This is a genomic window from Mycobacterium zoologicum (assembly GCF_020181635.2).
In the GTDB taxonomy this organism is placed as follows: domain Bacteria; phylum Actinomycetota; class Actinomycetes; order Mycobacteriales; family Mycobacteriaceae; genus Mycobacterium; species Mycobacterium zoologicum.
The window spans coordinates 1-56997 of sequence record NZ_JAYJJS010000014.1; the positions used below are offsets into that span (position 1 = coordinate 1).

54 protein-coding genes, 1 tRNA gene, 2 rRNA genes and 1 pseudogene (1 of these 58 only partly in view) are annotated in these 56997 nt (G+C 67.4%); 39 read left to right on the forward strand and 19 right to left on the reverse strand.

The genetic code is table 11. From position 1 onward, the window contains the following. Nucleotides 1–175, forward strand: a 23S ribosomal RNA gene (locus K6T84_RS12770); the annotation flags it as partial. 129 nt (nt 176–304) lie between these two features. Further along, nucleotides 305–417: ribosomal RNA gene (gene rrf, locus K6T84_RS12775) — 5S ribosomal RNA — on the forward strand. 83 nt (nt 418–500) lie between these two features. Here rrf and K6T84_RS12780 read toward each other — a convergent pair. Beyond that, a complete protein-coding gene (locus K6T84_RS12780) occupies nt 501–875 on the reverse strand; it encodes a hypothetical protein (RefSeq protein WP_224865520.1) in 375 nt (124 codons plus the stop codon). A gap of 142 nt (nt 876–1017) precedes the next feature. Between K6T84_RS12780 and K6T84_RS23895 the strand changes: the two genes are divergently transcribed. From K6T84_RS23895 to xerD, 10 genes are all read left to right on the forward strand, one after another. Further along, nucleotides 1018–2934: an HAD-IIA family hydrolase gene (locus tag K6T84_RS23895; RefSeq protein ID WP_225399031.1), complete on the forward strand. Its 1917-nt coding sequence runs from the start codon at nt 1018–1020 to the stop codon at nt 2932–2934. A 28-nt stretch (nt 2935–2962) separates the two neighbouring features. Further along, nucleotides 2963–3139 carry a hypothetical protein gene (locus tag K6T84_RS12795; protein ID WP_224865521.1) on the forward strand — a complete coding sequence of 59 codons (177 nt, stop codon included), beginning with the start codon at nt 2963–2965 and terminating at the stop codon, nt 3137–3139. 8 nt (nt 3140–3147) lie between these two features. After that, a complete protein-coding gene (locus K6T84_RS12800; protein ID WP_224865522.1) occupies nt 3148–3951 on the forward strand; it encodes a TlyA family RNA methyltransferase in 804 nt (267 codons plus the stop codon). After that, nucleotides 3948–4853 (forward strand): NAD kinase, encoded by a 906-nt coding sequence (locus K6T84_RS12805; RefSeq protein WP_224865523.1) that lies wholly within the window; start codon nt 3948–3950, stop codon nt 4851–4853. The genes K6T84_RS12800 and K6T84_RS12805 overlap by 4 nt, the downstream gene beginning before the upstream one ends. 13 nt (nt 4854–4866) lie before the next feature. After that, nucleotides 4867–6636 carry a DNA repair protein RecN gene (gene recN, locus K6T84_RS12810; protein WP_224865524.1) on the forward strand — a complete coding sequence of 590 codons (1770 nt, stop codon included), beginning with the start codon at nt 4867–4869 and terminating at the stop codon, nt 6634–6636. A gap of 93 nt (nt 6637–6729) precedes the next feature. Next, nucleotides 6730–7911 carry a putative cytokinetic ring protein SteA gene (gene steA / locus K6T84_RS12815; RefSeq protein WP_225399033.1) on the forward strand — a complete coding sequence of 394 codons (1182 nt, stop codon included), beginning with the start codon at nt 6730–6732 and terminating at the stop codon, nt 7909–7911. Nucleotides 7912–7933: 22 nt separating this feature from the next. After that, nucleotides 7934–8869, forward strand: a complete 936-nt coding sequence (locus tag K6T84_RS12820) for a copper transporter (RefSeq protein WP_224865526.1) — start codon at nt 7934–7936, stop codon at nt 8867–8869. Nucleotides 8870–8993: 124 nt separating this feature from the next. Further along, entirely contained in the window at nt 8994–10721 is a 1728-nt protein-coding gene (gene pyrG / locus K6T84_RS12825) for a CTP synthase (protein WP_225402020.1), read from the forward strand. Further along, nucleotides 10714–11352 (forward strand): NUDIX domain-containing protein, encoded by a 639-nt coding sequence (locus K6T84_RS12830; RefSeq protein ID WP_224865527.1) that lies wholly within the window; start codon nt 10714–10716, stop codon nt 11350–11352. Before pyrG ends, K6T84_RS12830 begins: the two co-directional genes overlap by 8 nt. Further along, nucleotides 11349–12329, forward strand: coding sequence for a site-specific tyrosine recombinase XerD (xerD, locus tag K6T84_RS12835; RefSeq protein WP_224865528.1), 981 nt, complete (start codon nt 11349–11351; stop codon nt 12327–12329). Before K6T84_RS12830 ends, xerD begins: the two co-directional genes overlap by 4 nt. A gap of 104 nt (nt 12330–12433) precedes the next feature. Here the strand turns inward: xerD and K6T84_RS12840 are convergent, their stop codons facing one another. After that, nucleotides 12434–13186, reverse strand: coding sequence for an O-methyltransferase (locus K6T84_RS12840; protein WP_224865529.1), 753 nt, complete (start codon nt 13184–13186; stop codon nt 12434–12436). 112 nt (nt 13187–13298) lie between these two features. Between K6T84_RS12840 and K6T84_RS12845 the strand changes: the two genes are divergently transcribed. The 6 genes from K6T84_RS12845 to der are packed head-to-tail and all read left to right on the forward strand — an operon-like array spanning nt 13299 to nt 18552. Further along, entirely contained in the window at nt 13299–14156 is an 858-nt protein-coding gene (locus tag K6T84_RS12845) for a ParA family protein (RefSeq protein WP_224865530.1), read from the forward strand. After that, nucleotides 14153–14977, forward strand: coding sequence for a segregation/condensation protein A (locus K6T84_RS12850; protein WP_224865531.1), 825 nt, complete (start codon nt 14153–14155; stop codon nt 14975–14977). The genes K6T84_RS12845 and K6T84_RS12850 overlap by 4 nt, the downstream gene beginning before the upstream one ends. Nucleotides 14978–14991: 14 nt before the next feature. Beyond that, entirely contained in the window at nt 14992–15711 is a 720-nt protein-coding gene (scpB, locus tag K6T84_RS12855) for an SMC-Scp complex subunit ScpB (protein ID WP_408066104.1), read from the forward strand. Then, entirely contained in the window at nt 15711–16472 is a 762-nt protein-coding gene (locus K6T84_RS12860) for a pseudouridine synthase (RefSeq protein ID WP_224865532.1), read from the forward strand. The genes scpB and K6T84_RS12860 overlap by 1 nt, the downstream gene beginning before the upstream one ends. After that, nucleotides 16469–17155, forward strand: coding sequence for a (d)CMP kinase (cmk, locus tag K6T84_RS12865; protein WP_224865533.1), 687 nt, complete (start codon nt 16469–16471; stop codon nt 17153–17155). The genes K6T84_RS12860 and cmk overlap by 4 nt, the downstream gene beginning before the upstream one ends. Further along, entirely contained in the window at nt 17152–18552 is a 1401-nt protein-coding gene (der, locus tag K6T84_RS12870) for a ribosome biogenesis GTPase Der (RefSeq protein ID WP_224865534.1), read from the forward strand. The genes cmk and der overlap by 4 nt, the downstream gene beginning before the upstream one ends. Here der and K6T84_RS12875 read toward each other — a convergent pair. After that, entirely contained in the window at nt 18549–18974 is a 426-nt protein-coding gene (locus K6T84_RS12875) for a hypothetical protein (RefSeq protein WP_224865535.1), read from the reverse strand. The genes der and K6T84_RS12875 overlap by 4 nt on opposite strands. Nucleotides 18975–19046: 72 nt before the next feature. Here K6T84_RS12875 and K6T84_RS12880 point away from each other — a divergent pair, with 72 nt between their 5' ends. Beyond that, nucleotides 19047–19814, forward strand: coding sequence for a sulfite exporter TauE/SafE family protein (locus K6T84_RS12880; protein WP_408066108.1), 768 nt, complete (start codon nt 19047–19049; stop codon nt 19812–19814). 22 nt (nt 19815–19836) lie between these two features. Here K6T84_RS12880 and K6T84_RS12885 read toward each other — a convergent pair whose 3' ends face one another. Continuing rightward, the gene (locus tag K6T84_RS12885; protein ID WP_224865537.1) at nt 19837–21525 is read right to left on the reverse strand and encodes a patatin-like phospholipase family protein; all 1689 of its coding nucleotides are present in this window, start codon (nt 21523–21525) and stop codon (nt 19837–19839) included. Nucleotides 21526–21683: 158 nt separating this feature from the next. On the opposite strand from K6T84_RS12885, the gene K6T84_RS12890 reads away from it, so the two are divergent. Continuing rightward, a tRNA-Pro gene (locus K6T84_RS12890) sits at nt 21684–21757 on the forward strand. A 245-nt stretch (nt 21758–22002) separates the two neighbouring features. Here the strand turns inward: K6T84_RS12890 and K6T84_RS12895 are convergent. From K6T84_RS12895 to K6T84_RS12915, 5 genes are all read right to left on the reverse strand, one after another. Beyond that, a complete protein-coding gene (locus tag K6T84_RS12895; RefSeq protein ID WP_329786689.1) occupies nt 22003–24372 on the reverse strand; it encodes a TOTE conflict system archaeo-eukaryotic primase domain-containing protein in 2370 nt (789 codons plus the stop codon). Between the two features lie 17 nt (nt 24373–24389). Continuing rightward, the gene (locus tag K6T84_RS12900; protein ID WP_224865540.1) at nt 24390–24962 is read right to left on the reverse strand and encodes a PIN domain-containing protein; all 573 of its coding nucleotides are present in this window, start codon (nt 24960–24962) and stop codon (nt 24390–24392) included. Nucleotides 24963–24974: 12 nt separating this feature from the next. Further along, nucleotides 24975–25511, reverse strand: coding sequence for a helix-turn-helix domain-containing protein (locus K6T84_RS12905; protein ID WP_224865541.1), 537 nt, complete (start codon nt 25509–25511; stop codon nt 24975–24977). A gap of 510 nt (nt 25512–26021) precedes the next feature. Continuing rightward, nucleotides 26022–26771, reverse strand: a complete 750-nt coding sequence (locus K6T84_RS12910; RefSeq protein ID WP_225400201.1) for a hypothetical protein — start codon at nt 26769–26771, stop codon at nt 26022–26024. Beyond that, nucleotides 26761–27081: a hypothetical protein gene (locus tag K6T84_RS12915; RefSeq protein WP_224865543.1), complete on the reverse strand. Its 321-nt coding sequence runs from the start codon at nt 27079–27081 to the stop codon at nt 26761–26763. The genes K6T84_RS12910 and K6T84_RS12915 overlap by 11 nt, the downstream gene beginning before the upstream one ends. A gap of 758 nt (nt 27082–27839) precedes the next feature. Between K6T84_RS12915 and K6T84_RS12920 the strand changes: the two genes are divergently transcribed. Both K6T84_RS12920 and K6T84_RS12925 read left to right on the forward strand, forming a co-directional pair. Then, a complete protein-coding gene (locus K6T84_RS12920) occupies nt 27840–28301 on the forward strand; it encodes a hypothetical protein (RefSeq protein ID WP_225400200.1) in 462 nt (153 codons plus the stop codon). A gap of 53 nt (nt 28302–28354) precedes the next feature. Then, entirely contained in the window at nt 28355–30721 is a 2367-nt protein-coding gene (locus K6T84_RS12925) for an AAA family ATPase (protein WP_225400199.1), read from the forward strand. 24 nt (nt 30722–30745) lie between these two features. Here the strand turns inward: K6T84_RS12925 and K6T84_RS12930 are convergent, their stop codons facing one another. Then, a complete protein-coding gene (locus K6T84_RS12930) occupies nt 30746–30949 on the reverse strand; it encodes a tryptophan-rich sensory protein (RefSeq protein ID WP_224865546.1) in 204 nt (67 codons plus the stop codon). Here K6T84_RS12930 and K6T84_RS12935 point away from each other — a divergent pair. Both K6T84_RS12935 and K6T84_RS12940 read left to right on the forward strand, forming a co-directional pair. Next, nucleotides 30948–31571: a uracil-DNA glycosylase gene (locus K6T84_RS12935; RefSeq protein WP_225400198.1), complete on the forward strand. Its 624-nt coding sequence runs from the start codon at nt 30948–30950 to the stop codon at nt 31569–31571. The two genes, K6T84_RS12930 and K6T84_RS12935, sit on opposite strands and share 2 nt — an antisense overlap. Before the next feature lie 265 nt (nt 31572–31836). After that, nucleotides 31837–32000 (forward strand): annotated as a pseudogene (locus tag K6T84_RS12940) (type 1 glutamine amidotransferase domain-containing protein); the annotation flags it as partial. Between the two features lie 90 nt (nt 32001–32090). Here the strand turns inward: K6T84_RS12940 and K6T84_RS12945 are convergent. Genes K6T84_RS12945 through K6T84_RS12955 form a run of 3 tightly spaced genes read right to left on the reverse strand, consistent with a single transcriptional unit; the run spans nt 32091 to nt 33580 of the window. Beyond that, a complete protein-coding gene (locus tag K6T84_RS12945; protein WP_224865548.1) occupies nt 32091–32498 on the reverse strand; it encodes a DUF6319 family protein in 408 nt (135 codons plus the stop codon). A 38-nt stretch (nt 32499–32536) separates the two neighbouring features. Beyond that, on the reverse strand, nt 32537–33226 hold the full coding sequence (locus K6T84_RS12950; protein ID WP_408066105.1) for a VldE C-terminal domain-containing protein: 690 nt from the start codon (nt 33224–33226) through the stop codon (nt 32537–32539). Between the two features lie 48 nt (nt 33227–33274). Continuing rightward, nucleotides 33275–33580 (reverse strand): DUF732 domain-containing protein, encoded by a 306-nt coding sequence (locus K6T84_RS12955; RefSeq protein ID WP_224865549.1) that lies wholly within the window; start codon nt 33578–33580, stop codon nt 33275–33277. Between the two features lie 51 nt (nt 33581–33631). On the opposite strand from K6T84_RS12955, the gene K6T84_RS12960 reads away from it, so the two are divergent. Further along, nucleotides 33632–34027, forward strand: coding sequence for a hypothetical protein (locus K6T84_RS12960; RefSeq protein WP_224865550.1), 396 nt, complete (start codon nt 33632–33634; stop codon nt 34025–34027). Between the two features lie 6 nt (nt 34028–34033). Here the strand turns inward: K6T84_RS12960 and K6T84_RS12965 are convergent, their stop codons facing one another. Together K6T84_RS12965 and K6T84_RS12970 are read right to left on the reverse strand one after the other, a co-directional pair. Further along, a complete protein-coding gene (locus K6T84_RS12965; RefSeq protein WP_224865551.1) occupies nt 34034–35680 on the reverse strand; it encodes a recombinase RecB in 1647 nt (548 codons plus the stop codon). A 10-nt stretch (nt 35681–35690) separates the two neighbouring features. Beyond that, on the reverse strand, nt 35691–36140 hold the full coding sequence (locus K6T84_RS12970) for a hypothetical protein (RefSeq protein ID WP_329786690.1): 450 nt from the start codon (nt 36138–36140) through the stop codon (nt 35691–35693). Nucleotides 36141–36313: 173 nt separating this feature from the next. Here K6T84_RS12970 and K6T84_RS12975 point away from each other — a divergent pair, with 173 nt between their 5' ends. Next, a complete protein-coding gene (locus K6T84_RS12975) occupies nt 36314–36877 on the forward strand; it encodes a class I SAM-dependent methyltransferase (RefSeq protein ID WP_224865553.1) in 564 nt (187 codons plus the stop codon). Nucleotides 36878–36883: 6 nt separating this feature from the next. On the opposite strand, the gene K6T84_RS12980 is transcribed toward K6T84_RS12975, so the two are convergent. Both K6T84_RS12980 and K6T84_RS12985 read right to left on the reverse strand, forming a co-directional pair. Next, nucleotides 36884–37528 (reverse strand): C40 family peptidase, encoded by a 645-nt coding sequence (locus K6T84_RS12980; protein ID WP_225400197.1) that lies wholly within the window; start codon nt 37526–37528, stop codon nt 36884–36886. Between the two features lie 256 nt (nt 37529–37784). After that, nucleotides 37785–38972, reverse strand: a complete 1188-nt coding sequence (locus K6T84_RS12985; RefSeq protein ID WP_225400196.1) for an acyl-CoA dehydrogenase family protein — start codon at nt 38970–38972, stop codon at nt 37785–37787. A gap of 89 nt (nt 38973–39061) precedes the next feature. Between K6T84_RS12985 and fabG the strand changes: the two genes are divergently transcribed. The 5 genes from fabG to K6T84_RS13010 are packed head-to-tail and all read left to right on the forward strand — an operon-like array spanning nt 39062 to nt 43511. Further along, complete coding sequence (gene fabG, locus K6T84_RS12990) at nt 39062–39799, forward strand: 3-oxoacyl-ACP reductase FabG (RefSeq protein WP_224865556.1); 738 nt, start codon at nt 39062–39064, stop codon at nt 39797–39799. Between the two features lie 2 nt (nt 39800–39801). Further along, nucleotides 39802–41016: an acetyl-CoA C-acetyltransferase gene (locus tag K6T84_RS12995; RefSeq protein WP_225400195.1), complete on the forward strand. Its 1215-nt coding sequence runs from the start codon at nt 39802–39804 to the stop codon at nt 41014–41016. Then, nucleotides 41013–42206, forward strand: a complete 1194-nt coding sequence (locus K6T84_RS13000; RefSeq protein ID WP_225399062.1) for an acyl-CoA dehydrogenase family protein — start codon at nt 41013–41015, stop codon at nt 42204–42206. The genes K6T84_RS12995 and K6T84_RS13000 overlap by 4 nt, the downstream gene beginning before the upstream one ends. A gap of 4 nt (nt 42207–42210) precedes the next feature. Next, the gene (locus tag K6T84_RS13005) at nt 42211–42933 is read left to right on the forward strand and encodes a GntR family transcriptional regulator (protein WP_224865559.1); all 723 of its coding nucleotides are present in this window, start codon (nt 42211–42213) and stop codon (nt 42931–42933) included. 14 nt (nt 42934–42947) lie between these two features. Beyond that, nucleotides 42948–43511 (forward strand): hypothetical protein, encoded by a 564-nt coding sequence (locus K6T84_RS13010; RefSeq protein ID WP_224865560.1) that lies wholly within the window; start codon nt 42948–42950, stop codon nt 43509–43511. Between the two features lie 2 nt (nt 43512–43513). Here the strand turns inward: K6T84_RS13010 and K6T84_RS13015 are convergent, their stop codons facing one another. Further along, nucleotides 43514–43924 carry a hypothetical protein gene (locus K6T84_RS13015; RefSeq protein WP_224865561.1) on the reverse strand — a complete coding sequence of 137 codons (411 nt, stop codon included), beginning with the start codon at nt 43922–43924 and terminating at the stop codon, nt 43514–43516. 124 nt (nt 43925–44048) lie between these two features. After that, entirely contained in the window at nt 44049–45809 is a 1761-nt protein-coding gene (locus tag K6T84_RS13020) for a molybdopterin-dependent oxidoreductase (RefSeq protein ID WP_224865773.1), read from the reverse strand. A 591-nt stretch (nt 45810–46400) separates the two neighbouring features. On the opposite strand from K6T84_RS13020, the gene eccB reads away from it, so the two are divergent. The 8 genes from eccB to K6T84_RS13060 form a co-directional block, all read left to right on the forward strand. Then, a complete protein-coding gene (eccB, locus tag K6T84_RS13025) occupies nt 46401–47912 on the forward strand; it encodes a type VII secretion protein EccB (protein ID WP_224865562.1) in 1512 nt (503 codons plus the stop codon). Then, the gene (gene eccCa, locus K6T84_RS13030; protein ID WP_225400194.1) at nt 47909–52114 is read left to right on the forward strand and encodes a type VII secretion protein EccCa; all 4206 of its coding nucleotides are present in this window, start codon (nt 47909–47911) and stop codon (nt 52112–52114) included. The genes eccB and eccCa overlap by 4 nt, the downstream gene beginning before the upstream one ends. Nucleotides 52115–52487: 373 nt before the next feature. After that, a complete protein-coding gene (locus K6T84_RS13035) occupies nt 52488–52787 on the forward strand; it encodes a PE family protein (protein ID WP_224865564.1) in 300 nt (99 codons plus the stop codon). A gap of 144 nt (nt 52788–52931) precedes the next feature. Next, nucleotides 52932–53228, forward strand: coding sequence for a WXG100 family type VII secretion target (locus K6T84_RS13040; RefSeq protein ID WP_085265357.1), 297 nt, complete (start codon nt 52932–52934; stop codon nt 53226–53228). Between the two features lie 14 nt (nt 53229–53242). After that, nucleotides 53243–53527, forward strand: coding sequence for a WXG100 family type VII secretion target (locus K6T84_RS13045; RefSeq protein WP_224860776.1), 285 nt, complete (start codon nt 53243–53245; stop codon nt 53525–53527). A gap of 165 nt (nt 53528–53692) precedes the next feature. Then, nucleotides 53693–54601 (forward strand): ESX secretion-associated protein EspG, encoded by a 909-nt coding sequence (locus K6T84_RS13050; RefSeq protein ID WP_224865565.1) that lies wholly within the window; start codon nt 53693–53695, stop codon nt 54599–54601. A 182-nt stretch (nt 54602–54783) separates the two neighbouring features. After that, on the forward strand, nt 54784–56298 hold the full coding sequence (gene eccD, locus K6T84_RS13055) for a type VII secretion integral membrane protein EccD (protein WP_224865566.1): 1515 nt from the start codon (nt 54784–54786) through the stop codon (nt 56296–56298). Further along, nucleotides 56276–56997: the 5' end (the start) of a S8 family serine peptidase gene (locus K6T84_RS13060; RefSeq protein ID WP_408066106.1), read on the forward strand. The gene runs 1102 nt beyond the window's last position; the window shows 722 of its 1824 coding nt (coding positions 1–722); it begins with the start codon at nt 56276–56278; the stop codon falls past the right edge of the window. The genes eccD and K6T84_RS13060 overlap by 23 nt, the downstream gene beginning before the upstream one ends.

A 56997-nucleotide genomic window follows, 5' to 3' on the forward strand; every position in this document is an offset into this window, starting at 1 on the left:
GTTCGGACAGGATAACCGCTGAAAGCATCTAAGCGGGAAACCTACTCCAAGACCAGGATTCTCACCCTTTTAGAGGGATAAGGCCCCCCGCAGACCACGGGATCGATAGACCAGACCTGGAAGCACCGCAAGGTGTGCAGGGAACTGGCACTAACCGGCCGAAAACTTACAACACACAACAAACAAAAAACGTGTTGTCTCGCAACCACACACAAGACTCATATCCACACCCCACCACCAAACACACTCTTTGGTGACACCGGGTGCCGGCCAACCAGCCGCACCCACCACAAAAAAATAGAGTTACGGCGGCCACAGCGACAGGGAAACGCCCGGTCCCATCCCGAACCCGGAAGCTAAGCCTGTCAGCGCCGATGATACTGCCCACACGGGTGGAAAAGTAGGACACCGCCGAACACAACATAAAGCCCTGTGCCCCCCAACAAAAATTGGGGGGCACAGGCACTTTTATTCCTTACTGCTGCACTTCTTTTTCCCGTTCAGTCGAGCTTGGCCAGCCGGATGACCACATCGCGCAGGCCCGGGCAGTGCTCCGTCAGCACCAGCGAGAAGCCGTCGAGGACAGCCGTGCAGGGCGCCCCGGTGCTGGCTGAGACGCCGAACGGCCCGCTCCAGGCAGTGCCGCGAAGCCGAAGGTCGCTGCGTGTTCCCTTGCCGGTATCGAGGTGTGTGCAGTCCCGGCCGCAGGGCGTCATCGTGAACGTCGTCGTGCTGCCGCGCTGGTACATATCGCCGCCGTCGATCATCTTTGCGGTGAAGATGCCGCTGAGGGGCTGTGCCGTCGCGTCGGAGACCGTTGCTATGGCCGCGCTGACCATCAGTGCCGCCGCGGTGATGATCGCGGGGCTCTTCATAGCACTGACGCTAGGTCCGTTAAAGGTCTCCGGGATACAGGGATTTCCCTTGCATTTGGGCCTGAGAGGCGGGTACGCGGATGCGATCGTCGTCGGCGGCGGGCCGTATCCTTACACGAGGTTTTACGGGCGAAAGGTTTCCGTGGTCGACAACAGAGCAAGCGGCGGGCGTGGTCAGTCGCGGGGTGGTACCGGAAGCGGCCAGCGCGGTCCGCAGCAAAGACGCACAGGTGGCGACCAGCGGCGTGCACCCAGCGGTGATCAGCGTCGGACGCCTCGGGGTGCCGGTCCGGAGCGGGATCGTCGTCCCGCGCCCCGGCGCGAGCACGACGGTGATTCCCGGCCGGCGCGGTCGGCCGGCGAGCATGCCGCCCAGCGCTACGACGATCCGCCGTTGCCCGAGGGCATCGAGCCCAAGCAACTGGCTCCCGAGGTGCGCCGGGAACTGAGCACGTTGAGCAAGGCCACTGCCGACGCTGTGGCCTGCCACCTGGTGGCAGCCGGCAATCTGCTCGACGAAGATCCGCAGGCTGCGTTGAAGCACGCTCGGGCGGCCCGGTCGCGGTCCACCCGGATCACCGCGGTGCGCGAAGCCGTCGGGATTGCCGCATATCAGTGCGGCGACTGGACTCAGGCCTTGGCCGAGCTGCGCGCCGCACGCCGGATGGGCAGCAAGTCCCCGCTGCTGCCGCTGATCGCGGACTGCGAGCGCGGCCTGGGCCGCCCGCAACGCGCGATCGAACTGGCCGCCGGGCCGGAGGCCGCCGAACTCGACGGTGACGAGGCCGACGAGCTGAGGATTGTCGTCGCCGGCGCCCGCGCCGACCTCGGTCAGCTCGAGCAGGCGCTCACCGTGCTCTCGGCCGGGTCGAGTGACCCCGACCGGACCGGGTCGACGGTGGCCCGGCTGCACTACGCGCACGCCGAGACCCTGGTGGCGCTCGGCCGCGGCGACGAGGCCCTGGAGTGGTTCCTCAAGGCGGCGGCCGCCGACACCGACGGGGTCACCGACGTCGAGGAGCGCATCGCCGAAATGGGCGGCAGCGGCACGCTGGCCGACGAATACGACTGTCTGCTATTGGATCTCGATGGCACCGTGTTTCGCGGCGGCCAACCCACCGACGGCGCCGTGGACACCCTGGCGCAGGTGCAGAGCCGCGGGCTGTTCATCACCAACAATTCGTCGCGCAGCCCGGCGGAGGTCGCCGCACATCTGACCGAGCTGGGTTTCAACGCCACGGCCGACGACGTCGCCACCAGCGCGCAGCTCGCCGCGCACCAGCTGGCCCAGGAACTGCCCGCGGGATCACGAGTTCTGGTGGTGGGCACCGAATCACTGGCCGCAGAGATCGCCCTGGTCGGCCTGCAGCCGGTGCGGCTGGCCTCCGATGAGCCGGCGGCGGTGGTTCAGGGACTGTCCACCGAGGTCGGCTGGGCCGATCTTGCCGAGGCCGCACTGGCTATCAGGGCCGGGGCGCTGTGGCTGACCACCAACGTCGACAAGACCCTGCCCTCGGAGCGGGGACTGTTGCCCGGCAACGGATCTCTGGTCGCGGCCCTGCGTACCGCGACCGACACCGAACCCCGGGTGGCCGGCAAACCGGGGCCGGCGTTGTTCATCGATGCGCTGGCCCGCGGTGAGTTCTACGCGCCGTTGGTGGTCGGGGACCGGCTCGACACCGACATCGCCGCCGCCAATGCCGCGGCGCTGCCCAGCCTGATGGTGCTCACCGGCGTCAACTCGGCGCGCGATGCCGTCGGCGCGGTGGCCGAGCAGCGTCCGATCTACATCGGCCACGACCTGAGGGCGCTGCAGGTCGAGGCCGATCGGCTGGCGATCGGACCGCAGCCGCAGTGGCAGCTCAGCCTTGCGGGCACCACCTTCACCGTCGCCGCCGCGCAACCCGACACCGACGACGACGGCCTGTCCATTGTGCGTGCGCTGGCGGCCGCGGTCGCCGACGCCGAGCTGGCGGGACGTGCCTTCAGCGTGGAATCCGCCGACGAGACCGCCGAGGCGGCCCTGCAGCGCTGGTCGCTGCTCGGCGCCTGGCCGTGACGGACATCGACTAGCGTGAGTGACACCCATGAACAGTGACATCGACGAGGTCCGGGCCCGCATCGCGGCCGTGTTGGCCGCACTGCCCGGCGAGGCGGAGCTGGCCGAGTTGTCGGCGCACAGCGACCTCAACGCCTTGGCGCAGCAGCTTGAGGAGGCCCACCAGGTGTTGGTCAGGGCGCTGGAGTCGGCGGAGAAAGGCTGAGTGCAGTCATGTCTCGGCGCGCTCGTGTTGACGCCGAACTGGTCCGGCGAGGACTGGCCCGCTCGCGTCAGCAGGCCGCGGAATTGATCGACGCCGGCCGGGTCACCATCGACGGCATCCGCGCGGTGAAACCGGCTACCGCCGTAGCGATCACCGCCGCACTCGCGGTCGCTGACGACGGTGAACGCAGCTGGGTGTCACGCGGGGCGCACAAGCTGATCGGCGCGCTGGACGCCTTCGAGATCTCCGTTGCCGACCGGACGTGCCTGGACGCCGGCGCCTCGACCGGCGGCTTCACCGAGGTGCTGCTCGACCGAGGTGCGGCGCGGGTGGTCGCGGTCGACGTCGGCTACGGGCAGCTGGCCTGGTCGTTGCGCACCGATCCGCGGGTGGTCGTCGTCGAGCGCACCAACGTGCGCAGCCTGACTCCCGAAGCCGCCGGTGGGCCGGCGGATCTGATCGTCGCCGACCTGTCGTTCATCTCGCTGTCCACCGTGTTGCCCGCGCTGACTGGTTGCGCGTCAACCCGCGCCGATATCGTTCCAATGGTGAAGCCGCAGTTCGAGGTGGGACGACAACAGGTGGGCGCCGGCGGGGTGGTGTCCGACCCCGGCCTGCGCGCCGACGCGGTCCTGTCGGTGGCGCACCGGGCCGCCGAACTCGGGTGGGGCACCGTGGCCGTCACGGCCAGCCCACTGCCCGGGCCGTCGGGCAACGTCGAATACTTTCTGCATCTGCGCACCACCGCCGCCCTGACCGGCGACGCCCTGCGCACCGCCGTCGAAGACGCCGTCACGAGGGGGCCGCAGTGAGCACCGGGAACCCACAGCGCACCGTTCTGCTGGTGGTGCACACCGGGCGTGAAGAGGCCACCGACACCGCCCGCCGGGTCGCGAAGGTTCTCGACGACCACGGCATCGCGCTGCGGGTGCTCACGTCGGAGGCCGTCGACAAGGGCGCGCTGCACCCCGACGACATCCACCTGGCCGACTCGGACACCCGGGCAGCCGAAGACTGCGAGCTGGTGCTGGTGCTCGGCGGTGACGGCACCTTCCTGCGGGCCGCCGAACTGGCCCGCAACGCCGACATCCCGGTGCTGGGCGTCAACCTCGGGCGGATCGGATTTCTGGCCGAGGCCGAAGCCGACAGCATCGACCGGGTGCTGGACCACATCATCGCCCGCGACTACCGGGTCGAGGACCGGATGACCCTCGACGTGGTGGTGCGCGCCGACGGCGAGGTCATCGGCAACGGCTGGGCGCTCAACGAGGCCAGCATGGAGAAGGGCCCGCGACTGGGTGTGCTCGGCGTCGTCGTCGAAGTGGACGGCCGGCCGGTGTCGACGTTCGGCTGCGACGGCGTGCTGGTGTCCACGCCCACCGGATCCACCGCGTATGCGTTCTCCGCCGGCGGGCCGGTGCTCTGGCCGGACTTGGACGCCATTCTGGTGGTGCCCAACAACGCACACGCGCTGTTCGCCCGGCCGATGGTCACCAGCCCGGAGTCCACGATCGCGATCGAAGTCGAAAGCGACGGGCATGAGGCGATGGTGTTCTGCGACGGCCGCCGCAAGATGCTGGTGCCGGCCGGCGGGCGCCTGGAGGTGCAGCGCGGCACCACTCCGGTGAAATGGGCGCGGGTGGGCCGCTCGCCGTTCACCGACCGGCTGGTGCGCAAGTTCCGGCTGCCGGTCACCGGCTGGCGCGGGCAGTAGGGGCGCCGGCCGGGTGCTCACCGAGATCCGAATCGAATCATTGGGGGCGATCAGCGCCGCCACCGCGGAGTTCGACCGCGGGTTGACCGTGCTGACCGGTGAGACCGGCACCGGCAAGACCATGGTGGTGACCGGGCTGCACCTGCTCGGCGGCGCCCGTGCCGACGCGAACCGGGTGCGCTCCGGTGCGGCCCGCGCCGTGGTGGAGGGCAGGTTCTGCACCGCCGATCTGGCCGCGGCCACCGCCGCCGAGATCGACGAGATCCTTGATTCCGCCGGTGCCGACCGCGATGAGGACGGCACCGTAATCGCGGCTCGCTCGGTCAGCCGGGACGGGCCGTCGCGGGCCTATCTGGGTGGTCGCGGGGTGCCCGCAAAATCGTTGAGTGGCTTCACCGGTGGGCTGCTGACGCTGCACGGCCAGAACGACCAGCTGCGGCTGATGCGCCCGGAGGAGCAGCGCGGCGCACTGGACCGGTTCGCCGCCGTCGGCGCCCGGCTGGAGCGCTACCGCGCCGCGCGGGAGGCCTGGCAGGAAGCGCGCCGGCAACTCATCGAGCGCCGGGACCGGGCCCGGGAAATGGCCCAGGAGGCGGACCGGCTGACGTTCGCGCTGCGTGAGATCGACGCCGTAGACCCGCAGCCCGGCGAAGACGACGCGCTGAGCACCGACATCCGCCGGCTCTCCGAGCTGGACGCGCTGCGGGCGGCGGCGTCCGGCGCGCGGGCCGCGCTGACCGGGGCCGACGACGCGATGGCGGATGCGGCAAGCTCGGCCACCGACCGGCTGGGGCAGGCGAAGACGGCGCTGACCACCACCGACGACACCGCGTTGCAGGAGCTGGGCGAACAGCTCACCGAGGCACTCACCGTGGTCGGCGACGTGGCCCGCGAGCTGGGCGGCTACCTCGACGGTCTGCCCACCGGCGCCGACGCGCTGGACGCCAAGCTGGCCCGGCAGGCCGAGCTGCGCACGCTGACCCGCAAGTACGCCTCCGACATCGACGGGGTGCTGGCCTGGGCGGCGCAGTCCCGCGACCGGATGGCCCAGCTCGACGTCTCCGAAGAAGCATTGGCAGGGCTGGCGCGGCGCGTGGACGAGCTGACCGGGCAGGTGGTGGCGACCGCCACCGAGCTCAGCGCGGCGCGGTCGAAGGCGGCGGGCGGGCTGGCGAAGGCGGTCAGCAAGGAGTTGTCCGGACTGGCGATGGCCGACGCCGAATTCAGCATCGAAGTCCGCACCAGCGCGGTGGCCGAAGACGACCCGGCGGCCCTGCGGTTGCCGTCGGGGCAGACCGTGCACGCCGGTGCCGACGGCATCGACGACGTCGAGTTTGGGCTGGCCGCGCACCGGGGGATGACCGTGCTGCCGTTGGCCAAGAGCGCATCCGGGGGCGAGCTGTCTCGGGTGATGCTGGCGCTGGAGGTGGTGCTGGCCACCTCGTCGCGGGATTCGGCGGGCACCACCATGGTTTTCGACGAGGTCGACGCCGGCGTCGGCGGCCGGGCGGCGGTGCAGATCGGCCGCCGGCTGGCCCGCCTGGCGCGCACCCATCAGGTGATCGTGGTGACTCACCTGCCGCAGGTCGCGGCTTACGCCGACGCGCACCTTTCCGTGGACGCCGGCGGCAACGGCGCCAGCGGGGTGCGTCGCCTCGATGACGATGGCCGGGTCGCCGAACTGGCCCGGATGTTGGCGGGGCTGGGGGATTCCGACAGCGGCCGGGCGCACGCCCGAGAGTTGCTGGGAGCGGCCCGCGAGGAGCGCGAGAAACCCGAATGAGCCTGTGACTGGTGTGACTGTTTATAACTAAAGGGACAATTGTTACGGCGCGCCTCCCGTTGTTCAGCGGATTTGCCGGACACAATCGCGCCCATGAAGATGCCTGCGTTGCTGTCTCGTAACACCGCTCGGCCTGGTGTCGTCGGTACCGCCCGGGTCGACCACGACATCGACCGGTTGCTGCGCCGGGTCGGCCCCGGCGACATCGTCGTCCTCGACATCCTCGACCTGGACCGCATCACCGCCGACGCGCTGGTGGAGGCCGACATCGCCGGCGTCGTCAACGCCTCGGCATCCATCTCCGGCCGCTACCCCAACCTGGGGCCCGAGGTGCTCGTCGCCAACGGTGTCACCCTGATCGACGAAGCCGGCCCCACGGTGTTCAAGAAGATCCGCGACGGAGCCAAGGTCCGGCTGCACAACGGCGCCGTCTACTCCGGGGATCGCAGGCTGGCCCGCGGTGTCGAACGCAACGACGTCGAGATCGCCGACATGATGCAGGACGCCAAGACCGGGCTCGTCGCACACCTGGAGTCTTTCGCCGGCAACACCATTGAGTTCATTCGCAGCGAGAGCCCGCTGCTGATCGACGGGATCGGCATCCCCGAGATCGACGTCGACCTGCGTCGTCGCCACGTGGTGCTCGTCGGCGACGAGACCGACGCCGCTGACGACCTCAAGCGGCTCAAGCCGTTCATCAAGGAGTACCAGCCCGTGCTGATCGGCATCGGGTCCGGTGCCGACGTGCTGCGCAAGGCCGGATACCGTCCGCAGCTGATCGTCGGTGACCCGGACCAGATGAGTGCCGAGGTGCTGCGCTGCGGGTCGCAGGTGGTCCTGCCGGCCGACGCCGACGGCCACGCGCCGGGCCTGGAGCGCATCCAGGACCTCGGTGTCGGTGCGATGACCTTCCCGGCCGCCGGATCGGCCATGGATCTCGCGTTGCTGCTGGCCGACCACCACGGCGCCGCACTGCTGGTGACGGCCGGGCACACCGCCAACATCGAGACGTTCTTCGACCGGACCCGCCAGATGACGAACCCGTCGATGTTCCTGACCCGGCTCAAGGTCGGCGAGAAGCTGGTGGACGCCCGCGCGGTGGCAACCCTGTACCGCAACCGGGTCTCTGCCGGCGCGATCGCGCTGCTGGTGCTGTCGATGCTGGTGGCGGTCATCGTCGCGCTGTGGGTGTCGCAGACCGACGCCGTGGTTCTGGACTGGCTCAGCAATTACTGGCATCACCTGGTGCAGTGGCTGCGGCACTGGGTGACCTAAACGGATTGGGGCGCACACCGCAATGATCACCCCTCGTCATCACGCGTTGTCGCTGACCGCAGTGCTTTTGGCGCTGGTGCTCGGCCTGATCGCCGGCTCCGGACTGCTGTCCCGGCCGGTGCTGGCCGGCATGCAGTCCGACAAACGGGATTTGCGTGCACAGATCGACGCACTGCACGAACAGCAGAGCTCGCTGAACGAACGCCTCAGCCACGCAAACACTTTCGACGCCCAGATGGCGCCCCGGATGGTGCGCGACACACTGCGCGGCAAGTCCGCGGTGATCTTCCGCACTCCCGATGCCGCCGACGACGACGTCGAGGCGGTGACACGGACGATTGGGCTGGCCGGCGGCACCGTCGCCGGAACCGTGGCGTTGACACCGCAGTTCGTCGACGGCAACGCCGAGGAGAAACTGCGCGTGGTGCTGGAGTCCGGGATCGTCCCGGCCGGCGGCCAACTCAACGCCAAGCTCATCGACCAAGGGGCTCAGGCCGCCGATCTGCTCGGTCTGGCGGTGCTGATCAACCGCAACCCGACCATCGCACCGGCCGACGACAGCCAGCGCGAGACGGTGCTGGCCGCATTGCGCGACACCGGTTTCATCAGCTACGAGCACGTCGGTGCGGCCAACGCGGCGGTGGTGATCACCGGCGGCGGGTTGGCCGAGGACGCGGGCTCCAGCGGGGTGAGCGTCGCCCAATTCGCCTCGGCACTGGCCCCGCACGGCTCGGCGACCGTGCTGGCGGGGCGCGACGGCTGCGCGGCAGGCACCGCGGCGGTTGCGGTGGCCCGCGCCAACGCGGACATATCCGGGGCGATCAGCACGATCGACGACGTCGACGTCGAGTCGGGCCGGATCACCACCGTGCTGGCGGTGAGCACACTGATCGAGGGCGGCCACCCCGGCCAGTACGGCATCGGCCACGGGGCCGGTTCGGTCACCCTCGCGCAGTAGCGCCGGCGGGCGTGGCCGGGCGTGTCTGGGCACGCTTGGCCAAGTCGATGTTAGGGTGAGATTCCGTGGGTCGGCAGGCCCTCAAGATCCTGCGCCGTCGTCACGGAGGTTGGTTTTGCCACCATTGCGCAAGCATCCCCAAACTGAGCCGAAGCATCTCTTCGTCACCGGCGGAGTCGCGTCGTCACTGGGTAAGGGGTTGACCGCGAGCAGCCTGGGACAGTTGTTGATCTCCCGCGGGCTGCAGGTCACGATGCAGAAGCTCGACCCTTATCTCAACGTCGACCCCGGGACGATGAATCCGTTCCAACACGGTGAGGTCTTCGTCACCGAGGACGGCGCCGAGACCGACCTCGACGTCGGTCACTACGAACGGTTCCTGGACCGCGACCTGTCCGGGTCGGCGAATGTGACCACGGGACAGGTGTATTCGACGGTGATCGCCAAGGAACGCCGCGGCGAGTACCTCGGCGACACCGTGCAGGTGATCCCGCACATCACCGACGAGATCAAGCGGCGCATTCTGGCGATGTCGGCTCCCGATATCGACGGCCGGCGTCCCGACGTGGTGATCACCGAGATCGGCGGTACCGTCGGCGACATCGAGTCGCAGCCCTTCCTGGAGGCCGCCCGGCAGGTCCGCCACGACGTGGGCCGGGACAACGTGTTCTTCCTGCACGTGTCGCTGGTGCCGTACCTGGCCCCGTCCGGCGAGCTCAAGACCAAGCCGACCCAGCACTCGGTGGCCGCGCTGCGCAGCATCGGTATCACCCCCGACGCGCTGATCCTGCGGTGTGACCGCGAGGTGCCAGAGGCGCTGAAGAACAAGATCGCGCTGATGTGCGACGTCGACGTCGACGGGGTGATCTCCACTCCGGACGCGCCGTCGATCTATGACATTCCCAAGGTGCTGCACCGCGAGGAACTGGACGCCTACGTGGTGCGCCGACTCAACCTGCCGTTCAAGGATGTGGACTGGACGGAGTGGGACGAACTGCTCCGCCGCGTTCACGAACCGCATGAGACCGTGCGAATTGCCTTGGTGGGCAAGTACATCGACCTGTCTGACGCCTATCTGTCGGTGACCGAGGCGCTGCGAGCCGGCGGTTTCACCCACTACGCGAAGGTGGAGATCCACTGGGTGGCCTCCGACGCGTGTGAGACCCCGGCCGGCGCGGCCGCCGCACTGGGGGAGATGCACGGTGTGCTGATCCCGGGCGGGTTCGGCATCCGCGGCATCGAGGGCAAGATCGGCGCCATCGCCTACGCCCGCACCCATGCGTTGCCGGTGCTGGGGTTGTGCCTAGGCCTGCAGTGCATCGTGATCGAGGCGGCCCGGGTCGCCGGGATCGAGAAGGCCAGCTCCGCGGAGTTCGACCCGGACACCCCGGACCCGGTGATCGCGACCATGGCCGATCAGCAGGACGCCATCGCCGGTACGGCCGACCTGGGCGGCACCATGCGGCTGGGTGCTTATCCCGCTGTACTGGAAGAGGATTCGATTGTGGCTGAGGCATACCAGTCGACTCACGTCTCCGAGCGGCACCGCCATCGCTTCGAGGTCAACAACGCCTACCGGGACCGTATCGCCCAGAGCGGGCTGCGCTTCTCGGGTACCTCGCCGGACGGCAAGCTGGTTGAGTTCGTCGAATACCCCCGCGACGTCCATCCGTTCCTGGTGGGCACTCAGGCCCACCCGGAGCTCAAGAGCCGGCCCACCCGGGCGCATCCGTTGTTCGCCGCATTCGTCGGTGCGGCAATGGAATACAAGGCCGCCGAACGGCTGCCGGTGGAGATCCCCGACCATGCCCACGACAGCGAATACCTGCCGGAACACGCCACCCGTGGCTGAGCACGTCTTCGAGACCACCTCGACGCAGCTGCTGCACAGCGGCAAGATCTTTGCGGTTCGCCGTGACGAGGTGCTCATGCCGCGCGGCGTGACGGCGATCCGCGACGTGGTCGAGCTCTACGGTGCCGTCGCGGTGGTGGCGATGGATTCGGTGAGCCCGGACGGCAGGATCCCGCTGGTCTACCAGTACCGTCAACCGCTCGGGCGGCGGCTGTGGGAGCTGCCTGCGGGGCTGCTCGACGTCGAGGGCGAGCCGCCGCAGCTGACCGCCGGCCGCGAACTGCTCGAAGAGGCCGGTCTGACGGCGAGCAGCTGGCGGGTGCTGGTCGATCTGGACACCACGCCGGGTTTCTGCGACGAATCCGTGCGAGTGTTCCTGGCGACCGGACTGACCGAGGTGGAACGGCCGGAGGCCCACGACGAAGAGGCCGACCTCACCCTGCACTGGTATCCGATCGCCGACGCGGTCGCCATGGTGTTCAGTGGCGAGATCGTCAATGGGATTGCGGTGGCGGGGATTCTGGCCGCCTTTGCCCATTGTCAGGGCCTGGGCACGACGCGTCCGGTGGACGCCGAGTGGACCGACAAGCCGACCGCGTTCGTTGCCCGGCAGAGCCAGAGCCGGCCATGACCGCCGCGACCCGGCCGGTGGGTGCGCTGCCCGGGCAACTGCAGGGTTACCTGGACCATCTGACCATCGAGCGCGGCGTCGCGGCCAACACGCTCAGCTCCTACCGGCGGGATCTGCGCCGCTACAGCGAGTACCTGCTGGCCCGCGGTATCGAAGACCTGGCCGCCGTCGGTGAACACGACGTCACCGACTTCGTGGTGGCGTTGCGCCGGGGTGACCCGGACACCGGGGTGCCGGCGCTGTCGGCGGTCTCGACGGGTCGAGCGTTGGTCGCGGTGCGCGGTCTGCACCGGTTCGCCGTCGCCGAGGGTCTGACGCCGACCGACGTGGCGAATGGGGTCAAGCCGCCCACACCCGGGCGACGGCTGCCCAAAAGCCTGACCGTCGACGAGGTCTCGGCGCTGCTGGCCGGCGCCGGAGGCGCTCACCCGCAAGCGGGCGGTACCCCCAGCGAGGCCGACGGGCCGCTGACGTTGCGTAACCGCGCCCTGCTGGAGTTGTTGTATTCCACCGGATCCCGGATCTCTGAGGCCGTCGGACTGGATATCGATGACGTGGATATGCGGGACCGATCGGTGTTGTTGCGCGGCAAGGGCGGCAAGCAGCGCCTGGTGCCGGTGGGCCGGCCCGCGGTCGCCGCACTGGACGCCTACCTGGTGCGGGGCCGCCCGGGCCTGGCGGGCCGGGGCCGCGGCACTCCGGCGGTCTTCCTCAACGCCCGGGGCGGCCGGCTGTCACGACAGAGCGCCTGGCAGGTGTTGCACGACGCCGCCGAGCGAGCCGGGATCACCGCGAAGGTGTCGCCACACACGCTGCGGCACTCGTTCGCCACGCATCTGCTCGACGGCGGGGCCGACGTTCGGGTGGTGCAGGAACTTCTCGGGCACGCCTCGGTGACCACCACGCAGATCTACACCCTGGTGACCGTCAACGCGCTGCGCGAGGTGTGGGCCGGCGCCCACCCCCGCGCGCGGTAGCACATCTCCTTGGCGCGAGCGTGCAGAAGCGTCCGCCAAAATCCCAGGTGGCGGTGGGCTCTTGTGCACGCTCGCGCAGGGGGGATGGCAGGGGGGATGGGGGATCAGCCCAGGAACTCCGACTCGAGCACCAGGTCGGTCACCAGGCTCTGATACTCCACATGCGTCTTGTGCTCGACGGTGTCCCACCGTGACCCCTGCTCGGCGTGCATGTACTCCCGGTAGCGCGGCGCGCCGGGAACCTTGACGTTGTCGGCGACCACGATCGCCCCGCGCCGCAGCCAGCCCCGGTCGAGAACACTGCGCAGGTCCGCCAGATACGCGTCCTTGTCGTGATCGAGGAACATGAAATCCAGTGTGCCGGCGGTGAATCCGTGCTGGGTGGCCAGCGCGTCCAGGGTGCGCCCACCGTCACCGATGGTGCCCACCACGCAGGTGACCCGGTCGGCCACCCCGGCGTGTTCCCAGATCCGCCGGGCGTTGGCGGCGTTGGCCTCGGCCAGCTCGACCGAATACACCCGGGCGGCGGGTGCGGCACGCGCGATCCGCAGCGCGCTGTAGCCGCAGTAGGTGCCCAGCTCCAGCACCCGGGCCGGGTCGGCCCGTCGTACCGCGGCGTCGAGCAGGGCGCCCTTCTCGTCGCCGACGTTGATCAGCAACGACTTGGAGTAGGCGAACTCGTCGATGCGGGCCAGCACGTCATCGACATCACCGGCACGCGCATGGGCCAGCACGTAGTCGACGGCGGCGGCCTCTCGGCCGTCACCGATCTGGCCCGTCGTGGTGATGTTGCGGGCGCCGGTGGCCATCCGTAGGACCGACCAGCGCAGGAACGGGAGGCGTCGCTTGAGGCTCATGGCGGAAGTTTAGGGCGCACACCTGCCCGATGGACTGCCGATGTCGCCCGTGTGGGCGGTGGTCACCCGTTAGACTTCTGCGGATGTCCGCCACCACAGCGCCGCACCGGCCATGAGCGACGACGAGACCCTCGGCGTCGGCCTGACCGGGCGTCCGCCGCGCGACATTCCCGAACCCCAGCCCCGCACGACGCACGGTCCCGCCAAGGTCATCGCGATGTGCAACCAGAAGGGCGGCGTCGGCAAGACCACCTCCACTATCAATCTGGGTGCCGCGCTGGCCGAATACGGCCGCAAGGTGTTGCTGGTGGACCTGGATCCGCAGGGCGCGCTGTCGGCGGGCCTGGGCGTGCCGCACTACGAGCTGGCGCACACCGTGCACAACCTGCTGGTGGAGCCGCGGGTGTCGATCGAGAGCGTGCTGATGCCGACCAAGGTGGAGAACCTGGACCTGGTGCCCTCCAACATCGACCTGTCGGCGGCCGAGATCCAGCTGGTCAACGAGGTCGGGCGCGAGCACGCACTGACGCGGGCACTGCGGCCGGTGCTGGACAACTACGACTATCTGCTGGTGGACTGCCAGCCGTCGCTGGGCCTGCTCACCGTCAACGGTCTGGCCTGCGCCGACGGCGTGGTGATCCCCACCGAGTGCGAATACTTCTCGCTGCGCGGGCTGGCGCTGCTCACCGACACCGTCGAGAAGGTCCGCGACCGGCTCAACCCGAAGCTGGAGATCAGCGGCATCCTGTTGACCCGCTACGACCCGCGCACCGTCAACTCCCGCGAGGTGATGGCACGGGTGGTGGAGCGCTTCGGCGACCTGGTGTTCGACACCGTGATCACCCGGACCGTCCGTTTCCCCGAGACCACTGTGGCCGGGGAACCGATCACCAGCTGGGCCCCGAAATCCGGCGGTGCGCAGGCCTATCGCGCACTCGCCCGCGAAGTCATCGACCGATTCGGCGCGTGAGTACAGACACCGAGGCATCCAGCGCCAATAACGGTTTTCAGGTTCGACTGACCAACTTCGAGGGTCCGTTCGACCTGTTGCTGCAGCTGATCTTCGCGCACCGCCTCGACGTTACCGAGGTGGCGTTGCACCAGGTCACCGACGACTTTATCGCCTACACCCGCGACGTCGGCTCACAGCTGGAGCTGGAGGAGACCACCGCGTTCCTGGTGATCGCCGCGACCCTGCTCGACCTGAAGGCGGCCCGGCTGCTGCCGGCCGGGCAGGTAGACGACGAAGAGGACCTGGCGCTGTTGGAGGTGCGCGACCTGCTGTTCGCCCGGCTGCTGCAGTACCGGGCGTTCAAGCACGTCGCGCAGATGTTCGCCGAGCTGGAAGCCACCGCGCTGCGCAGCTACCCGCGGGCGGTGGCACTGGAGGACGGCTTCGCCAACCTGCTGCCCGAGGTGATGCTGGGCGTGGACGCCGACACATTCGCCCAGATCGCGGCGGCCGCGTTCACCCCGCGACCGGTCCCGATCGTGGGCACCGATCACCTGCATCAGGTGATGGTGTCGGTGCCGGAGCAGGCCGGCGTACTGCTGAGGATGCTGGAGGCCCGCGGCAGTGGCCAGTGGGCGTCGTTCACCGAACTGGTCGCCGACTGCGAGGTGCCGATCGAGATCGTCGGCCGCTTCCTGGCGCTGCTCGAACTGTATCGAGCGCGGGCGGTAGCATTTGACCAGTCAGAACCACTTGGTGTGCTCCAGGTGTCGTGGACCGGCGAGCGGCCGACCACGGGTGAATTGGTAGACCTGGCGACAGCAGAGCCGGCCGAGTAGTGCGAGACGAATTGATGACTGACCACATGCCCGAACCCGAGATCGACGAGGTTTCGGTGCCGAGTTCCGATCTGGGTATCGACGTCGCCCTGGCGCCCGAGCTGGAGGACTCCGAGCTGGGTGGGGTGCTGGAGGCACTGTTGCTGGTGGTGGACACCCCGGTGCCCGTCGACGCGCTGGCGGTGGCCACCGACCAGCCGGTGTACCGGATCACCGCCAAGCTGCGGGCGATGGCCGACGAGTTCACCGAACGTGACAGCGGAATGGACCTGCGTGAGGCCGGCGGCGGCTGGCGGCTCTACACCCGCGCCCGCTTCGCCCCGTATGTCGAGCGTCTGCTTCTCGACGGGGCACGCTCCAAGCTGACCCGCGCCGCGCTGGAAACCCTTGCAGTGGTGGCGTATCGCCAGCCGGTGACGCGTGCGAGGGTCAGCGCCGTGCGCGGGGTGAACGTGGACGCGGTGATGCGCACGCTTGTGGCGCGTGGGCTGATCATCGAAGCCGGCGCCGACTCCGACACCGGCGCGGTGACGTTCGCCACCACCGAGTTGTTCCTGGAGCGGCTGGGCCTGTCGTCGCTGACCGACCTCCCCGACATCGCGCCGCTGCTGCCCGACGTCGACGTGATCGACGACTTGAGCGAATCTTTGGACAGCGAACCGCGATTCATGAAACTCGGCGGTGGTGCGCCATCGAGCGATCAGCCGCTGACCTTCGATGTGGACCACGACTGATGGCTTTCTCCGAGTTCGAGCCGGACACCGAGGGAGTGCGCCTGCAGAAGGTGCTCTCGCAGGCCGGTGTCGCCTCACGCCGCGTAGCCGAGAAGATGATCCGCGACGGCCGAGTCGAGGTCGACGGCCGGATCGTCACCGAACTGGGCACCCGGGTGGACCCGAGCGAATCGGTGATCCGGGTGGACGGCGCGCGGGTGACCGTCGACGACACCCGGGTATATCTGGCGCTGAACAAGCCCCGCGGCGTGCACTCGACGATGTCGGACGACCTTGGCCGGCCGTGCATCGGCGACTACGTGGAGCACCGGGTTCGTGGCGACACCAAGCTGTTTCACGTCGGGCGGCTCGACGCCGACACCGAAGGCCTGATCCTTTTGACCAACGATGGTGAGCTGGCACACCGGCTGATGCACCCGTCCTACCAGGTACCCAAGACCTACGTCGCGACCGTGCTGGGATCGGTTCCGCGTGGCCTTGGCAAGAAGCTGCGCGAGGGAGTCGAACTCGACGACGGGCCGGCGAAGGTCGACGACTTCGCGGTGGTCGACGCCGTTCCCGGCAAGACCCTGGTGCGGGTGACCCTGCATGAGGGACGCAAGCGGATCGTACGCCGGATGCTGGCAGCGGTCGGGTTCCCCGTTCAGGAGCTGGTGCGCACGGACATCGGTGCGGTAGCGCTGGGGGAGCAGCGACCCGGCAGCATCCGGGCGTTGAGCCGCAAGGAGATCGGCGAACTGTATGCGGCGGTCGGGCTGTGAACGACGGTGTGGTGGTCGCCATCGACGGTCCGGCCGGAACCGGGAAGTCCTCGGTATCGCGGGGCCTGGCGAAGGTGCTGGGTTCGCGCTATCTGGACACCGGGGCGATGTATCGGGCGGTGACGCTGGCGGTGCTGCGGGCCGGTGTCGATCTGGATGATGCCGCCGGTATCGCCCGGGTAGCCGACGCCGCCGAGGTCTCGGTGGACTCGCTGCCCTCAGGCGATCGCGCATACCTTGGCGGAGAAGATGTTTCGCGAGAGATCCGCAGCGACGAGGTGACCCGCGCGGTGTCGGGCGTCTCCGCGATTCCGGCGGTGCGCACCCGGTTGGTGGCACTGCAGCGGCAACTGGCGTCGCAGGGCCGCGGGGTGGTGGCCGAGGGTCGCGACATCGGCACCGTGGTGCTGCCCGACGCGGATGTGAAGATCTTCCTGACCGCCTCGCCGGAGACCCGGGCGCGGCGGCGCAACGACCAGAACGTGGCCTCGGGGCTGGGTGACGACTACGCCGGGGTGCTGGCCGATGTGCTGCGGCGCGACGAGCTGGACTCCACCCGGGCGATGTCGCCACTGCGTCCGGCCGATGACGCGGTGATCGTGGACACCGGAGAGATGAACCAGGAGCAGGTGGTGGACCACCTGCGGGAATTGGTCGAGCAGCGTTGCGGGGTGGTCCGATGAGTGACGGCACCTGGTCGGATGAAAGCGACTGGGAGATAGGCGAAGACGGCGGCTTCGACGATCTCGCCGAAGATGCCGGGCCGCCGCCGGTGGTGGCCGTGGTGGGCCGTCCCAACGTCGGCAAGTCGACGCTGGTCAACCGGATCCTGGGCCGCCGCGAGGCGGTGGTGCAGGACCTGCCCGGGGTAACCCGTGACCGGGTGTCCTACGACGCGCTGTGGACCGGCCGCCGCTTCGTGGTGCAGGACACCGGCGGCTGGGAACCGGACGCAAAGGGCTTGCAGCAGTTGGTCGCCGAGCAGGCGGCGGTGGCGATGCGCACCGCCGACGCGGTGATCCTGGTGGTGGACGCGGTGGTGGGCGCCACCGCCGGCGACGAGGCCGCCGCCAAGATTCTGCGCCGATCCGGCAAGCCGGTGTTTTTGGCTGCCAACAAGGTCGACAGTGAACGCGCCGAAGCCGACGCGGCCGCACTGTGGTCACTGGGGCTGGGGGAGCCGTTCACGGTCAGTGCGCTGCACGGCCGCGGCGTAGCCGACCTGCTCGACGAGGTGATCGCCAAACTGCCCGAGGTGGCCGAAATCGCCGGCGGCGGAGGCGGTCCAAGACGGGTGGCTCTGGTCGGCAAGCCCAACGTAGGCAAGAGTTCGCTGCTCAACCGGCTCGCCGGCGACGAGCGCTCGGTGGTGCACGACGTTGCGGGCACCACCGTCGACCCGGTCGACTCGCTGATCGAGATGGACGGCAAGATCTGGCGTTTCGTCGACACCGCGGGGCTGCGCCGCAAGGTCGGCCAGGCCAGCGGACATGAGTTCTACGCCTCGGTGCGCACCCACGGCGCGATCGACGCCGCCGAGGTGGTGATCGTGCTGGTCGATTCGTCGCTGCCGCTGACCGAGCAGGACCAGCGGGTGATCTCGATGGTGGTCGAGGCAGGACGGGCGGTGGTGCTGGCCTACAACAAATGGGACCTGGTCGATGAGGACCGGCGCTACCTGCTGGACAAGGAGATCGACCGGGACATGGCCCGGCTGGCGTGGGCGCCGCGGGTGAACATCTCGGCGAAAACCGGTCGCGCGGTCCAGAAGTTGGTGCCCGCCCTGGAGACCTCACTGGCATCCTGGGATACCCGGATCTCGACCGGCCAGCTCAACTCGTGGCTCAAGGAGGTCGTCTCGGCGACGCCGCCACCGGCCCGCGGCGGCCGGATCCCGCGGATCCTGTTCGCCACCCAGGCCGCGTCGCGTCCGCCGACGTTCGTGTTATTCACCTCGGGGTTCTTGGAGGCCGGCTACCGCAGGTTCCTGGAGCGGCGGCTGCGGGAGACCTTCGGTTTTGAGGGCAGCCCGATCCGGATCAACGTGCGGGTGCGCGAGAAGCGCGGCCCCAAGCGCTAACCGGTCTTGGTCAGCTGAAAGTCCCACTGGCCGACCACTCCGCCGGCCGGCCCGCGACCGCAGGGCTGCAGCGTCGTGGTGGTCCAGGTGCCGGCCAGGGTCGCCGCGTCGAAGCTGACCGTCTTCGAGGTCGGCAGCGGTGTGTGGTCCACCGGGCACTCCATGCTGCCCTGCCCGCTGTACTCCCACCGGCCGCCGTTGAGATGAAACTCGCCGTTCTGCAGCCAGCGTTCCCCGTCAAGGCTGGTGCAGGTCGGGCCGCACGGGGTGAACGTCCACGTGGCCGTTCGCTGCGAGGGCCCGTGCTGGGCACTGAACGCGTACTGGCCCGAGGGCACCGCGGGCTCGGCCTGGGCGGCCGGGGCGAACCCGACCGCGATCAACGCAGCACCGATTGCCAACAGAACCCGTGCGCCCATCATCGCCTCACCACTCCGCCCTGAGCCGGTCTTTGTCACGACCAGCGTAGGGTGCTGCACGTGCCGGTCTCGCAGATGGTGTTGATCATCCTGGCCGGGGTGGGTGCCGGGGCGATCAACTCACTGGTCGGCTCGGGCACGCTGATCACCTTTCCGACGCTGGTGACACTGGGTTTCGCACCACTGACCGCGACCATCTCGAACTCGATCGGCCTGGTGGCCGGCGGTATCTCCAGCACCTGGGCATACCGTCGTGAACTGGGTGGCCAGTGGCACCGGCTGCGCTGGCAGGTCCCGGGTTCGCTGCTCGGCGCGCTGCTCGGGGCGTATCTGCTGTTGCACCTGCCCGAGAGTGTCTTCAACCGAATCGTCCCGGCGCTGTTGATCGGTGCCCTGGCTCTGGTGGTGATCGGCCCGAAGATTCAGTCGCTGGCACAGCGCCGGGCGGCGGCGCAGGGCCGCGCCGTTGACCAGCTCAGCAATGGCCGCATGGTCGCGTTGGCGCTCGGTACGTTTGCCGTCGGAGTGTACGGCGGCTATTTTGCTGCGGCCCAAGGAATTCTGCTGATCGGCGTCATGGGCGTACTCCTGCCCGAGTCCATGCAGCGGATGAACGCGGCGAAGAACCTGCTTGTGCTGATCGTCAACGTCGTCGCCGCGGGTGCCTACATTCTGACGGCGTTCGACCGGATCAGTTGGCCCGCAGCCGGATTGATCGCGATCGGCTCACTGATCGGCGGATACCTGGGTGGGCACTACGGGCGCCGGCTGTCACCGAATGCGCTGCGGGCGGTGATCATCGTGGTCGGCCTGATCGGGCTCTACCGGCTGCTCTCGGTATAGCCCGGGTGTGCCCTCGCCGCGGTCAGATTCCCCGGTTGCGCCAGCGCTGCAACCGGCCGCGGGGTGCCCGAAACGCCGCGGCCATCACCGAACTCATCGACGCCGCACTGGGATGCGTGGGCTTGGTGTCCACGGCGGCCTTCGGAGCTGCGGTCGCGGGCTTGTCGCCTTCCCACCAAATCGGTTGCAGCAGTGCTGAAACCACCGGAACGGCGGGCTCGACGCTGGCGCGTCCCCACTGGCAGGCTCGGTCGATGGTCGCCGCCGACGGTGCCAGGTTCACCGGCGACAGGGTCGGGGAGAACCGGACCAGATGATCGGCGTAGGGGGCGTTGCGCACCATCTGCAACTGGATGGCCTGGGTGATCGGAACCAGCCACAGGTGCTTGGGATCCCACTGCGGATGGAAGCAGTCGAAGGCGAGATAGCACGCGTTGCGGGTGCCCAACCGGCCGTCGCGCACGCGCTTCCAGGCCAGCTCGACCGGCACATTGCTGGCCGCGCCGCCGTCCACCAGGGCTGCGACGTCGTTGTCGGCCAGCAGCGCGTCGAACAGCGGCTCCATGGCCGGATCCTTGGTCTCGTGGTGCAGCACCCCGGGGATCGCCGAGGAGAACGACGCGGCGTCGACGACGTTGACGTCGCGGTCGGGGTTGTCGCCGCCGATGACCAGCGGGGTGACCACCCGCGGATCGATGAACGCGGCGGTCTGCCACAGCCGCGTCGCGATCTGGGGGCCGACACCGATCGGCAGATACGGGATAGACCGCAGATTCAATGCGGCCAGGCTCTGGTTGCGGTAGCGCGACGGCAGCGCCGCGAACGGCTGCCGGCGCACTCCGGCGACCACGGCGTCGAACGGAATGGCCAGATCCGACATCCGCATCGGCTCGCCGTCCTCGCGGCGGAACATCGCGTCGGCGAACTTGTCGAAGTTCAGCGCGAACGCCCCGGTCAGGCCGTGGCGGCGGGTGAGACGCTCGGGCCCCAGGATGGCGCGGAACGACACCGTCTTGGCCCACTCGACGTAGTCGTCGATGGGCACCGGCCGGATGCGGCCCACCACCGAACCCAGGATCGAGCCGAACGACGAGCCGATCAGGTAGTCCGGTGTGGAGCCGGACTCCAACAGCGCCTGCATGCCGCCGACGTATACGAAGCCCGAACCGCCACCGCCGCCGAGCACCGTGACCAGCTTCTTGTAGCCGACCTCGGCGTCGAGTTCAGCAAGCGAGAAGTCGCCTGCGTGCCGCTCGGCCAGCTGCCGGCGCTGCTCGTCCTGTTCGGCGGCCAGGTTGCCCAGCGCGTCACGGGCGGCGGTCAGCGCGATCACCGGGTCGCGTTCGGCGCGCAGCGGACCCTGCAGGGCCTCGGCCACCTTGGCCCGCCACGGCGCCAGCTCGGCGCCGACCGAGACGTCGCCACGCCCGCGGGTGCCGCCGGGGCCGGCCGCGCCCGGCTCGAAGTCCCCGAGGCGCGCGAAGTTCAACAGGTAGCGAAGCCGGCGCAGCTGCTCGGCGCTGAGCACCTCGGGCTTGCGCAGCGAGTGCCGGACCAGCCGGTTCTCCATCTTCTGCAGCAGCAGCACGGTGTCGCCGGTGTCGACGACGTCGACCACCTCGGCGTCGTCGACCAGGGGCTCGGTGATCATCATCGGGTCCGGGCGACGGTCGACCATGCCCAGTAGGGCTTCGGCGAACGGGATCTGCATGAGTTAGGCGGTTCCTGGGGCTCGTGGCGCTGATGGGACGAACTCGCGTGGCGAGCCTACGCGGTTATGGGCGGGCTCGCCGGGGGCCTCACGCGGGTTCGGGGCGCCCGGTTCGTTGCGGTAGGCTTTCGACCTGCTGCCGGTTGATCCGGCGGCGGCGGGCTGTGGCGCAGTTTGGTAGCGCACTTGACTGGGGGTCAAGTGGTCGCAGGTTCAAATCCTGTCAGCCCGACTTAGGAAAATGCGATCTGAACTGCGGTTATGTTGCGATTAGTCCGTGATGGGCGCCTGCGGTGGTGGCCGCGCTTGGGACCACAGTGGTGTTGGCGATGCCCTCGGTTGGCTTGTGCCTGGGAGTTTCTGGCATCCAGACCGCACGTTATGCACGCTATGCGAGCCTGTGCACGTTATACGGCTCACCCGGACGGCCCTCTTGCTGCCGAAATTGACCGCTGGTCAAGTGGGGTAGCCGTAGTTTCATCGGATCATCTTGCGTGGGTCGGGGAAGCCCATCTTGAGGTAGCCGGGCGCTCGTTTCTTCAGTGATGAGGCGATGACGGGAGTGAGCTCGTCGTGGTAGTCGTGCACGGTTGCGGTGGTTTTCGAGGGGTAGGGGCGGGTGATGCGACCGATGTATTGCACGAGCCGGTTCTTGAAGGTGATTGGGGCGGCCAGGAACAGCGTGTCAAGGGCTGGGCAGTCGAAGCCTTCGCCGATGAACGAGCTGGTGCCGACGATCAGGAGTGGGTCCGAATCGGGCGTGTGGTTGGCGAGTTGGTCGGTGATCTGGCGGCGTTCACGAGCCTTCATGCCGCCGCACAGAACGGTGACAGCCCTTCCCGCGGTGCGTAGTTGGTCGGTGATGGCGTTGAGATGCTTGACCCAGGTGGTGAGCACCAGGATGTTGGCCCCGGTTTCGGCGGCAGCCCGCACGTCGTCGACGATCTGCTCAAGTCGAGCCTGGTCGGCGACGAGGGCGCGGTAGATCTCAGCCATTCCACCGGGTGCGGTGGGGTCGGCGTCGCCGCTGTAGTGGAATGGGGTTGGGTGCAGGTGCAGAACCGGGTGGGGTGTCAGTAGGTCGGAATCGTCGACGGGGAGTTGTCCGGTCTTGGGTGGCTCGATGGCCACGTGGTGGGATCCGAGTTGGTGATAGATCAGGTCTTCGAGTCCGTCGCGGCGTTCCGGCGTGGCGGTCAAGCCGAGCCAGTACCGTGCGGAGATGCGGGTCAGGACGCCGAAGAATGCGCTGGCGGCGACGTGGTGGCATTCGTCGACGATGACGAATCCGTAGTCGGCGGTGATGTCTTTGACGTTGTCGCGGCGAGCGAGTGTTGGCAGCAGGGCGATGTCGAGGATGCCGGTGGCTTTCGACCGTCCGCCGCCGATTTGACCGCACTTGAAACCGAGGTGCCTGCTGATGCGGTCGCGCCATTGGTCGGCGAGGGCTTTGCGATCGACCAATACCAGTGTCGAGGTAGATCGCGATTCGATTGCCGCGCAAGCGATGACTGTCTTGCCGGTACCCGGTGGCGCGACGAGAACACTGGTGTCTTGTTCGAGGAGCTGGTGCAATGCGGCGGTCTGGGACGTTCGCAGCGGCGTACTGCAGGTGAGGTGGTGGGGTTCGCCAAGAACACGTTTGTCGTCCACATGCAACGTGCTGTCGGCCGATGCGACGAGATCATTCAGCAGGGGATGCAGGCCACGGGGCAGGACAAGGTCTCCGTCAGCGGTTTCGTCGTAGCTGTAGAGGAATCGTGGTGTGTCCCAGGTGCTGCGGCGGGCGCGTTGGCGCGCATCGAATTCCGGGTTGCGTATCGATGCGGCGTGTTTGACGGCCGAGATCATCGCCGGGCCCAGATCGTTGGCGGTCAGGGTGAGTCGTGAGCTGAACTCTGCCCGCACGATTGCCGCCGGTCGTGGGATGATGCGCGACGACGTCGGTAGTTGCAGACGCCGGACATGGTGGCCGATCTGTGGGGCGGGAAGTTGGCGCGCCAACGCGGTCACGTCTTTGGTGGACAATCGGGCGATGCTGGACAGGTAGGCCCACTGATCCTCGTAGGGCTCCAGGGTGGCCGGATCGAGGAAGACGGTAGTGCCGTGTTGGCGGCGCTTGCCGTTCATCGGGGCGGCGATCAGATTGCCCACCCCACGTCCGGTGTGCACATCCTGGGACGGGAACAAGCGGTCATAGCTGCTCAGTTGCATGCTGCCACGCAGGCGGAATGCCTCACCCAGCAGACTTGTGGCGATGCTGCGAGCTACCGATGCCGAGATCTCATGAGCGAAGAAGATCCACACATGAGCGCCGCGTCCGGATTGCGATACCTCCAGTGCGGCCGGAATCCCATAGGACCGTGCTGCTTTCATGTAGGCGAGCGCGTCAAGCATCGCGGCTTGCTTGTCGAAGTCCGCCGCGACCCACCAACAGGTGTCATCATCGCTGAGCGGATACAAACCGATATGTGCCTCACCACGCAGATGCGCATCGACAACCTCGGGCGTCAGTGGGAGATACGGCGCGTCGGCCCGATTCATCCCCTTGCGCCAGTAGCCTTTGATCGCCGGCATCCAGCCCGAGCGGCCATCTCGTCGATTCTCCCAGCGCAGTGCGTAAACATCGGTGCGACAACGGAACAGATCGAAGAAGAACCGCACCTTATCGGCAGAGCTGGAACCCATTGTCACCGGTGAGGTCGGCGCTCCCGTTAGCGTCGCCTGGTCGCTGGCGGCGGCACGTGCCTGTTCCTCACTCAGCTGAAGAAGACGCCGCAGACGCACATTGTCGGCGCGCAGCGTGTCCAACTCGCCGGGGAAATTCTCGATACCGCTAACGATCACTCCTCCTTGAATAGCGGCTACATGACGCTGCGGATGAGTTCGACGGCCTCGAACATGGCGTAGCGTGCCACGAGGTGGTCGAGGATCTCGTCGACACTGGACGAAGGCCGAACGAATCTGGAAGCCATCGCAATCACTGCTCGATAGGCGACGTCGGGGGACACCGCGACGGTGTCGCCGGCGAACTGAGCCGGTGAGATCACCGTGAGTAGTTTGGGGATCTTTGACGGGGGAAAGTCCTTCAAATTATTGGTGACGATCACCTCCGCTCCGCCAACCAGTGCAGCGGCAACAACGTGTTCGTCATCGATGTCGGGCAGCCCAAACGTGCCTTCTAGGCTTTCCCAGTTCACCACGATGGCGTCATCGAAAGCTGTGCTCATGCGATCGACCAGGTGTTGCGCTCGCCGTGCCGCGGGAGCTGGGTCGTGACCGCGGCCGATGAGCTTCTGCGCTTCGTGGTAACGCAATTCATCGAGGATCGCTGTTGACCACAGCGGTCGGTACAACCCCTCGACTGCGAGCGACAGCAGGAAATCCCGCTGCAGGCTTGGCCACAGCACTGAGGTGTCCAACAGCGCAGCGAACATTTTTCGATGTTGTCAGCGCGTGGTGGCGTTGGCTCGCCGCCGCCCGGCGACGACTCGGCGCGCCTCACGCAGCTGCTGGCGAATTACTTCCGGGTCGTCGTCAGCGTCGATGTCGACCGCGGTGGCCGCCAGCGCCTCATACTGGCGATTGCGACGTTGCTCGCGGTAGGTGAGAACGTCGTCGAGCAACAGTCGATGGCGATTGCCGATCCGCTCAGCCGGCAACGTACCGTCGGTGATCAGGCGGACCACCGTCGGGCGGCTGACTCCCAACAGGTCTGCGGCTTGTTGGGTGGTCAGCTTCATCGTCTGTGGCGCGATGGTGACGGCCTTGCCGGCATGGAGTGCGGCCACCACTTTTTTCAGCGCTTGATGCACTGTCGGCGGTAGGTCGATCCGGTCGTGCTCGTCGACCCCAACGAGCGCATAACGAGGCGAGGCGGCCGACCCGCGCACCCGCTCATGAGCGGCGAGGAACCCGACGACGAGGGCCATCTCGTCACGCCCTTCCGGGACGAACGTTGCCGCCTCGACCACCTCTGCGCTCACTCCGGGCTCCTATCCAACCAAAACGAAATAAATTTCGGGATGTTCGAACAATACCGCGTCTCCGTCAGAGCCGCACGGCCGGATCGCAGGACAACGGCCGCTGGAATTTGGGCGGCGAAGAGCACGGCAACCCGGCCCCTGGGGTGCGGGACCACCCAGGGACCACACGTCATGCGCGATACCGAACGACCTGCGCATCCATGAACGTCACGCACCGCACCTGGGGGGACACGGCCGCCGGCGACCTGGGAAAACGCGTTACCGCTACTTCCTGGGGGTCAAGTGGTCGCAGGTTCAAATCCTGTCAGCCCGACTTAGGAAAATGGGTATTGACTTGCGAAGATACGGAAATTTCTTCAGCATGCGTACCCGAGATGACAACCACTCGGGGGTGCTGGCGACGCTGTCCTGCTGTTTCCGGTGAACCAGGGGGCGCTTCTGGCCTTGAGAATCGGCTGGGCTGAACGGATGGCGCGGCGCTCTGGTGCCAGTCGCGACGGTGGAGCGGACTCATCCCGTCGCGCGGTGCGGTCCCGGGTGACCAATCCGACGGATGCAGGTGGTCCGTGCCCGTGGCATCGCGGCGCCGCAGCGTTTTTCGGTGCGGCGCTTGAGGATGTCGGTGGCGTCCGCGTAATCCGATCGGGTGCGTGCGGCGCGCATGACCGCGGCCAGGGCGTTGTACTGGTCGGGCTGGCCGGACTCGTCGTAACCGTCTCGCATCGCGGCTTCGGCTTCGGCGCGCGACACCACTGCGGCGAGTTCTTCGGGGAGCAGTCCCAGTTGCACCAGTGCCCGAACCAGGTCTGCCTCAGCGGGTGGGGGCGCGTAGTCCCAGCCGTTGAGGCCCACCTTCTCGGCGATGACGTCGAGCAGGGCGAGAGCGTCCCAGAGCTGGGTGGCCTCTTCTTCGGTGAGCCGCCCCGACCGCACCAGGGCGTTCGCGACGTCATAGACCGCGTTCGCGGTGCGCGGGCCGGCGCAGATCACCTCGATGAGCCCGACACCCTGCTCGAGGCGTGCGGCGAAGACGACGCGGTGCTTGCGGCTGAGCACCTCCACGGTGTTCAGGCCCGCGAGGCGGTCGGCGGCCGACCGGTTGCTCAGAGGGTGCTTGCCGATTGGGTTCTCACAAAGAGTCACCACCTCGGTGATCACCGACTCCCGCTCATCGAGTGTCAGCTCGTCCAAGTACAGCAGAAAGTCCTCGGAGAAGACGATCTCGGCCTGATCGTCGGGCGGCCGCTGGTTACCGCGCATCCGACCCGGCGCGCAGTTGCTCCGCGCGCTGCCGCACACGGTGGGCGTCGACACCAACCTTCGCGCACAGCTCGTCCAGGCTGTACCGGCGAGACCGCTGCGCAACCAGGTCTGCGGCGGACTCCGCGACGGCCCAAGCGGCTTCGCGGACCTCGCGCACCTCGGCATCGACGCGGGCGGGGGAATCCACCACGGCGACCACCCGACCGTGACTGGTCAGGGCCACACGGTTGTCCTCGCTCAGCTCAGCGAGGGCGGAGACACCCTTGCGCGCCGCGAGGGACACGGGCACGTTCACTGTCGGGGACATTCTGCAACTCTATACATATCTGTGCAGTACTGCAATGGATTCTCGTCGCGGCGTGGTGAGGTGCAGCGACTGGATCCGAAGGGGCACATCTACTTCGAGGACCAGTCTGGGGTAGTCCGGGCGGTATGGCTGAAGCGGTCAGTTCCCGCCCAGCGCCCTGCTCGCCAACGCTGCCGCCGCGGGACTGGCGATGTCCCGCCGCGCCCAGGTGACGGGCTGATCGGTCACGTTACTACCGTCAGTACGCGGTCCCGCCCGACGTTGAGCGGAAGTGGCGCCAAGACTTGACGGCGGAGAAGATTGCCCAGCTGGACCAACCCGGCAATTGGCGCACTCTGAGCTATCTCTGCCACCACGACGACACCAGCTTCCTCCACGAAGTCGTCCGTGCTGAACCACGCGGGGAAGATCCATGCGGCCGTCCGCACCGTGTCCACTCGAACTGCGTCGCTAGACATCGAGAGCGCCCCTGAAGAGGAGAGACAGGGCCGAGAAGTACAGCTACGTCGGCGGGCACGCGTGCTCACCGAAACGGCGAACCGCTTCCTGGCTGATCCAGAGCCAATACCGCCTCTGCGACCTCGACCGAGATGGTTGGAGCGAGTATTGCAGGCGTTTCGTCGCACGTAGATGCCGCGCTCGGGCGCCTGAACCGGCAGCTGCGACAGTGGCTGCCGACGTGGACCGACCGCTGCTGCCTGTCCCAGGACCGCGTGGCGGACTGCGCCATGGCGCATTGCGGGGCAAACTTGTCGTTCGTGACGAAAGAAGACCGGCTCCGGCAGATCGCCAGGGATGTATTCCCGGACTGGTCGCGGCCGCCCAGGGTCGTGGTTGAGCAGATCGGGGTGCTGGTCGGGAGATGGCCGGTTGAAGGCTTCGCTCGCGAGAAGCTGCCTGATCAGCAGTGCCGTCTGGTGTGGATCGACCGGCACGCGATCGGACTGCTGGACTACATCGCAGACGCCGCGGAGGAGCAGAATCTGGATGCGCTGATCCGGCCGTTGAGCCAGGTCATTGGAGTCGACGTCAAAGCCTGTGGATCGGCGGACGCTTTCGGGGAGCGAACGTACCGGCGCGCAGTGATGGTGCACTTCGCATCGGGGAATCCGATTGTGGTCGACACGACCCAATACACGAACGACGGCCTTCGGGGTAACGCCGACCGGTTCATCGATCGGGTACTGGATGCACTGGCGGGCACGTCCGCCGGGGAATAGGCGCCGTGATCGACCAACAACTCGACCGCATTTTCACTCGGTAGGGTCCAACCGTGGTAGCGAGCAACACGGTCGTGCTGACCGACGAGTTCCGAGAAGCGTTGGGACTGCTGGCGGCCGGCCGGAACCTGTTCCTGACAGGTAAGGCCGGCACCGGCAAGTCGACGCTCATCCGCCATTTCATGGCCGACACCGAACGCAACGTCGTGGTCGTCGCACCGACCGGTATCGCTGCCCTCAACGTCGACGGCCACACCATCCACCGGCTGTTCGGATTTCGGCCCACCACAACGCTGTCCGATGTCACCGGTGGCGATTATCGGCCCGGACGCTTCACCAAGACGTTGGGCAGGCTGCAAACGCTGATCATCGACGAGGCGTCGATGGTGCGCGCGGACGTGTTCGACATGATCGCGTCGGCGTTGCGACGGTTCGGCCCGGAGCCGGGAAATGCGTTCGGTGGTGTGCAAGTCGTCTTGGTCGGCGACCTGTACCAGCTGCCGCCGGTGGTGACTGACGGTGAGCAGCAATATTTTTCAACGACGTACGACACCCCGTACTTCTTTTCGGCGAACGCTTTCAACCGTGAGGACTTCCCGAGCGTCTCGCTGACGACGGTGTTCCGTCAGCTCGGTGACGATCGGATGACCGCGATTCTCAACGAGATTCGCGAAGGCGTCTTGCTCGGACACGCCCGGCAGCATCTGGATTCCCGGGTGGACGCCGACTTCGTACCGCCCGACGACGAGTTCTGGTTGACATTGGCTCCCACCAACAGGCTGGTCACGGCCCGCAACCGCCAGCAGCTCGAACGGTTACCCGGCGAGGAGATGGTGCATCGCGCCACCGAATCCGGTGACCTGTCGTTGTTCGACAAGCCGCTCGAAGACGAGTTGCGGTTCAAGGTCGGGGCCCAGGTGATGATGCTCAACAACGATCAGGCGGAGCGCTGGGTGAACGGTTCCATTGGCCGCGTGGTGGGGGTGGGCTACAACCGGCACGGGGCGGTGGTCGACGTCGAGTTCCCCGATGGGGACGCCGCCGAGGTCGCCCCGTTCACCTGGGAGGCCACCCGCCCGGTAGTCGACGGCGGATCCCTGCGCCGCGAGGTTGTCGGCACCTTCACCCAGCTGCCGTTCAAGCTGGCCTGGGCCATTACCATTCACAAGAGCCAGGGCCAGACCCTCGACCGGCTGGTGGTGGACCTGTCGGGTGGGATGTTCTCCACGGGCCAGCTGTACGTGGCACTGAGCCGGTGCACGTCGTTGGCTGGGCTGGTGCTCAAACGCCCTGTGCTGCCGAAAGATCTGAAAGTGGACCGCCGGATCGCCCGGTTCCTGCGCGCCTCGGCCGCCACCGGAGGCTCTCGACGGTTCTGTGCGATCGGACTGCTCACCGTGGGCGATGAGGGCCGGATGTCCCGGCCGCGTCCGGTGGAGTTGGCGGTGGCGTTCGATGACGGCACCGCTGTGTCGACGCTCATCAATCCGCAGCGTGATCTGGCCGACGCCCGCCAGGCTTACCGGATCGGGGTGGCGGACGTGCTGCTGGCGCCCACACTGCGGGAGGCCTGGTCGGTCATTGCGCCGATGCTGGCCGGGTGCACGCCGGTCGGCGTGAAGGTCGACGAGACGCTGGGGTTGCTCGACTTCGAACTCAAACGGTTGGGTCAGGTCATTCCCATGCCGCTGGGGATCGAGCTGCGGGGCACGACCGTGACCGGCGACACGGCGCTGCAGCGGGCCAGATCCGCACTCGATGCTCTCGGTGCCGTCGATCTGACGGCCGGCTCAACACCATTCGACGAGCCCGACGAGACCGACGCGCTTTCGGGGATCCTGGTCAGTCGCGACCACGAGGTCGAGACCCCGACGGCAGCGCACCTGCCGGCCCTGTCCGCATTGCTGCGGATCAGCCGCGGTCTCGGATCCATCCTGCTGGGCATCACGCCCGCCGATAGCGTTGCCTGCTCTGGTGAGACGGATTGGGAGCACGCGGCACGCCAGAGCGCAGCCGACCAATTGATGCTGGCGGCGTCCCGGACCCGCATCCCCGACCAGGTGCAGGCGCGCCTACGAGATGCGTTGCAGGCATTGGGCGTCGGTGAGTTGGACATCGCGCTGGCTCAGGCACCGCAAACCGACCAGAACATCGACACGATCCTTGTTCCCGGTGCCCGCATCTGCTTCACCGGTACCGCGGTCGACGGCCAAGGCCGCGTGGTGGAACGCGACGAGATGGAGCGGCTGGCCGCCCGGGCCGGACTGGCACCGGTGCGCTCGGTGACCAAGACCCGTTGCGAGGTACTGGTCATCGCCGAAGCCGGAACCCAGTCCGGGAAAGCCCGCAAGGCTCAGGAATACGGGAAACCGGTGTTCACCGCGGACGAGTTCTTCGGCTGGGTCGGGGGTTCGCGATGACATGCCAACACAGGGCGGTGCACGTCAGCTGTTCAGCGACCACACCGAGTAGTTGAGCACTGTCGCGAACAGGATCCATGCGAGGTACGGCAGCAGCATGAGTGCGGCGGTGCGATGGACTTTCCAGAACGCGGCGATGGTGACTGCGACGGCGACGTCCAGCAGCAGGATGCCCAGCAGCGCGAAGCCCCGCGAGTCGTCAGAGCCTGCTCCTATGCTGTCGAGCATGAACGCACCCAGCGTTGACGACCGGCGTAGGCACATGGCTGTCCTGGCAGCGGCGATCAAGGTGTGCAGGCTCTGCCCGGGCTTGAACATCGCCGGTGAGACCGAATCCGCACCCGGCTACGGGGCGGTGGACTCACCGGTGGCCCTGGTCGGTCAGAGCTTGTGCGGCAAGCTGTGCATGGATTCGCAGATTCCCTTCACCGGAGGCTCCGGGCAGCTGCTGGATCAGAGCTTTGAGCGCGCGCGCATCGAGAAGCGGGATGTCTTTATCACCAACGTCGTTCATTGCCACCCACCGCAGAATCGCGAATCGCTGGACACCTGGGTCAGCAATTGCAGTCCCTACCTGAACCTTGAGTTGAAGATCGTTCGGCCCAGGTTGGTCATCGGACTGGGCCAAGACGCCAAGCACGCTCTGGAGAGGTTGTACGACCGGCAGGCGCAGAAGTTGGAACGCCCCTGTCAGTCCCTGGACCTGGACGTGATCGACAACGCGGGTCCGAAGTTGCTGTTCACCGAGCATCCGTCCTGGATCAAGCGGCAGCACAGCGATCAGCTGGAAAGTGACTACGTGGCCAGTCTTGCCGCAGCCTTCACCATGGCGTTCCGCGCTGTCACGTAGTGACTTCCGCGACGATCACGCCTCGCGCACCTTCAACAGCGTCTTCCCGACCTCCCCCGACGAGTCGAGCAGCCGGTGCGCCTCGGCCCGGTCACCGGGACGTCGGCTGCTGGCGCAACCGGGTCCGCGGGGTGATGCTTGGCGGATGACCAAGCGCATCTCAACGTCGTGTCCAACGTCTCGCACTATGCTGACCCATCCGAGCCGACCGGACTGTGGCGCTCGGAGCTGACGCACGCCTACCACGTTGACCGGGTTCTTCTGATCGGAGGAGGTCCTGGCCCGCGTCGACAAACTGGTGCCCTACAACGTCGAGGCGCAGATTAAGCAGCGCGGCGCGTCGTCGCCGACGGACGGCTGGTGACGGGACAGAACCCGGGCTCGGCCAAGTCGACCGCCAAGAAGGTCGTCGCCGTACTGGGCCGCTGAGGCCGGCTCAGCCGGTCAGCTCGCAGATCGCCACGGGTATCTCGCGGTCGGTCTTCGTCTGGTAAGAATCGACCGGTCATCGTGGCTCCCTCAGTCCAGGTCGGCGAGAACTTTGCGCGCCGCCTCGAGTTCGGCTTCCAGCACGGCGATCCGCGCGGCCTGCTGCGAGCGCGCCTCGTCCATCAACGCCTCGATCGGTGTGAACAGGTCCTCGTGCAGTTCCTTGGCGGCCCGCGACACCGCGGCCGCGGCGACCGCCAGACCCCGGACCAGGTAGCTGCTGCCCTGCTTGATCTCGGCGTGCCATTCGCCGTCGGCGGTACCGGTCACAGTCAGCGTCAGTTCGAGGGTCTTGGCCTTCTTACCGGCCGCCTTCTTGGCGGGCGCCTTGGACTCCGGAGCCGGGCTCTGCGGGGCATCGGACGCAAACGTCTCTGCGGCCGGGTCGGCGGGCACGTAGTCGGTGGCGAGCAGGGCTTCGGTGGCGAATGTGGTCATGGAAGTCATTAGAACACGCGTTCGATCAAATGGGTGTCTCAGGCCGTGGGTGTCGGCGTCATCGAGGCGATGAAATAGGTCTCATTCCCGGTCGGGTAGCCGCCGCCATCGGTAGCGATGTGGACGTGGTCGTAGTGATTGGCGGTCTCGTTGCCATAGTCCGAGGTCCAATTTCCGCCGCCGACGCCGGGGTAGATCTTCTGCCGCCAGATCACGTGGTTGACGCCCCAGCGCTTGGCGTTGGCCAAGGCATATCCGGCGATCTGGTCGCCCAGCTGAATTCCGGCGTCGCTGTGATAGTCGGGGATCATCACATCGATGGCCAGCCCGTCGGGATGCCACTTGAGCGGGTCCTGGCGGTAGCCGTAGATGGTCGTGATCTCTTGGAACAGCACCCCGATGGTGCGGGCCGCCCAGATGGTCTTGACCTGCAGTCCGTTCTCGGCGGCCACCCCGGCCGGCAGCGGGAACGCGAACTGTTGGCCCTCACTGGGCATCGGAACGCTGGCGGCCAGCGCGGCGACCTCGGCGGGGTTGGCGACGCGCATCGTGCCGGCGGGCGGCGCCGACGTCGGTGCTGCGCTCGGCGGTGCCGCCTGGGCGGTCTCGGTAGGTTTGGGCTTGGCGTCGTTCTTGTCCTGGGCGTAGATCAGTGCCGCGGAGACCGCCAGCGACGCCACGATGGCGAGGCCGCGACCGCAGATCCGGGCGATCTTCCCCCACTTCACCCCAAGCACCTTAATGAATGGGACTCGGAATTGGCTGTACCGGCGGCGTCAGGAGCCCGGGCACAGTTCCGCGCGTGCGCCGTCGGCGATCAGAGTGAACTGCGGCCACGCCGGATAATGCGGCAGCTGGGCCTCCACACTGCGGCCGACATGCAGGTTCTCGCAGATCATGTGTCCCAGCGCGCGCACGCTGGGCTCCGATATCGGCTCGTCACCGGCATAGCGGGCGGTGTACCCGTGTGAATTGAGGTACTTCATGAAGGAGGCGTCGTCGGCGTGGGCCGGTGAGGCACCCAGCAACGCAGCGACCGCCGCGGCCGTCCAGGCGGCTCCCGCCGGCGCGATCCATGTCATAACGGCGATGCTACTGCTAGCGTCAGCGGCGAAAAGAGAAAGGCGCTGGACGTGAAATCAACCGCCGTGGCGATGGCCCTGGCCGCAAGCGTGCTGGCAGGGCTCCTCGGTTCAGCGTCATCGGCTCACGCCGACCCGCTGAATCCGCGCGACCCCGACTACTGCGGCAACAGCCCGGACATCCTGTTGTGCAACGACCAGAAGTCGACCTACCCGAGCCCGGCCGAGATGGCCTACCTCAACTCCATCCGCGGACTGTTCGCGCCCGGCAGCGAAGCGCGCCGGCTGGCCGCCGGTCGGACCGCCTGCCTGGAGTTCCCCAAATACCCGACCAGCCTCATCACCGACCAGGTCACGGCGTATCTTCAGATCGCCAAACCGACCGCCGAAACGGTGGTGGCGGCGGCGCACTCGAACATCTGCCCGTCGGTGGCGCAACAGGGCTGAGCAGGATCAGCGCGCCAAGCGGCGCAACCCGTCTCGGATCGCGGCCTGCGCGGCGACGTCACACTCGTTGTAGGCCAGACACCACCGGCGCGCAGCGTCGGCCTGCGGTCCATGTCCACGAGCGGCCTCGATCGAACTCTGCGACATCAGACCGCCCGGATCGTCGACGTCCCAATGGAAGTCGAAATAGCCGGCGACCAGTTTGATCGACGACCGGGTACGGGCGAAATACGTGGCGTCGAACCACTTGAGCAGGTCGAAGGTGAGTCCGTCCAGTGCGGCGCTGGCGTCGGCGAACCTGCGGGTGATCGAGACTTCCGGATGGCTCCAGTGGAAGACCCGCAGCGTCCTGCCCTCACGTTGCGCCTGGGTGCGTAACCCCCATATGCGGGAGGAGAATTCGGTGGCCAGTGCGGCTTCGCCGGCGTCGTCGAGCGCCTCGAAGGAGATGACCGGTTCGTAACGGGCGGTGGTGTCGTCCTGACCGTCCCGGATGCGCAGGCCCCATTGATAGACACGTTGGTCGCCGTCCCACTCGATGTCGAAGTCGACCTCGATGTCGGCCGACGGCACCACCGGGAGATCGGGACCGCGGGGCTCGACATCGGCTCCGGCGCAGGCCATCCGGGATCGCCGGATCGCATTGGCAAGCCGGCCTGCCGGCTTCTGGGTGCCCACGGACTGGATGGCGAACGCCTCGGCGTCGGGCTGGGCCTCGGCCAGTTGCGTGACGGTCAGTGTCGCCCCGTCGCCGCAGTGGTCGTACAGATACTGCCACTCCCGGACGTTGAGATGGCCCGCGTCGAGGGTGAACGACGCGTCGTTGTCGCCGGCTACCTCGGCGCAGTGGTCGAACCACTCGCAGGTGTTGCAGGCCTCGATACGATAGGGCCGCACCAGTTCCCGTCCAGACGCTGCGGCCTGGGCCACCGCGAGCCGGAACGCGAACTCGTGGTCGTAGTACTCCATGACGGAGCGCTTCGCGCGGTACGACGGTTCGGCATCGGAGTAGCTGAGGATGGTCTCGGCGTCCAGGTCATACCAGGTGATGCCGTGTGGATCACCGATGAGCCCGGTCAGGTCCGAGGTGCCGATGATCCCGCCGCGGTGCGCACCGGTGTGATATCCCAGCTCCTGCAACATCCGGGTGTAATGCGCCAGCTGCATGGCATCGTCGCGCCACCGCGCCGCGTGATTGCTGAATCCGTTGTGCGCCAATGGCTGAGCCGGTGCGGCCAACGGCGACAGTTCCACTGCTCCCTTCTTCGTCGTGGCCAGTGTGCGGTGGCCCTTGACGTCGACCGGCAGATAGCCTGCCTCACTCCGGATGAGCACGTCGGGCTGCCCGGACCGGCCGCCGATACTCGGCAGGCATCCGCCGGCGATAACCGCGACACCGGCGTCCATTGCTGCGACGGTCGCCCGCTGCCGTTGGCTGGACCCAATGTCGGGGTCCACGATCAGCAGCTGCCCGGATTCCGGGAGGCAGTACCGGAGCTCATCGAAAATCGAAGCCTCGAAAGCGATTCCGACCTCACGCAACGCCAATAGATCCGGTGGGACGGCTACCGGCTCCAGGGTTGCCGGGCCGAACTTGTTGTGAGTGACCCGGGCGCACGTCTTCGCCGCGTAGCCGCTGAGATAGATATCCATGCCGTGGGCCTCACGACTCCGATCGTGCTGAAGCGCAGAGCAATTCGCCGAGCAATGCCGCAACGACACCGAACGCGAAATACAGCGGAACTAGCCAGGGAGCCACGCCGAACAGTCCGTCGGAGCCGGGCGCGTACCGGAACTGCCCGGCTGCGGCCACTGCCATCTCGGCGACCGGACCCGAAATCGCCGCCAGTGCACCGCAGATGATCGCCGGCCGGTCACCCAGCGCGCAGTAGGTGAGCGCGGCGAACGCGCAGATCAACGTCGTGACGGGAACGACCGGGCCGGTGTGCAGCAACGCGGTGACGACGTAGCTGCCCAGAACTGCGGCGATACCGGCCACGGATTGGCGCGCGGTGACGTCGGTGCGAACCGAAGGCAGGTGCAGGCGCAACTCCGCCAGGATCACCGTCGCAGCGCCGACCATGATCGGAAAATTGAGCGGACTGCTCCACACGAACGGCCACCCGTGTGCGGCCGTGCAGGTACTCGGTGGTTCCGGTGACGACGTGGGAATGGTCTCCGATCAGACCGGCGGCCGCTCCCACGGTGAACAGCAGCAGCACCGTCGACGGGCGAAGTTTCATCACCGCAGTATGCACGCGGTACCGTCCTGCTGGTGAGGCCCGGATGAGCGATGGCGACCGCGCCCGTTGGGACGCCAAGTACACCGACCGGGCAGCGCCCTCAGCGATCGGGATGGACGCGGTGTTCGCCGCGCATCAGGACGCGTTCCCCAGTTCCGGGCACGCGATCGACGTCGCCTGCGGTCAGGGCGCGGCCGCCGTCTGGCTGGCCCAGCGGGGACTTACCGTCCGTGGCTACGACGTCTCCGCAGTCGTCATCGAGCAGGCTCGTGATCTGGCGCAGCGCAGCGGCGTCGCGCACCGCTGTCTGTTCGAGGTCGCCGACCTCGACGCCGGGCTGCCCGCCGGGCTGCCCGCCGAGGTGGTGTACTGCGCGCGATTCCGGGACCGGCGGCTGGATGCGCCGATGACGCAGCGGCTGGCTCCCGGCGGATTGCTGGCACTCAGCGCGCTCAGTCAGGTCGGGGGCACCGCAGGACGCTTCCGGGCGGCCCCGGGCGAGCTGACGGCCGCATTCGCCGGCCTCGAACTGATCGCGCACGGCGAGGGGCAGGGCGTGGCGTGGTTGCTGGCCCGCCGCCGCGGTGAGCCTCCCAGAATCGGTTAGGAGCCGTTACGCAGGCGCAGCTTCGCGGTCGGCGGGCGCCGGAGCAGGGTCGGCCGGAGCTTCCTCGGCGGGAGCCGCCTCAACCGGAGCCTCAACCGGCGCCTCGACGGGTGCTTCGGCCGGAGCCTCGAACGGCGCCTCGGCCGGAGCCTCGATAGGTGCCTCGATCGGGGCAGCGAACTCGACGGCCATCGGCTCAGCCTCAGGGGCCGGAGCGGGCTCCACCAGAGCAGCGAACTCGACGGGGGCTTCGGCCGGTGCTTCCTCGGCGGGGGCCTCGGGGTCCATCGGCAGGTACATGTGGCGGGTGAACTGACGCTGGTAGGCACCGCCGCCGCCGATCCTGACGCCGCCGGACTCGCCACTGGACACCGGAGTGCCGTCGGGCAGGGTCACTGCGGTGTGGTAGCTGTTCCAGCCCACCACCAGGGCGCCGGGAGCGGTGCCGTACTTGAAGCCGCGGGCCAGCAGAGCCGACTCCTCGTTGGAGGTGTGGAACCGGCCGCTGAAGGCCGGGCGGCCGCTGGCGACGTTGGACACCCATGAGGCCAGACCGGAGCAGTCCGTGCCGGCGGGGCTGTTGCCGCCGGGGATGTACGGGGTGCCCGAGACCTGGTGGATCAGGGCCATCAGTGCTTCGAGTCCAAACATGAGGAAGCACGTTAACAACGGTGGACGCGGGGTGCCAAAATCTGTGTCAGGCATCACTTTTCAAGACAGAGTTGTTTTGTCTTACGCCGCAATGGAAAACGCCAGGTAGAACGGTCAAAATGCACCTGCGACAGCGTTTTTCATCGATGAACCGCAGGTAGAAGCCCTGCAGGCGCCAATCGAGAGTGGTTGCGGCGGGCCCTGATTCCGATCAACATGGTGAATTCCCCTGGTGAAACGGCTTGTTGCGTGATGTTTATTGTTGGGACTTGGCCCTTTTCACGAGGTTGGATCCGATGATTAGGCGCTGAATTTCGCTGGTTCCTTCGTAGAGCCGCAGCAGTCGCACCTCACGGTAGATGCGCTCCACCGGAACGCCGCGGATGTAGCCGCTGCCCCCGTGTACCTGCACCGCCAGGTCGGCGACATTGCCGGCCATCTCGGTGCAGAACAGTTTCGCCACCGAAGGCGCGATCCGGCGATCCTCGTTGTCGACCCATTGGCGGGCCGCGTCACGCACCAGCGCCCGCCCGGCAAGCACACCGGTCTGCTGGTCGGCGAGCATTGCCTGAACTAGCTGGAAATCGCCGATGACGGTGCCGCCCTGGGTCGCGGTGGCGGCATAGCTGACCGACTCGTCGAGGGCGCGCTGGGCGGCCCCCACCGCCAGCGCGGCGATGTGGATGCGGCCGCGTGCCAGCGACGTCATCGCCGCCCGGTAGCCGATGTCCTCGCTGCCGCCGACCAGGGCCGCGGCGGGCAGTCGCACCTGCGAGAAGCTGACATCGGCCGTCCAGGCGCCTTCCTGGCCCATTTTTGCGTCCTTGGCGCCGACCTCGACCCCGGCGGCGTCGGCGGGCACCAGGAACACCGCGATACCGGCGCCGTCGGCGTCGGCGGGCCGGGTGCGGGCGAACACCACGAACAGATCGGCCAGCGGGGCGTTGGTGATGAACCGTTTCTGGCCGTCCAACACCCAGTCGTCGCCTTCGCGGACGGCTTTGGTTCGCAGGCCCGCTGGGTTGGAGCCGGCGCCGGACTCGGTGAGGGCGAAGGACGCGACGACGGCCCCCGACGCGATGGGTGCAAGCCAGCGTTCGCGCTGCTCGTCGGTGCCGAAACCGACCAGCACCTGCCCGGCGATGCCGTTGTTGGTGCCGAACATCGACCGGACCGCCAGGCAGGTGTAGCCCAGTTCCATGGCCAGCTCGACGTCCTGGACCAGATTCAGGCCCAGCCCACCCCATTCCTGGGGAATGGCGTAGCCGAACAGGCCGAGGTCCTTCGCCGCCGCCCGCACGTCGTCGGGCACCTGATCGGTGTCGAGGATCTCCTGTTCGCGGGGCACCACAGCGGTGCGGACGAACCGGCGGGTCTGGGCCAGGATCTCGGCGAAGACGTCGTCGTCGACGGATGAGACGGATGAGACGGATGAGGTGGTCATGGCACGGCCCTTTCGCTACTGGCCCCAAAATCATATATGAAATATGATGTGCGGCGACCAGTAGAACAACGGATGAGGACGGGTGACCGGTGGCATTACTGAACGGGAAGACGGCGGTGATCACCGGCGGCGCGCAGGGACTGGGCTTGGCGATCGCGCAGCGCTTCGTCGCCGAAGGCGCTCGGGTGGTCCTGGGTGATCTGAACCTCGAGGCCACCGAAGCCGCAGCAAAGCAGCTCGGATCCGACGTTGCGGCAGCGGTACGCACCGACGTGACCAGCTCCGCCGACGTCGACGCGCTGGTGGCTGCAGCAATCGACCGGTTCGGCGCGCTCGACATCATGGTCAACAACGCCGGCATCACCCGCGACGCCACCATGCGCAAGATGACCGAGGAAGACTTCGACCAGGTCATCTCGGTACACCTGAAGGGCACCTGGAACGGACTGCGGGCCGCCGCGGCGATCATGCGGGAGAACAAGCGCGGCGCGATCGTCAACATGTCCTCGATCTCCGGCAAGGTCGGCATGATCGGCCAGACCAACTACTCGGCCGCCAAGGCCGGCATCGTCGGAATGACCAAGGCCGCCAGCAAGGAACTGGCGTACCTGGGGGTGCGGGTCAACGCCATCCAGCCGGGGCTGATCCGCTCGGCGATGACCGAGGCCATGCCGCAACGGATCTGGGACTCCAAAGTCGCCGAGGTCCCGCTGGGCCGGGCCGGGGAGCCCGACGAGGTGGCCGGCGTCGCGCTGTTCCTGGCATCGGACCTTTCCTCTTATATGACCGGCACCGTGCTCGAGGTGACCGGAGGCCGCCACCTGTGACCATGCGGGAGACCGTCATCTGCGAGCCGGTGCGTACCCCGATCGGCCGCTACGGGGGCATGTTCGCCGCGATGACGGCGGTCGAGCTCGGCGTCGCGGCGCTGCAGGGGCTGCTGGAGCGCACCGGCCTTCCCGTCGACACCATCGACGACGTGGTGCTGGGGCACTGCTACCCCAGCAGTGAAGCGCCGGCCATCGGCCGGGTGGTGGCCCTGGATGCCGGTCTGCCGGTGAGCGTTCCGGGCATGCAGATCGACCGACGGTGCGGATCGGGGCTGCAGGCGGTGATCCAGGCCTGCCTCCAAGTCGGCAGCGGCGACAGCGAGGTCGTCATCGCCGGCGGCACCGAAAGCATGAGCAACGTCGTGTTCTACTCCACCGACATGCGCTGGGGAGGCTCCCGGGGCGGGGTACGGGTGCACGACGGGCTGGCGCGCGGCCGCACGACCGCCGGCGGCCGGCACCACCCGGTGCCCGGCGGCATGCTGGAAACCGCCGAGAACCTGCGCCGGCAATACGGCATCTCCCGCGTCGAACAGGACGAGCAGGCCGTCACCTCGCATCAGCGCGCGGTCGCCGCTCAGCGCAGCGGCGTGCTGGCCGAGGAGATCATCGCTGTCACCGTGGCAACCCGCCACGGCGAGGACATCATCGACACCGACGAGCATCCCCGCGCCGACACCTCGATGGAATCGCTGGGAAGGCTCAAAGCGGTTCTGGGCAAAGATGATCCGGAGGCGACGGTGACGGCTGGAAACTCCAGCGGGCAGAACGACGCCGCATCGATGTGCGTGGTCACCACCCCGGCCAAGGCCGATGAGCTGGGACTGACCCCGCTGGTGCGGCTGCGCTCCTGGGGAGTCGCCGGCGTGGCACCGAACATCATGGGCATCGGGCCCGTTCCGGCCACCGAGGTCGCGCTCGCCAAAGCAGGTCTGACGCTGGCCGATATCGACCTGATCGAACTCAACGAGGCGTTCGCCGCCCAGGCGCTCGCGGTGCTGGCCGAGTGGAGATTCGGTGCGGCGGATCGGGAGCGGACCAACGTGCACGGGTCGGGAATCTCGCTCGGGCATCCGGTCGGCGCCACCGGAGGACGGATGCTGGCCACCCTGGCCCGCGAGCTGGGCCGGCGCGGCGCCCGATACGGGCTGGAAACCATGTGCATCGGCGGCGGACAGGGACTGGCGGCGATCTTCGAAAGGGTCGACTCGTGACCAAGCTTGCCCAAACCCTCGGCCTGACCGAGTTCCAGACCGAAATCGTCGCAACGGTGCGCCAATTCGTCGATCGGGAAGTGATCCCTGCCGCGAGCGAACTGGAGCGCACCGACACCTATCCGCAGGCCATCGTCGACGCGATGCGCGAGATGGGCCTGTTCGGTCTGATGATTCCCGACGAATACGGCGGTCTGGGAGAGTCGCTGCTCACCTACGCGTTGTGCGTCGAGGAGCTGGCACGCGGCTGGATGAGCGTCTCCGGCGTGATCAACACGCACTTCATCGTCGCCTACATGCTGCGCCAGCACGGCACCGACGCCCAGAAGCAGCACTACCTGCCTCGAATGGCCAGTGGCGAAACCCGGGGCGCCTTCTCGATGTCCGAGCCGGAGCTGGGTTCGGACGTCGCCGCGATCCGGACCCGCGCGGTGCGCGGCGCCGACGGCGGCTACACCATCAACGGGCAGAAGATGTGGCTCACCAACGGAGGAAGTTCGACGTTGGTGGCCGCGCTGGTGCGCACCGACGAGGGTGCCGACAAGCCGCACCGCAACTTGACCGCATTCCTGATCGAAAAGCCCACGGGCTTCGGTGAAGTCGCCCCGGGGCTGACCATTCCCGGCAAGATCGACAAGCTGGGCTACAAGGGCATCGACACCACCGAGCTGATCTTCGACGGCTACCGCGCCGCCGCCGACGACATCCTGGGCGGTGCCCCCGGCCAGGGCTTCTTCCAGATGATGGACGGTATCGAAGTGGGGCGGGTCAACGTCTCAGCCCGCGCGTGCGGGGTGGGGATCCGTGCTTTCGAGCTTGCGGTTCGCTACGCCCAGCAGCGTGAGACCTTCGGCAAGCCGATCGCCGACCACCAGGCCATCGCGTTCCAGCTGGCCGAGATGGCCACCAAAGTCGAAGCGGCACACCTGATGATGGTCAACGCGGCACGGCTCAAGGATTCCGGCGAGCGCAATGATGTCGCCGCCGGCATGGCCAAGTACCTGGCCAGTGAGTTCTGCTCGGAGGTGACCCAGCAGAGTTTCCGGATCCACGGCGGCTACGGTTACTCCAAGGAGTACGAGATCGAGCGGTTGATGCGCGACGCCCCGTTCCTGCTGATCGGTGAGGGCACCAGCGAGATCCAGAAGCAGATCATCAGCAAGCGGCTGCTGGCCGACTACCGTATCTGAGCCGATGTCCGTTCCCGACTTCGCCGCTCGCCCGCAATTGTCAGAGGCCGTTGCGCGTTTCGTGCGCAAGCGGATATTCGACGGCGTCTACGCCGCGGGGGAGTACGTCCGGTTAGACCAGCTGGCAACGGAATTGGGCATCAGCGTGACCCCGGTGCGTGAGGCGCTGTTCGAACTGCGAGCCGAGGGCCTCCTCGACCAGCAGCCGCATCGCGGCTTCGTGGTGCTGCCGGTGACCGAACGGGACCTGGCCGACGTCGCCGACGTCCAGGCATTCGTGGGCGGCGAGTTGGCGGCACGCGCCGCGGCCGCCATCACCGACGAACAGGTCGCCGAACTCTATGAAATCCAGTCCCAGCTGGAGCAGGCCTATGCCGGCGACGACGAAGAGCGCACGGTCCGGCTCAACCACGACTTCCACCGGGCGATCAACGTGGCAGCCGACTCACCCAAGCTCGCCCAGGTCATGTCGCAGATCACCCGGTACGCACCCGAAGCGGTGTTCCCGGGCATCACCGGGTGGCCGCAACGGTCCATGGCAGACCATCGCAAGGTGCTGGCCGCCTTGGCAGCTCACGACGAGGCGCAGGCTCGCACCGCGATGGCAGAACACCTCGCAGCCGGGGTGCTGCCGTTGATCGCGCACCTGAGCAGCCGGGGTGTCGTCGGGTGCGATGATGACGGCGACGCGCATCCCGATCAGCGGCCGCGGCCGACCGCGACGTGAGACGGTAGGAGCCTATGGACGATCACAGCTATCTGACTTACGAAGAGTTCGGCCGCAAGTTCTTCGAGATAGCGGTCACCGAGGACCGGGTGGCCGCGGCGTTCGCGGCGATCGCGGGCGACGAATTCGAGATGCCCCCGATGCGGCAGGGGCCCGGCGGGATCGCCAAGGTCAGTGCCAAGGTTCGAATCCAGCAGCCCCGGGTGTCGCGGGGTCTTGGTGAACAGCTGACGTTCGCGATCCACATTCCCCTGTTGGTCGACCTGCTCATCGACCTGCGGCTGGACAAGCAACGGTTCACCGTTGCCGGTGACATCGCGTTGCGCGCCACCGCGCGCGCTGCCGAGCCGCTGCTGCTGATCATCGACGTGCCCAAACCGCGTTCGTCGGACATCACCGTCGAGGTGTCGTCGACGTCGATACGGGGTGAGCTGCTGCGCATCTTCGCCGGAGTCGACGGTGAGATCCGGCGGTTCATCGCCGGCTATGTGGCCGAGGAGATCGAGAGTCCGCAGTCGCAGCAGGCCCAGATCATCGACGTGGCCGAGCGATTGGACTCCGCCTGGTCCGGAATCTGACCTTACGGGTACGGGATCGCCGGAATGGCGGGGATTGCCGGGATCGCGGGAATCGCCGGAATCGCGGGAATCGCGGGAATGGCCGGAGCTGACGGGGTCCGCGGGTTCGCCGGCGCCGCTGGTTTCTTGGGTTGCGCGGGCGGGGCTTCGGCGGGAGGTGAGGCGGGGGCTTCGGGCGCCTGCGGGGCTTGGGGAGCCTGCGGCACAGCGGTCAGGTCCGGGATCAGACCGGGAATCAGGCCGGGCTCGCCGGGCAGCACCGGGGCCATCGGCGCGGTATGCGGCGCGATCTCGCCGTGGGTGGCGTCTTCGGAGTCGCTTTCACAGTTGCCGCACGCGGTGGCCAGCGCACCGACGGCGAATCCGATTGCCACCAGCCGGATGGCTGACTTTCCGATACCGCGATTCCGCATGGATTCTCCCCGTTGTTCGGTTGGTTGGGTCCAGCCTACGACGCCGCCGCCGCGAGACCGCCGCCGCGGCCGACAGACGAGGGGCCGGCTTTTGCAAGCCGGCCCCTCGTCTGTCGAGCGTTGGTCAGATGGTCTGGTGGCGACCGAAGAACTTGTGGTCTTCGCTATAGCCGCCGTGACCACTGCCGATCTCCTTGTAGCTGGCCACGAACTCGATGCCCTTGATCCACTTGACCAGCTTGTAGCCGTGCTGCAGTTCGTTGCGCAGCCGCAGCGGCCGTCCGTGCATGTAGGGCAGCGGCTGGTCGTTCATGTTGTAGGCGAGCATCGACATGTGGTGCCACATCTGGTCCACCGGGTGCGCGTTGTAGAAGATGCCGCCGGTGGCGCCCAAGCCCATCGAGTAGAAGATGGCCCACTTGGCCTCGGGCAGCGGCTTGACGATCTCCATGATCGTCGACATCGACACCCCGCCCCACTTGGCCACACCGGACCAGGCCTGCACGCACATGTGCTGGGTGATCTGGTCGTGGTAGGGCAGCGCCTTGAGATCTTCCAGGGAGAACTCCATCGGGTTCTCCACCAGGCCGTAGACCTTCAGCCGCCAGTCCTTGAAGTCGTTTGCTTCCAGTTCCTTGTACTCGACGGTCTCCGGAAGCCGGCCGTTGCGCCAGTGGAACGGCGAGATGTCGGCCTCGGTGAAGGTGCCGGGCTTGGGGTCGAGGTTCTCCAGCATCCGCTGGAACGGTCCGATCAGCGCGTAGCCGATCTTCTGGACGACCCGCGGGTATTTCAGGGTGAGCGGTGTGGCCGCGACCCACGCCACGGCGCAGATCACGAATGCCACCATGAACACCCAGAAGCCGGTCGCACTGTGACATTCCGGCCCGTCTCCCACGTTGCAGCCGCGAGCGGCGAACATGTGGTTGAGGTTGTCGAATGCATCGGTGGCGAACACCATCGTGACGTGGACCAGGATGAACATCAGGAAGTAGACCAGCACCACGAAGTGCAGGGATCGGGCGATCTGCAGGTTCAGCCGCATGTGCTTGCTGATCAGGCCCAGCCGCTGTGACAACGCCGGGGACATGCCCAGCGCGGTGATCAGCGCAGCGGGTGCGGCGATAAACACCGTGACGAAGTAGGAGATCAACTGCAGTGCGTTGTAGTTGGTCCAGGTGTGGTCGTCCGGCCAGTCCAGCGACATGTACTGGATCATCACCGAGGCGGCGTGCGGGATGATGTCCCAGCTGGTCGGCACGATGCGGCGCCACTGGCCGGTGGTGAACAGCAGAACGTAGAACACAGCGCCGTTGAGCAGCCACAGCACGCCCAGGCCCATGTGCCACCAGCGGGCCAGGCCGATCGAGTGCCGGAAGCCCGGCAGGCCGAACTGCGCCGGCAGGGCGACGGTGTCGGCGTTGGCGGTCCAGTACGGGTCGTCCGGAACGGGCGGGCCGACCCGCAGCCACTCGTCCTTGCCGGGGGTGGAGTTGCGGCTGAAGTACAGGCGCGGATGGTCGCAGAGGATCTGGATGCCGGCCCGGATGATGAAGATCATCATGAACAGGTTGAAGAAGTGGGTCCAGCCGGCCCAGGCGGGCAGGCCGCCCTCAACCGCGGTCGAGGGGCTGCTGCCCGGGTACTGGGCGATGAATTCCTCGACGCCGGGCATGTTCCGGATACCCTTGCCGATGGCCACCGCGGCGATGAGGCCGACGAAGCCGATCGGGATCAGCCACAGCAGGTTCAGCCACCTGTCCTTGCCGATACGCAGATGCGGCGCGACTGCGCGCCGTGTCAGGTCGAAACCGCCACCGTATGTCTCGACGTCGACGGTGTCGTCGTGATTCTTGTGAATCTCGGTGCGGTAGCCCTGCTCCAGCTCGAGCTCAACGTCTACGACGTCGGCGGAGTAGTTGACATGATGAGTGGTTTCTTGAGCGGCTGGTGAGGTGGCCGGACCCCGTGGGTCGAGCTGTCCATCAGCGCCGTGGCTGTCAAACGTCGTCACGCACCAACTCTACCTCGGACAATCTTGTCGTCATGCGATATGACAGTGGATTCACAGGGAGCTAGCAGGAATGTCAGGTAACGCAAATGCGGAGAAACGGCCGGATGTAATCCGAGTGTCAGGATCGGGCGTCTCGCCCGGGGCCGGCTCAGGATCGCACTGATCTTTTGTGCACGGATACCGCGTGTTGCACTGCCGCCGACCCGTCGCGCATGCAAACCTTGCGCTTCACTGACCGTTCACCTGGCGCGTCCATAATTCGAAGTTGAATCGGCGATACGAATTCCGCCACCGCCACCAGATTGCAATCTCCGGTGGCGGGCGATCGATGGACGACGCCGCTAGCATGCGCAGTGACGATACTTGTGACCAGGCAGGGGTAGATGACGACCAAAATGGCACCGCAGAGGCGCCTCAGCAGCCCTAGCCGGGAAATGCGACACATGCGGATCGGGGCGCGGCGTGTCTGACGAACAGCGGGGTTCCGGTTACGGCCTGGGGCTGTCTACTCGCACCCAGATGACGGGCTACCAGTTCCTGGCCCGCCGGACCGCGATGGCGCTGACCCGCTGGCAGGTTCGCATGGAGGTGGAGCCGGGCCGGCGGCAGGCGCTCGCGGTGGTGGCCTCGGTGTCGGCGGGAGCGGTCGTCTGCCTGGGCGCATTGCTGTGGTCGTTTCTGAGCCCGTCGGGTCAGATGAACGAATCACCCATCATCGCCGACCGTGATTCGGGTGCGCTTTACGTGCGGGTCGGCGGCACGCTGTATCCGGCGCTGAATCTTGCCTCGGCACGATTGATCGCCGGCCGCGCGGACAATCCGCACAAGGTGCGCTCGACACAGATCGCCGAGCAGCCCCACGGCCCGCTGGTCGGCATCCCGGGAGCACCCTCGGACATTCAGCCCACCACGCCGTCGACGTCGTCGTGGCTGATCTGCGACACCGTCGGCAACGTCCAGGGGGTCGGTGCCCCCACGCCGGTGACGGTGACCGTGATCGACGGAAGCCCCGACCTCAACGCGCGCCGCCGGGTGCTCGACGGCCCGGACGCGGTGGTGCTGCGCTACGGCAACGACTCCTGGGTGGTACGGCAGGGCCGCCGCTCACGCATCGACGCCGCCGACCGCGCAGTGCTGCTGCCGCTGGGGCTCACCCCCGAACAGGTCGACCATGCGCGACCGATGAGCCAGGCACTGTTCGACGCGCTGCCCGTGGGCCCGGAGCTGGCGGTACCGTTCGTACCCGATGCCGGCCAGCCGCCGGCCTTCCCCAACGCCCCGGGACCGGTCGGCACGGTATTCACCACGCCGCAACTTGCTGGACCGCAACAGTATTCGGTAGTTCTGATGAACGGCGTGCAGACCGTGTCATCGGTGGTGGCCCGGATTCTGCAGAACGCCGGGGCGACCGCCGGTGGCGCGCCGGTGGTGGTGGCTCCGCCGGAGCTGGCCAAGATGCCGGTGGTCACCGGCCTGGACCTGTCGGCGTACCCGGAAGGGCCACTGAAGGTGGTTGACATCAAGGAGAATCCGTCCACCTGCTGGTGGTGGGAGCGGTCCAACGGCGACAGCCGGGCCCGGATCCAGGTGGTATCAGGCCCCACTATTCCGGTGTCGCAGAAGCAGATCGGCCGAGTGGTGAGCCTGGTAAAGACCAACAACGACAACATGCCGCAGGCCGATCGGGTGTATTTCGGTTCGGGCTACGGCAATTTCGTCGCAGTGACCGGTAACGACCCGGACGCCTCGACGCGGGAGTCGCTGTGGTGGCTGTCGTCGTCCGGCGTGCGCTTCGGCGTCCCGGGTGACGACGAGCGCAAGGCGCTGGGCCTGGTCAGCGAACCCGCGTTGGCGCCCTCGGTGGCGCTGCGACTGCTGGCACATGGTCCGACCCTGTCCCGTCAGGACGCGCTGGTGCGTCATGACACCCTGCCCACCGATATGAGCCCTGCGGAATTGGCGGTGCCCAGATGAAACGTGGATACGCCCGGTCGACGCCGGAACGAGCGCCGGTTGTCAAGCCGGAGAACATCGTGTTGCCCACGCCGCTGAGTGTGCCGCCGCCGGAAGGCAAGCCGTGGTGGCTCGTGGTGGTCGGCGTGCTGGTTGTCGGCCTGCTCGTCGGCATGGTCGCGATGACGGTGGCCAACGGTTCCCGGATGTTCCTGGGCGCCGGCTCGATCTTCCCGATCTTCATGATCGGCGGCGTCGCGATGATGATGTTCGGCGGTCGTTTCGGCGGCGGGGCCCAGCAGTTGAGCCGGCCCAAGCTGGACGCGATGCGCGCCCAGTTCATGCTGATGCTGGACCGCCTGCGCGAGTCGGCGGCGGAGTCCGCCGACAGCATGGACGCCAACTACCGCTGGTACCACCCGGCTCCGTCCACTCTGACGGCCGCGGTGGGCACGCCCCGGATGTGGGAACGCCAACCCAACGGCAAGGACCTCAACTTCGGGTTGGCGCGGGTCGGGGTCGGCATGACCCGTCCTGAGGTCACCTGGGGTGAGCCGCAGAACATGCCGACCGACATCGAGCTCGAGCCGGTGACCGGCAAGGCGCTGCAGGAGTTCGGGCGCTACCAGAGTGTGGTCTACAACCTGCCGAAGATGGTGTCGTTGTTGGTCGAGCCCTGGTATTCGCTGATCGGTGACCGCGAGCACGTCCTCGGACTGATGCGCGCGATCGTCCTTCAGCTGGCCTTCTCCCACGGACCCGACCATCTGCGCATGGTTGTGGTCACCTCCGACAAGCAGGAGTGGGACTGGGTGAAGTGGTTGCCGCACTTCGGTGATCCACGTCGCCAGGACGCGGCAGGCAATGCGCGGATGGTGTACGGCTCGGTGCAGGACTTCGCCACCTCACACGCCGACCTGTTCTCCGGCCGCGGGTCGTTCATGCCGCGGCACGCCAGCTCGTCGGCGGAGACGCCGACGCCGCACCACCTGATCATCGTCGACGCCATCGATCCCCAGTGGGAGTACGTCAACACCGCCGAGGGTGTTGACGGCGTGACGTTCTTCGACCTGACCGGAGTCCCGGAGTGGCGCGAAGTGCCCCAGCGGGTACTGCGATTCGACGACAAGGGCATCGTCAACGCTTTGCCGCGTGACCGCGACACCTGGATGGTGATCGACGACAACGAGTGGTTCTTCGCGCTGGCCGATCAGGTGAGCCTCACCGATGCCGAGCAGTTCGCGCAGCGGATGGCGCGCTGGCGCCTCGCTGAGGCCTACGAGGAGATCGGGCAGAAGGTGACGCGCCACATCGGTGCGCGCGACATCATGGCCTACTACGGCATCGAGGACGCCGGGCGGATCGACTTCGATGCGCTGTGGGCGGAACGCCGCGACGCGGGTCCCAAAGCGCGCCTGCGGATTCCGTTCGGAAGCCGGTCGGACAACGGCGAGCTGCTGTTCCTGGACATGAAGTCGCTCGACGAGGGTGGCGACGGCCCGCACGGCGTCATGTCGGGCACCACCGGCTCGGGTAAGTCGACGCTGGTGCGCACTGTGATCGAATCGCTGCTGCTGGCGCACCCGCCGGACGAGCTGCAGTTCGTGCTGGCCGACCTCAAGGGTGGGTCCGCGGTCAAGCCGTTCGCCGGGGTGCCGCACGTCTCGCGGATCATCACCGACCTCGAAGACGACCAGGCCCTGATGGAGCGCTTCCTGGAAGCGATGTGGGGCGAGATCGCTCGTCGAAAGACCATGTGCGACAACGCCGGCGTCGACGGCGCCAAGGAGTACAACGAGATCCGCAATCGGATGCGGGCCCGGGGCGACGACAGCATGCCGCCGCTGCCGATGCTCGTCGTGGTGATCGACGAGTTCTACGAGTGGTTCCGCATCATGCCTACCGCGGTGGAGGTGCTGGACTCGATCGGCCGTCAGGGTCGTGCCTACTGGGTGCACCTGATGATGGCGTCGCAGACCATCGAGAGCCGCGCCGAGAAGCTGATGGAGAACATGGGCTATCGGCTGGTGCTCAAGGCGCAGACCGCTGGTGCGGCGCAGGCCGCCGGTGTGCCCAACGCGGTCAACCTGCCGGCCAAGGCCGGCCTGGGCTACTTCCGCAAGAGCGGCGAGGAGGTCATCCGCTTCCAGGCCGAGTTCCTGTGGCGCGACTACCACCGCGGCGGCGTGCTCGACGACGAGCAGATGCCCTTGGTGCACGCCGTCGACTACATCCGGCCGCAGCTGTTCACCACCGACTTCACTCCGCTCGAGGTCAGTGTCAGCACGCCGGAGATCGAAGCGCCCGAAGAGATTTCGGCGATCGACTCCAAGCCTGCCGCCGCGGCTGGTGAAGTCGTCGAGGAAGAGGACTTCATCCGTACGCCCAAGGTCGGCACGGTGATCATCGATCAGCTGCGCCAGATCGACTTCGAGCCCTACCGGTTGTGGCAACCGCCGCTCGAGGTGCCGGTGACGGTAGAGGACCTGGTGAACCGCTACCTGGGTCACCCGTGGCAACAGGGCTACGGCACCCGGCGCGACTTGGTGTTCCCGATCGGTGTCATCGACCGGCCGTTCAAGCACGACCAGCCGCCGCTGACCCTCGACACCTCCGGTCCGGGGGCCAACGTGCTGATCCTCGGCGCGGGCGGCGCCGGCAAGACGACGGCGCTGCAGACGCTGATCTGTGCGGCGGCGCTGACCCACACCCCCGAGCAGGTCCAGTTCTACTGCCTGGCCTACAGCGGTACCGCGTTGACGACCGTCGGCGGGCTTCCGCACGTCGGCAGCGTCTGCGGACCGACCGACCCCGACGGAGTGCGTCGCACGGTGGCCGAACTGTTGGCGTTGGTGCGGGCCCGCAAGCGCAGCTTCCTGGAGAACGACGTCGCCTCGATGGACGTGTTCCGCCGGCGCAAGTTCGACGGAGCCCCGGGAAAGGTGCCCAACGACGGTTTCGGCGATGTCTACCTGGTGGTCGACAACTACCGCGCGCTGTCGGAGGACAACGAGGTACTGGTCGAGCAGGTCAACCAGATCATCAACCAGGGCCCGTCGTTCGGCGTACATGTGATCGTCACCGCTGACCGCGAGTCGGAGCTGCGCCCGCCGGTGCGCAGTGGTTTCGGCTCCCGGGTCGAGCTTCGCTTGGCCGCGGTCGAGGACGCCAAGCTGGTGCGGTCCCGCTTCGCCAAGGACGTCCCGGTCCAGCCCGGCCGGGGCATGGTGGCGGTCAACTACGTTCGACTCGACAGCGACCCGCAATCCGGTCTGCACACCCTGATCGCCCGGCCCGCGATGGCCGACACCGATGAGCGGGTGTTCGAGTCCGACAGCGTCGCTGCGGCCGTCAGCCAGGTCGCGGTGGGCCGGGTTCGCCCGGTCCGGCGCCTGCCGGCGAGGTTCGGGTTGGACGAGGTGCGTGCGGTCGCGGCCAACGACCAGCGCGAAGGTGTGGGTGTCGGCGGAATCGCCTGGGCCATCTCAGAACTCGATCTGCAGCCGGTGTATCTGAACTTCGCCGAGAACGGACACCTGATAGTGACGGGCCGTCGCGAATGCGGTCGGACCACCACGCTGGCGACGATCATGAGCGAGATCGAGCGGCTCTATGCACCTGGTTCCAGCACCGCGCCGGCCACGACGCAGCCGTCGGCACAGGTCTGGCTGATCGACCCGAGGCGCCAGTTGCTGACCACTTTGGGGTCGGACTACGTGGAGAAGTTCGCCTATAACCTAGATGGCGCAGTCGGGCTCATTTCCGAGCTGGCCGCCACGCTGGCCAACCGTGAACCGCCGCCGGGCCTGTCGGCCGAGGAGCTGCTGTCGCGAACCTGGTGGAGCGGGCCGGAGATCTTCTTGATCATCGACGACATCCAGCAGTTCCCGCCCGGCTTCGACTCGCCGTTCCAGAAGGCCGCCCCGTGGGTCACCCGAGCGGCCGACGTGGGCCTGCACGTGATCGTCACCCGTACGTTCGGTGGCTGGTCGTCGGCGGGCAGCGACCCGCTGCTGCGGGCCCTGCACCAGGCCAACTCGCCGCTCCTGGTGATGGACGCCGACCCGGACGAGGGCTTCATCCGCGGAAAGATGAAGGGCGGTCCGCTGCCGCGCGGTCGTGGTCTGCTGATGGCCGAGGACACCGGAGTGTTCGTCCAGGTGGCCGCGACCGAACTGCGCCGAGCGCCGACGCAGGAGCGGGCGGTGACCCCGGCCGGCTGACGACGGTGCGCCAGTGACCGCGGTGGCGTGGACAACAGTGCCACGGCGGTAGCTGGCCACCTCACAGCACCGGTGGGCGGCTGGTGTTTGCCGCGGCCAGATTTTTACCCCGTGGGGCCGTTTCCAGTCGGCCCGGGGCGACCGTCTACGGCCTGCCGAACGTCCGACCGGTGGAAATTACCGATTGGTGTTTCCGCAGGCTGAGGAGGATGAAGCGGCGCCGGCACCCGTGTTTGCGTTACCGCTCTGTTTCCGGAGGTGAACACTTGCGACAGCCAGGTGAACAGTAGGCGTTTCGGCCCGTCAGACCCCACCGGAGCCTTTAGGCTCGGTGTCGGACCGATTGCTGTACGCGATCCGAGGAGGGAATCCAATGTCGTTCGTCAACGCACAGCCCGAAGCGCTGTCAGCCGCCGCCGCCAACCTCAGCGGTATCGGCTCGGCGCTCAACGCGCAGAACGCCGCTGCCGCCGCTCCCACCACGGGTGTGATCCCGGCCGCCGCCGACGAGGTCTCGGCGCTGACCGCGGCACAGTTCGCCGCCCACGCGACCATGTATCAGCAGGTCAGCGCTCAGGCCGCAGCCATCCACGAGATGTTCGTGGCCACCCTGAACACCAGCGCGACCTCCTACGCCGCCACCGAGGCCGCCAACGCGGCGTCGGCGGGCTGAGCGCGACACCGATCTTGCCGGTTGCGAGCCGACGAAAGGGGGACACGATTTCCTAGGTTCAGGACCGGCGGTCGGTTACCGGTGTAATCGGCGGCAACAAACGTAAATCACAAGAAACAACACGACTTCAGTAAGGAGAGAGCAATGGCTACACGTTTTATGACGGATCCGGATGCGATGCGGGCGATGGCGGGTCGGTTCGATGTGCATGCGCAGACCGTTGAGGATGAGGCGCGTCGGATGTGGGCGTCGTCGACGAACATCTCGGGTGCGGGTTGGGGTGGTCTGGCGGAGCGGACCTCGATGGACACCATGGGTCAGATGCAGACTGCGTTTCGCAACATCGTGACGATGCTGCACGGTGTGCGCGATGGTCTGATCCGCGATGCCAACCACTATGAGCAGCAGGAAGCTGCGTCGCAGCAGATCCTGGGCAGCTAGGGAGGATTAGGAAGATGTCGATCAACTACCAGTTCGGTGATGTCAACGCTCACGGCGCGTTGATCCGTGCCCAGGCGGCTTCGTTGGAGGCTGAGCACCAGGCGATCGTGCACGATGTGCTGGCTGCCGGTGATTTCTGGGGTGGTTCGGGTTCGGTGGCGTGCCAGGAGTTCGTGTCCCAGTTGGGTCGCAACTTCGCGGTGATCTACGAGCAGGCCAATGCTCATGGTCAGAAGGTGCAGACCGCCGGCAACAACATGGCCAACACCGACGCCTCGGTGGGCTCCAGCTGGGCCTGACCAAAACCAGCAAAACGCAACGCGGCAGCACACCGACACCATCGGTGTGCTGCCGCGTGCTGCAATTTGTGGGGTGGTGCCGAGCGCCCCACGCGGCTGCGTGATCCAATAGCCAAGTACTCCGCGCGCCAACCACAGCGGACCACCCGGTAGAGGAGGGTAGTGATGGACCCGAGTACCCGTACCGACATCACCGTCAACGTCGAAGGCTTCTGGATGCTGCAGGCGTTGCTTGACATTCGCCACGTGGCCCCCGAGTTGCGTTGTCGGCCTTACGTTTCCACCGACTCGAGCGACTGGCTGTCCGAGCATCCCGGTATGGCCGTGATGCGCGAACAGGGGATCGTCGTCGACGACCAGGTCAACGAGACCGTCGCCGCGCGGATGCGCGTGCTGGCCGCACCAGACCTCGAGGTGGTGGCACTGCTGGCGCTGGGCAAGCTGCGCTACGGCGTCATTGAAGCCGACGACGGTGAGGAACCCGAACCTGGAACCCGCGACATTCCCGACAACGAATTCCGGGTGCTACTCGCACGCCGGGGCGAGCACTGGGTCTCGGCCGTGCGGGTCGGCACCGACATCACCGTCGACGACGTCGCGGTGACCGATGCCGCCTCCATTGCGGCGCTGGTGATCGACGGCATGGAATCCATCCACCACGCCGATCCGGCCCAGATCACCGCGGTCAACGTTCCGATGGAAGAGATGCTCGAGGCGACCCAGAGCTGGCAGGACTCGGGCTTCAACATCTTCACCGGGGGAGACCTGCGCAGAATGGGCATCAGCGCCGCCACTGTCGCGGCCCTGGGCCAGGCGCTGTCCGAGCCCGCCGCGGAGGCCGCCGTGTATGCGCGGCAATACCGCGACGACGCCAAAGGCCCCAGTGCGTCGGTGCTGTCGCTCAAAGACGGATCCGGCGGCCGGATCGCGCTGTATCAACAGGCGCGTACCGCCGGGTCGGGCGAAGCCTGGCTGGCGATCTGCCCGGCAACCCCGCAGCTGGTCCAGGTGGGTGTGAAGACCGTTCTGGACACGTTGCCCTACGGCGCGTGGAAAACGCACCGCAGAGTCTAGAGCTGGGTATTGGCGCCGTCCGCCGAAAACCGGGTAACGCAGCAGGATTGCGGATAAACCACGGTTCGTGCGAATAACAGGCAATGCCTTTAGAATTGGACGGACTTTTAAATTATGACGAATTGCGAGGGGACACTGATGGGTTCCGTGGGATCCGTATTAGTCGGCCAAGGGGTGGGCCAGTGACGGCGGCGATCGAATCCGGCCAACAGGGCGGTGAACTCTCGCCGTCGGCGCCCCGGTCGGTGGTGGTCGGAGTCATGGCCGGCGACGGTGTCCAGATCGGGACGCTGCTGGACGCCGACGCTCCGGTCTCGGTGATGCTGGACCCGCTGCTCAAGGTGATCAACGGCCGGCTGCAGGAACTCGAAGAGCCCGGGCTGGAATCCCAGGGACGCGGCCGCTGGGTGCTGTGTCTGGTAGACGGCACCGCGTTGCGGCCGAACCAATCACTGACCGAACAAGACGTGTACGACGGCGACCGGCTGTGGCTGCGATTCATCGAGGACCGGGAGCGCCGCTCGCCGGTCATCGAGCACATCTCGACCGCGGTGTCGGTCAACCTGGCCAAACGTTTCGCCCCGGTGAACTCGGTGACCGCCGTCCGGGTCGGGGTGGCCACGCTGGCGACCGGCGTGCTGCTGGCCACCGGGCTGCTGGCCGCGTGGCGCTACGGGCATGACACCTGGCTGACGTCGGCGTTCAGCGCGGGTCTGGCGTTTCTGGTGCTGATCGCCGCCGCGCTGATCCTGCTGCAGGCGCGCAATGCGTCCGATCGCGGCGTCGGCGACACGCTGCTGGCCAGCGGGCTGGCGCCGTTGGTGGTGGCGGCTGCGGCCGCGGTGCCCGGCCCGGTCGGCGCCGCCCACGCCGCGCTGGGGTTCGGCGTCGCCGGAATCGCCGCGCTGGCCGTCATCCGGCTCACCGGCCGTCAGTTGGCCGGCTACACCGCCGTTGCGGTTATCAGCGCGGCGGTGACGTTCGCCGGTGTGCTGCGGATGCTGGTCATGACCGGCGCGGTGACCCTGATGGCCACGGTGTATCTGGTCTGCGTGCTGGCCTATCAATGGGCGCCGTCGGCGTCGCGCTGGCTGGCCGGTCTGCGGTTGCCGGTCTTCCCTTCGGCCACCAGCCGCTGGGTCTTCGAGGCGCGCCCCGACCTGCCGACCACGGTGGTGACCCGCGAAGGCGGTCCGCCGGTTCTGGAGGGCCCGGAGTCGGTTCGCGAGGTGGTGCTGCGTGCCGAGCGGGCCAGGTCGTTCCTGACCGGTCTGCTGACGGGGCTGGGTGTTCTGGTGATCGTCTGCATCACCGGCCTGGCCGACCCACACTCCGACAAGGCCTGGCTGGCCGTTCTGCTGGCCTCGCTGACGGCCGGCTTCCTGGTGCTGCGGGGACGTTCCTTCCGGGACCGCTGGCAGGCGGTCACGGTGACACTGAGCGGTCTGGTGATCGTCGCGGCCGTCGTGGTGCGCTTCGTGGTGGTGCTGTGGTCGCCCACGGCCCTGTCGGTCGGCGTCTCGGTGCTGGTGCTGGTGCCGATGTTCGGGCTGCTGTCCGCGGTCATCGTGCCGAACACCATCTACAGCCCGCTGTTCCGCAAGTTCGTCGAGTGGATCGAATACCTGTGCCTGATGCCACTGTTCCCGCTCGCGCTGTGGTTGATGAATACCTATGAAGCCATCCGATACCGGTAGGGGCGCAGGTCGGCTGCAGCGCACCGCCGCTGTCGGCGCGGCTTCGGTAATGCTGGCCTGTGGTTCGCTGGCGGGGATGCCCGTCGCGGGCGCGGTCGAACGGCCGGTGATCGACCCCGCGGCGCTGCCTCCGGACAGCCCGCCGGGTCCGCCGCAGGCGATGCGGCAGACCTCGTACTGCACCGAGGTCGGCGTGCTGCCCGGCACCGACTTCCGGGTGCAGCCCGCCTATCTGGACATGCTCAATCTCCCGGAGGCGTGGAAGTTCGGCCGCGGCGGCGGTGTGACCGTCGCCGTCATCGACACCGGCGTGACCCCGCATCCGCGGTTGCCGAACCTGACCGGCGGCGGCGACTACGTGATGGCCGGCGGTGACGGACTGTCGGACTGTGATGCGCACGGCACGCTGGTGGCATCGTTGATCGCCGGTATGCCGGACAACGGGGTGACGCCGCTGCCGCCGCCGCGCCAGACCCGCCGGCCCCCGTCGGTTCCCACCAACGAACCCACGCCCACACCGGTGACGCCGCAGACGACCATCCTGGTGATGCCGCCCCCCCAGGCGCCACCGCCACCGCCACCGGCTGAAGGCGAGGAGCCACCGCCCGGCGGCGCGGCTCCGGCACCGCCTCCTCCGCAGGCTCCGCCTCCCGCGCAGGCTCCGCCTCCCGCGCAGGCTCCGGGTCCCGCACCGGGCCC

What these genes read in the sequence shown, in the direction of transcription:
- scpB (WP_408066104.1), top strand. Translation starts at nt 14,992, where the DNA reads ATGACTGACCACATGCCCGAACCCGAGATCGACGAGGTTTCGGTGCCG.
- der (WP_224865534.1), top strand. Translation starts at nt 17,152, where the DNA reads ATGAGTGACGGCACCTGGTCGGATGAAAGCGACTGGGAGATAGGCGAA.
- K6T84_RS13045 (WP_224860776.1), top strand. Translation starts at nt 53,243, where the DNA reads ATGTCGATCAACTACCAGTTCGGTGATGTCAACGCTCACGGCGCGTTG.
- K6T84_RS12965 (WP_224865551.1), bottom strand. Translation starts at nt 35,680, where the DNA reads ATGGATATCTATCTCAGCGGCTACGCGGCGAAGACGTGCGCCCGGGTC.
- eccCa (WP_225400194.1), top strand. Translation starts at nt 47,909, where the DNA reads ATGAAACGTGGATACGCCCGGTCGACGCCGGAACGAGCGCCGGTTGTC.
- K6T84_RS12915 (WP_224865543.1), bottom strand. Translation starts at nt 27,081, where the DNA reads ATGTCCCCGACAGTGAACGTGCCCGTGTCCCTCGCGGCGCGCAAGGGT.
- K6T84_RS12800 (WP_224865522.1), top strand. Translation starts at nt 3,148, where the DNA reads ATGTCTCGGCGCGCTCGTGTTGACGCCGAACTGGTCCGGCGAGGACTG.
- K6T84_RS12955 (WP_224865549.1), bottom strand. Translation starts at nt 33,580, where the DNA reads ATGACATGGATCGCGCCGGCGGGAGCCGCCTGGACGGCCGCGGCGGTC.
- K6T84_RS12975 (WP_224865553.1), top strand. Translation starts at nt 36,314, where the DNA reads ATGAGCGATGGCGACCGCGCCCGTTGGGACGCCAAGTACACCGACCGG.
- K6T84_RS12935 (WP_225400198.1), top strand. Translation starts at nt 30,948, where the DNA reads ATGAACGCACCCAGCGTTGACGACCGGCGTAGGCACATGGCTGTCCTG.
- K6T84_RS12885 (WP_224865537.1), bottom strand. Translation starts at nt 21,525, where the DNA reads ATGCAGATCCCGTTCGCCGAAGCCCTACTGGGCATGGTCGACCGTCGC.
- K6T84_RS12795 (WP_224865521.1), top strand. Translation starts at nt 2,963, where the DNA reads ATGAACAGTGACATCGACGAGGTCCGGGCCCGCATCGCGGCCGTGTTG.
- K6T84_RS12995 (WP_225400195.1), top strand. Translation starts at nt 39,802, where the DNA reads ATGCGGGAGACCGTCATCTGCGAGCCGGTGCGTACCCCGATCGGCCGC.
- K6T84_RS12820 (WP_224865526.1), top strand. Translation starts at nt 7,934, where the DNA reads ATGATCACCCCTCGTCATCACGCGTTGTCGCTGACCGCAGTGCTTTTG.
- K6T84_RS12930 (WP_224865546.1), bottom strand. Translation starts at nt 30,949, where the DNA reads ATGCTCGACAGCATAGGAGCAGGCTCTGACGACTCGCGGGGCTTCGCG.
- K6T84_RS12985 (WP_225400196.1), bottom strand. Translation starts at nt 38,972, where the DNA reads ATGACCACCTCATCCGTCTCATCCGTCTCATCCGTCGACGACGACGTC.
- K6T84_RS12860 (WP_224865532.1), top strand. Translation starts at nt 15,711, where the DNA reads ATGGCTTTCTCCGAGTTCGAGCCGGACACCGAGGGAGTGCGCCTGCAG.
- K6T84_RS12845 (WP_224865530.1), top strand. Translation starts at nt 13,299, where the DNA reads ATGAGCGACGACGAGACCCTCGGCGTCGGCCTGACCGGGCGTCCGCCG.
- K6T84_RS13010 (WP_224865560.1), top strand. Translation starts at nt 42,948, where the DNA reads ATGGACGATCACAGCTATCTGACTTACGAAGAGTTCGGCCGCAAGTTC.
- K6T84_RS12900 (WP_224865540.1), bottom strand. Translation starts at nt 24,962, where the DNA reads ATGTTCGCTGCGCTGTTGGACACCTCAGTGCTGTGGCCAAGCCTGCAG.
- K6T84_RS13040 (WP_085265357.1), top strand. Translation starts at nt 52,932, where the DNA reads ATGGCTACACGTTTTATGACGGATCCGGATGCGATGCGGGCGATGGCG.
- steA (WP_225399033.1), top strand. Translation starts at nt 6,730, where the DNA reads ATGAAGATGCCTGCGTTGCTGTCTCGTAACACCGCTCGGCCTGGTGTC.
- K6T84_RS13015 (WP_224865561.1), bottom strand. Translation starts at nt 43,924, where the DNA reads ATGCGGAATCGCGGTATCGGAAAGTCAGCCATCCGGCTGGTGGCAATC.
- K6T84_RS13005 (WP_224865559.1), top strand. Translation starts at nt 42,211, where the DNA reads ATGTCCGTTCCCGACTTCGCCGCTCGCCCGCAATTGTCAGAGGCCGTT.
- K6T84_RS13035 (WP_224865564.1), top strand. Translation starts at nt 52,488, where the DNA reads ATGTCGTTCGTCAACGCACAGCCCGAAGCGCTGTCAGCCGCCGCCGCC.
- xerD (WP_224865528.1), top strand. Translation starts at nt 11,349, where the DNA reads ATGACCGCCGCGACCCGGCCGGTGGGTGCGCTGCCCGGGCAACTGCAG.
- K6T84_RS12880 (WP_408066108.1), top strand. Translation starts at nt 19,047, where the DNA reads ATGGTGTTGATCATCCTGGCCGGGGTGGGTGCCGGGGCGATCAACTCA.
- K6T84_RS12875 (WP_224865535.1), bottom strand. Translation starts at nt 18,974, where the DNA reads ATGATGGGCGCACGGGTTCTGTTGGCAATCGGTGCTGCGTTGATCGCG.
- K6T84_RS12945 (WP_224865548.1), bottom strand. Translation starts at nt 32,498, where the DNA reads ATGACCACATTCGCCACCGAAGCCCTGCTCGCCACCGACTACGTGCCC.
- K6T84_RS12980 (WP_225400197.1), bottom strand. Translation starts at nt 37,528, where the DNA reads ATGTTTGGACTCGAAGCACTGATGGCCCTGATCCACCAGGTCTCGGGC.
- K6T84_RS13050 (WP_224865565.1), top strand. Translation starts at nt 53,693, where the DNA reads ATGGACCCGAGTACCCGTACCGACATCACCGTCAACGTCGAAGGCTTC.
- K6T84_RS12780 (WP_224865520.1), bottom strand. Translation starts at nt 875, where the DNA reads ATGAAGAGCCCCGCGATCATCACCGCGGCGGCACTGATGGTCAGCGCG.
- K6T84_RS12840 (WP_224865529.1), bottom strand. Translation starts at nt 13,186, where the DNA reads ATGAGCCTCAAGCGACGCCTCCCGTTCCTGCGCTGGTCGGTCCTACGG.
- K6T84_RS12910 (WP_225400201.1), bottom strand. Translation starts at nt 26,771, where the DNA reads ATGCGCGGTAACCAGCGGCCGCCCGACGATCAGGCCGAGATCGTCTTC.